This is a genomic window from Halomonas sp. ND22Bw (assembly GCF_003011945.1).
Classification (GTDB): domain Bacteria; phylum Pseudomonadota; class Gammaproteobacteria; order Pseudomonadales; family Halomonadaceae; genus Halomonas; species Halomonas halophila.
Genome location: NZ_PXWD01000001.1, coordinates 506,145 through 563,815, shown reverse-complemented (window position 1 = coordinate 563,815; position 57,671 = coordinate 506,145). Strand labels below are relative to the sequence as shown.

Annotated in this window: 48 protein-coding genes (2 of these 48 cut by a window edge); 35 read left to right on the top strand and 13 right to left on the bottom strand. The window is 67.2% G+C overall.

The annotated features are described in order from the left end of the window. The 3 genes from CVH10_RS02650 to CVH10_RS02640 all read left to right on the top strand — a co-directional run. A protein-coding gene (locus CVH10_RS02650; RefSeq protein ID WP_369335711.1) for a DUF3141 domain-containing protein crosses the window boundary here: on the top strand, nt 1-1,167 show its final stretch. It extends 1,416 nt beyond the left edge of the window; 1,167 of the gene's 2,583 nt are visible here — the last part of the coding sequence; its start codon lies beyond the left edge, outside the window; its stop codon occupies nt 1,165-1,167. Nucleotides 1,168-1,397: 230 nt separating this feature from the next. Continuing rightward, complete coding sequence (topA, locus tag CVH10_RS02645) at nt 1,398-4,037, top strand: type I DNA topoisomerase (protein WP_106487732.1); 2,640 nt, start codon at nt 1,398-1,400, stop codon at nt 4,035-4,037. Next, nucleotides 4,034-4,498 carry a DUF6586 family protein gene (locus CVH10_RS02640; RefSeq protein WP_106487731.1) on the top strand — a complete coding sequence of 155 codons (465 nt, stop codon included), beginning with the start codon at nt 4,034-4,036 and terminating at the stop codon, nt 4,496-4,498. The genes topA and CVH10_RS02640 overlap by 4 nt, the downstream gene beginning before the upstream one ends. A 29-nt stretch (nt 4,499-4,527) precedes the next feature. On the opposite strand, the gene CVH10_RS02635 is transcribed toward CVH10_RS02640, so the two are convergent. Next, a complete protein-coding gene (locus tag CVH10_RS02635; RefSeq protein ID WP_052052480.1) occupies nt 4,528-4,983 on the bottom strand; it encodes an ion channel in 456 nt (151 codons plus the stop codon). A gap of 146 nt (nt 4,984-5,129) precedes the next feature. Between CVH10_RS02635 and CVH10_RS02630 the strand changes: the two genes are divergently transcribed. From CVH10_RS02630 to CVH10_RS02555, 16 genes are all read left to right on the top strand, one after another. Beyond that, nucleotides 5,130-5,597, top strand: a complete 468-nt coding sequence (locus CVH10_RS02630; RefSeq protein ID WP_369335710.1) for a 2-hydroxyacyl-CoA dehydratase — start codon at nt 5,130-5,132, stop codon at nt 5,595-5,597. Between the two features lie 163 nt (nt 5,598-5,760). Then, nucleotides 5,761-6,390 (top strand): murein L,D-transpeptidase family protein, encoded by a 630-nt coding sequence (locus tag CVH10_RS02625; RefSeq protein ID WP_035596163.1) that lies wholly within the window; start codon nt 5,761-5,763, stop codon nt 6,388-6,390. Between the two features lie 179 nt (nt 6,391-6,569). Continuing rightward, a complete protein-coding gene (locus tag CVH10_RS02620; protein WP_016854575.1) occupies nt 6,570-6,833 on the top strand; it encodes an Lpp/OprI family alanine-zipper lipoprotein in 264 nt (87 codons plus the stop codon). Nucleotides 6,834-7,240: 407 nt separating this feature from the next. Continuing rightward, nucleotides 7,241-9,079, top strand: a complete 1,839-nt coding sequence (locus tag CVH10_RS02615) for a collagen-like triple helix repeat-containing protein (protein ID WP_106487729.1) — start codon at nt 7,241-7,243, stop codon at nt 9,077-9,079. 374 nt (nt 9,080-9,453) lie between these two features. Continuing rightward, entirely contained in the window at nt 9,454-11,136 is a 1,683-nt protein-coding gene (locus tag CVH10_RS02610) for a ShlB/FhaC/HecB family hemolysin secretion/activation protein (RefSeq protein WP_369335709.1), read from the top strand. A 214-nt stretch (nt 11,137-11,350) separates the two neighbouring features. Continuing rightward, nucleotides 11,351-11,599, top strand: coding sequence for a Flp family type IVb pilin (locus CVH10_RS02605; protein ID WP_146142905.1), 249 nt, complete (start codon nt 11,351-11,353; stop codon nt 11,597-11,599). A gap of 49 nt (nt 11,600-11,648) precedes the next feature. Beyond that, nucleotides 11,649-12,599, top strand: a complete 951-nt coding sequence (gene cpaB / locus CVH10_RS02600; RefSeq protein WP_106487728.1) for a Flp pilus assembly protein CpaB — start codon at nt 11,649-11,651, stop codon at nt 12,597-12,599. A 50-nt stretch (nt 12,600-12,649) separates the two neighbouring features. After that, nucleotides 12,650-13,999, top strand: a complete 1,350-nt coding sequence (locus CVH10_RS02595) for a type II and III secretion system protein family protein (protein WP_181244339.1) — start codon at nt 12,650-12,652, stop codon at nt 13,997-13,999. An 8-nt stretch (nt 14,000-14,007) separates the two neighbouring features. After that, nucleotides 14,008-15,258, top strand: coding sequence for a CpaF family protein (locus tag CVH10_RS02590; RefSeq protein WP_106487726.1), 1,251 nt, complete (start codon nt 14,008-14,010; stop codon nt 15,256-15,258). Beyond that, on the top strand, nt 15,255-16,136 hold the full coding sequence (locus CVH10_RS02585) for a type II secretion system F family protein (RefSeq protein WP_052052474.1): 882 nt from the start codon (nt 15,255-15,257) through the stop codon (nt 16,134-16,136). Before CVH10_RS02590 ends, CVH10_RS02585 begins: the two co-directional genes overlap by 4 nt. 9 nt (nt 16,137-16,145) lie before the next feature. Beyond that, entirely contained in the window at nt 16,146-17,063 is a 918-nt protein-coding gene (locus tag CVH10_RS02580) for a type II secretion system F family protein (RefSeq protein ID WP_106487725.1), read from the top strand. 11 nt (nt 17,064-17,074) lie between these two features. After that, on the top strand, nt 17,075-17,782 hold the full coding sequence (locus CVH10_RS02575; RefSeq protein ID WP_146142904.1) for a tetratricopeptide repeat protein: 708 nt from the start codon (nt 17,075-17,077) through the stop codon (nt 17,780-17,782). Nucleotides 17,783-17,804: 22 nt separating this feature from the next. Next, on the top strand, nt 17,805-18,119 hold the full coding sequence (locus CVH10_RS02570) for a DUF3613 domain-containing protein (protein WP_160174909.1): 315 nt from the start codon (nt 17,805-17,807) through the stop codon (nt 18,117-18,119). Then, nucleotides 18,119-19,921: a pilus assembly protein TadG-related protein gene (locus CVH10_RS02565; protein WP_106487724.1), complete on the top strand. Its 1,803-nt coding sequence runs from the start codon at nt 18,119-18,121 to the stop codon at nt 19,919-19,921. Before CVH10_RS02570 ends, CVH10_RS02565 begins: the two co-directional genes overlap by 1 nt. Nucleotides 19,922-19,971: 50 nt before the next feature. Then, nucleotides 19,972-20,394, top strand: a complete 423-nt coding sequence (locus tag CVH10_RS02560) for a TadE family protein (RefSeq protein WP_181244338.1) — start codon at nt 19,972-19,974, stop codon at nt 20,392-20,394. 83 nt (nt 20,395-20,477) lie between these two features. After that, complete coding sequence (locus CVH10_RS02555) at nt 20,478-22,796, top strand: GGDEF domain-containing phosphodiesterase (protein ID WP_181244337.1); 2,319 nt, start codon at nt 20,478-20,480, stop codon at nt 22,794-22,796. 120 nt (nt 22,797-22,916) lie between these two features. Here CVH10_RS02555 and CVH10_RS02550 read toward each other — a convergent pair whose 3' ends face one another. Together CVH10_RS02550 and mfd are read right to left on the bottom strand one after the other, a co-directional pair. After that, nucleotides 22,917-23,984, bottom strand: a complete 1,068-nt coding sequence (locus CVH10_RS02550) for a L,D-transpeptidase family protein (protein WP_106487721.1) — start codon at nt 23,982-23,984, stop codon at nt 22,917-22,919. Nucleotides 23,985-24,085: 101 nt separating this feature from the next. After that, complete coding sequence (gene mfd / locus CVH10_RS02545) at nt 24,086-27,535, bottom strand: transcription-repair coupling factor (protein ID WP_106487720.1); 3,450 nt, start codon at nt 27,533-27,535, stop codon at nt 24,086-24,088. A 183-nt stretch (nt 27,536-27,718) separates the two neighbouring features. Between mfd and CVH10_RS02540 the strand changes: the two genes are divergently transcribed. The 9 genes from CVH10_RS02540 to sthA all read left to right on the top strand — a co-directional run bounded on the left by CVH10_RS02540 (nt 27,719) and on the right by sthA (nt 37,415). Then, nucleotides 27,719-29,182 carry a glyceraldehyde-3-phosphate dehydrogenase gene (locus tag CVH10_RS02540; RefSeq protein ID WP_035596136.1) on the top strand — a complete coding sequence of 488 codons (1,464 nt, stop codon included), beginning with the start codon at nt 27,719-27,721 and terminating at the stop codon, nt 29,180-29,182. 293 nt (nt 29,183-29,475) lie between these two features. Next, entirely contained in the window at nt 29,476-30,825 is a 1,350-nt protein-coding gene (locus CVH10_RS02535) for a Na(+)-translocating NADH-quinone reductase subunit A (protein WP_046080202.1), read from the top strand. Next, nucleotides 30,825-32,051, top strand: a complete 1,227-nt coding sequence (locus tag CVH10_RS02530) for an NADH:ubiquinone reductase (Na(+)-transporting) subunit B (RefSeq protein ID WP_035596130.1) — start codon at nt 30,825-30,827, stop codon at nt 32,049-32,051. The genes CVH10_RS02535 and CVH10_RS02530 overlap by 1 nt, the downstream gene beginning before the upstream one ends. Beyond that, nucleotides 32,051-32,860, top strand: a complete 810-nt coding sequence (locus CVH10_RS02525) for a Na(+)-translocating NADH-quinone reductase subunit C (RefSeq protein WP_106487719.1) — start codon at nt 32,051-32,053, stop codon at nt 32,858-32,860. Before CVH10_RS02530 ends, CVH10_RS02525 begins: the two co-directional genes overlap by 1 nt. 2 nt (nt 32,861-32,862) lie before the next feature. Then, a complete protein-coding gene (locus CVH10_RS02520; RefSeq protein WP_046080205.1) occupies nt 32,863-33,531 on the top strand; it encodes an NADH:ubiquinone reductase (Na(+)-transporting) subunit D in 669 nt (222 codons plus the stop codon). A gap of 1 nt (nt 33,532) precedes the next feature. Then, nucleotides 33,533-34,150, top strand: a complete 618-nt coding sequence (nqrE, locus tag CVH10_RS02515) for an NADH:ubiquinone reductase (Na(+)-transporting) subunit E (protein ID WP_046080206.1) — start codon at nt 33,533-33,535, stop codon at nt 34,148-34,150. Nucleotides 34,151-34,217: 67 nt separating this feature from the next. Further along, nucleotides 34,218-35,450, top strand: a complete 1,233-nt coding sequence (nqrF, locus tag CVH10_RS02510) for an NADH:ubiquinone reductase (Na(+)-transporting) subunit F (RefSeq protein WP_046080207.1) — start codon at nt 34,218-34,220, stop codon at nt 35,448-35,450. Nucleotides 35,451-35,638: 188 nt separating this feature from the next. Then, complete coding sequence (gene nqrM / locus CVH10_RS02505) at nt 35,639-35,896, top strand: (Na+)-NQR maturation NqrM (RefSeq protein WP_035596116.1); 258 nt, start codon at nt 35,639-35,641, stop codon at nt 35,894-35,896. A 127-nt stretch (nt 35,897-36,023) separates the two neighbouring features. Continuing rightward, complete coding sequence (gene sthA, locus CVH10_RS02500; RefSeq protein ID WP_035596113.1) at nt 36,024-37,415, top strand: Si-specific NAD(P)(+) transhydrogenase; 1,392 nt, start codon at nt 36,024-36,026, stop codon at nt 37,413-37,415. A gap of 80 nt (nt 37,416-37,495) precedes the next feature. On the opposite strand, the gene CVH10_RS02495 is transcribed toward sthA, so the two are convergent. From CVH10_RS02495 to leuS, 8 genes are all read right to left on the bottom strand, one after another. After that, nucleotides 37,496-37,933, bottom strand: coding sequence for a DUF488 domain-containing protein (locus CVH10_RS02495; RefSeq protein WP_035596110.1), 438 nt, complete (start codon nt 37,931-37,933; stop codon nt 37,496-37,498). After that, complete coding sequence (locus CVH10_RS02490) at nt 37,930-38,901, bottom strand: PA2778 family cysteine peptidase (RefSeq protein WP_035596107.1); 972 nt, start codon at nt 38,899-38,901, stop codon at nt 37,930-37,932. Before CVH10_RS02490 ends, CVH10_RS02495 begins: the two co-directional genes overlap by 4 nt. A 14-nt stretch (nt 38,902-38,915) precedes the next feature. Further along, on the bottom strand, nt 38,916-39,311 hold the full coding sequence (locus CVH10_RS02485; protein ID WP_035596105.1) for a PA2779 family protein: 396 nt from the start codon (nt 39,309-39,311) through the stop codon (nt 38,916-38,918). Nucleotides 39,312-39,424: 113 nt separating this feature from the next. Beyond that, nucleotides 39,425-40,558: a diguanylate cyclase gene (locus CVH10_RS02480; protein WP_106487718.1), complete on the bottom strand. Its 1,134-nt coding sequence runs from the start codon at nt 40,556-40,558 to the stop codon at nt 39,425-39,427. Next, a complete protein-coding gene (locus CVH10_RS02475) occupies nt 40,555-41,025 on the bottom strand; it encodes a molybdopterin-dependent oxidoreductase (RefSeq protein WP_146142903.1) in 471 nt (156 codons plus the stop codon). The genes CVH10_RS02480 and CVH10_RS02475 overlap by 4 nt, the downstream gene beginning before the upstream one ends. A gap of 83 nt (nt 41,026-41,108) precedes the next feature. Continuing rightward, nucleotides 41,109-42,167, bottom strand: a complete 1,059-nt coding sequence (holA, locus tag CVH10_RS02470; protein ID WP_035596103.1) for a DNA polymerase III subunit delta — start codon at nt 42,165-42,167, stop codon at nt 41,109-41,111. Between the two features lie 7 nt (nt 42,168-42,174). After that, a complete protein-coding gene (gene lptE, locus CVH10_RS02465) occupies nt 42,175-42,666 on the bottom strand; it encodes an LPS assembly lipoprotein LptE (RefSeq protein WP_035596101.1) in 492 nt (163 codons plus the stop codon). 28 nt (nt 42,667-42,694) lie between these two features. Then, a complete protein-coding gene (gene leuS / locus CVH10_RS02460; protein ID WP_035596098.1) occupies nt 42,695-45,277 on the bottom strand; it encodes a leucine--tRNA ligase in 2,583 nt (860 codons plus the stop codon). Between the two features lie 238 nt (nt 45,278-45,515). On the opposite strand from leuS, the gene CVH10_RS02455 reads away from it, so the two are divergent. Then, nucleotides 45,516-46,037 carry a zinc ribbon-containing protein gene (locus CVH10_RS02455; RefSeq protein WP_035596095.1) on the top strand — a complete coding sequence of 174 codons (522 nt, stop codon included), beginning with the start codon at nt 45,516-45,518 and terminating at the stop codon, nt 46,035-46,037. 200 nt (nt 46,038-46,237) lie between these two features. Here CVH10_RS02455 and CVH10_RS02450 read toward each other — a convergent pair whose 3' ends face one another. Beyond that, nucleotides 46,238-47,569, bottom strand: coding sequence for a hypothetical protein (locus CVH10_RS02450; protein WP_106487717.1), 1,332 nt, complete (start codon nt 47,567-47,569; stop codon nt 46,238-46,240). A 376-nt stretch (nt 47,570-47,945) separates the two neighbouring features. Between CVH10_RS02450 and CVH10_RS02445 the strand changes: the two genes are divergently transcribed. Continuing rightward, on the top strand, nt 47,946-49,268 hold the full coding sequence (locus CVH10_RS02445) for a hypothetical protein (RefSeq protein WP_106487716.1): 1,323 nt from the start codon (nt 47,946-47,948) through the stop codon (nt 49,266-49,268). A gap of 87 nt (nt 49,269-49,355) precedes the next feature. Here CVH10_RS02445 and CVH10_RS02440 read toward each other — a convergent pair whose 3' ends face one another. Next, nucleotides 49,356-50,252 carry a LysR family transcriptional regulator gene (locus tag CVH10_RS02440; RefSeq protein ID WP_106487715.1) on the bottom strand — a complete coding sequence of 299 codons (897 nt, stop codon included), beginning with the start codon at nt 50,250-50,252 and terminating at the stop codon, nt 49,356-49,358. Nucleotides 50,253-50,474: 222 nt separating this feature from the next. Here CVH10_RS02440 and leuC point away from each other — a divergent pair, with 222 nt between their 5' ends. The 5 genes from leuC to CVH10_RS02415 all read left to right on the top strand — a co-directional run. Then, nucleotides 50,475-51,929 (top strand): 3-isopropylmalate dehydratase large subunit, encoded by a 1,455-nt coding sequence (gene leuC / locus CVH10_RS02435; RefSeq protein ID WP_106487714.1) that lies wholly within the window; start codon nt 50,475-50,477, stop codon nt 51,927-51,929. Between the two features lie 3 nt (nt 51,930-51,932). Then, nucleotides 51,933-52,586, top strand: a complete 654-nt coding sequence (gene leuD / locus CVH10_RS02430; RefSeq protein WP_106487713.1) for a 3-isopropylmalate dehydratase small subunit — start codon at nt 51,933-51,935, stop codon at nt 52,584-52,586. 174 nt (nt 52,587-52,760) lie between these two features. Further along, the gene (gene leuB, locus CVH10_RS02425; RefSeq protein ID WP_106487712.1) at nt 52,761-53,840 is read left to right on the top strand and encodes a 3-isopropylmalate dehydrogenase; all 1,080 of its coding nucleotides are present in this window, start codon (nt 52,761-52,763) and stop codon (nt 53,838-53,840) included. A 165-nt stretch (nt 53,841-54,005) separates the two neighbouring features. Beyond that, nucleotides 54,006-55,118, top strand: coding sequence for an aspartate-semialdehyde dehydrogenase (gene asd / locus CVH10_RS02420; RefSeq protein WP_106487711.1), 1,113 nt, complete (start codon nt 54,006-54,008; stop codon nt 55,116-55,118). Between the two features lie 288 nt (nt 55,119-55,406). Beyond that, nucleotides 55,407-57,671, top strand: partial view of a FimV/HubP family polar landmark protein gene (locus CVH10_RS02415; protein ID WP_106487710.1) — the 5' portion only. 252 nt of this gene lie beyond the right edge of the window; 2,265 of the gene's 2,517 nt are visible here — the first part of the coding sequence; it begins with the start codon at nt 55,407-55,409; its stop codon lies beyond the right edge, outside the window.

Sequence of the window (57,671 nt, the reverse complement as noted above, 5' to 3'; positions counted from 1 at the left end):
TGGGTGAAGGCGCTGGCCACGCCCGAGTCCGCCCACTGGATGCGTCGCATGCATCCCAACCGGATGGGCTACCGACTGCTCTCCGATCGCAATCCGCTGATGGTGCCGGTGCCGGTGCTGGCCGACCGGGTCCGCCGCGATCGTCACGAAGTTGGCGAGGACAACGTCTTTCGCGCCCTCGAGGGCGTGGTGTCGAGCCAGATCACCCATGCCCTGGAGGCCTGGCGCGAGCTGCGTGACCGCAGCCTCGAGCGCTGGTTCCAGGATGTCTACGGCCAGCCGCTGTTGCAGGTGCTGGTCGGCCTCGGCGGCGATGCGCCGGTCAGACGTCATCCGGGCGCCGAGCCGGAGCAGCGTCGCTTCGTGCAGCAGCGCCGGCAGGCGATGCACGAGAAGGTGGCGGAAGGCGGCAGCCACGAGGCGGTGATGCGCTCGGTGATCTACGTGCTGGGCGGGGCGCCCGCCACCGACGGGCGCAACTTCCAGCGCCTGCGGGCCTCGCGTGCCGAGCTGGAGCCGGATGCCCGGCTGGCCGACTTCAAGCACCTGGTGCGCGAGCAGTTCTTCATCCTCGAGCAGGACCGCGAGCTGGCGCTGGAGGCGATTCCGACGCTGCTGGAAGGGCTCGCGGCCGACGAGATCGACGCGCATCTGGAGCACATCGATCACGTGCTGGCGGCCAGCGGTGAGCTGAGCGAGCGTGCCGCCAGGCGCTTCGCACGCATTCGTACGCTGTTCGAGAGCGCCCGGCCCGAGGCTCCGGCGCCATCGTCCTCGCCCGACGACACGCCCGGGGAAGGCGGATCGTCCGGGTCGGCCAAGCCGGCCGCCGCTGAGTCGGAAGCGCCTTCGGCCTCTGAGACTCCTGCGCCATCGGCGTCGACCCAGGTCGCCGAAACGCCTGAAGCGCCGAAGACGAGCCCGGCCGCCAGGAAGACCTCTTCTGCCAAGGGGGCTCCGGCCAAGAATGTCATGGCCAAGAGCGCTTCGGCCAAGAGCGCTCCAAGCAAGGCGGCTACGGCGTCCAGGGCGTCTTCGGCGTCCAAGACCGCTTCGTCAGAGGCGTCGGGGAAGGCGGAGGAATCGCCGGCCAAGAGCGGGACGCGCCGCAGTGGCACGCGTCAGGCCGCCGCGCGGCGACGCAAGTCGCCTCCGTCCGACGACTGAGGCTCATCCGTCCTGGCTTTGCGCCCCTGCCGGTTTGCCGGCGGGGGCGCCTGCGTTTGGGGTGGCGCTTGCCGAGCCGGAGGCGGACGTCTAGGGTCAAAGGCCCGGCGATCCCGTGACTGGCGTGTCGGCTGGCGCTGGGGTAGGGTAAGCGCATTTTTCACCCGCCAACGGGTGACCCGATTCCGTTCGACGCGGGGATTCCCGCGCCTACTGACGTTTGGAGCACTATGGGCAAGTCTCTGGTCATCGTCGAGTCGCCGGCCAAGGCGAAGACGATCAACAAGTATCTCGGCAACGAGTTCATCGTGAAGTCGAGCGTGGGGCACATTCGTGACCTCCCGACCAGCGGCTCGGGCAAGGCGGCCTCGGACCCCAAGGAGCGTGCCCGGCAGGCCGCGGCGACGCGCAAGATGTCCGCCGAGGAGAAAGCCGAATATCGCCAGCGCAAGTCCCACGAGCAGCTGATTCGGCGCATGGGGATCGACCCCGAGCACGACTGGGAAGCCAACTACGAGATCCTGCCCGGCAAGGAAAAGGTGGTTGCCGAGCTGCAGAAGCTCGCCGAGAAGGCCGATACCGTCTATCTCGCCACCGATCTCGATCGCGAGGGGGAAGCCATCGCCTGGCACCTTCGCGAGACCATCGGCGGCGACGAGTCGCGCTATCGTCGCGTGGTGTTCAACGAGATCACCAAGAACGCCATCCACGAGGCCTTCGAGGACCCCGGTCAGCTCAACATGCCGCGGGTCGAGGCCCAGCAGGCGCGGCGCTTCCTGGATCGCGTGGTGGGCTTCATGCTCTCGCCGCTGCTGTGGGCCAAGATCGCCCGCGGGCTGTCCGCCGGTCGCGTGCAGTCGGTGGCCATGCGCCTGATCGTCGAGCGCGAGCGCGAGATCCGCGCCTTCGTGCCCGAGGAGTTCTGGGACGTCCACGCCGACCTCAAGCCGGCCGACGACGCCTCGGCCGAGCCGGTGCGCTTCGAACTGGCGCGCCAGGACGGCAAGGCCTTCCGTCCGACCTCCGAGGCCGAGACCCTGGAACGCATCGAGGGGCTCAGGAAGGCGTCGCTGGCCATCACCTCCCGTGAGGACAAGCCGACCCGCTCCAAGCCCAATGCGCCCTTCATCACCTCGACCCTGCAGCAGGCCGCCAGCGGTCGCCTGGGCTTCTCGGTGAAGAAGACCATGACGCTGGCCCAGCGCCTCTACGAGGCCGGCTACATCACCTACATGCGGACCGACTCCACCAACCTCTCCCGTGAGGCGGTGGACGGCGTGCGCGACTTCATCGGCGAGGAGTACGGCGAGCGCTATCTGCCCGAGGCGCCCAACCGCTACACCAGCAAGGAGGGCGCCCAGGAGGCCCACGAGGCCATCCGCCCCTCCGAGGTGACCCGCCGCGCCACCGACCTGGCCGGCATGGAGCGCGACGCCGAGCGCCTCTACGAGCTGATCTGGCGCCAGTTCGTGGCCTGCCAGATGACGCCGGCCGAGTATCTCTCGACCACCCTGACCGTGGCCGCCGACGGCTATGAGCTCAAGGCCAAGGGCCGGGTGCTGAAGTTCGACGGCTACACCCGCGTGATGAAGCCCATGGGGCGCAAGGACGAGGACCAGTCGCTGCCCGACCTGACCGAGGGCGCGGCGCTGACGCTCGAGTCGCTGGATCCGCAGCAGCACTTCACCAAGCCGCCGGCTCGCTACACCGAAGCCAGCCTGGTCAAGGAGCTGGAGAAGAAAGGCATCGGCCGACCGTCCACCTACGCGGCGATCATCTCGACCATCCAGGACCGTGGCTACGTGACCCTGGAGAATCGGCGCTTCTATGCCGAAAAGCTCGGCGACATCGTCACCGAGCGGCTCAAGGAGTCGTTCCCGGATCTGATGGACTACTCCTTCACCGCGCGCATGGAGGACAGTCTCGACGAGGTGGCCGAGGGCGAGCGCCGCTGGCGCGAGCTGCTCGATGCCTTTTACGCCGAGTTCCGCGAGGAGCTCGACGAGGCCCAGAGCGAGGAGGGCATGCGCCCCAACCAGCCGGTGCCTACCGACATCGACTGCCCGAGCTGTGGGCGCAAGATGCAGATCCGCACCGCCTCGACGGGCGTGTTTTTGGGCTGCTCCGGCTACAACCTGCCGCCCAAGGAACGCTGCAAGACCACCATCGATCTGCTGCCCGGCGACGAGGCGGTGGCCGCCGACGCCGGCGAGGACGCCGAGACCGATGCGCTGCGTGCCAAGCACCGCTGCCCCAAGTGCGGCACGGCGATGGACAGCTACCTGATCGACGAGGATCGCAAGCTGCACGTCTGCGGCAACAGTCCGGACTGCGACGGCTACGAGGTCGAGCAGGGCAAGTTCCGGATCAAGGGCTACGAGGGCCCGACCATCGAGTGCGATAAGTGCGGCAGCGAGATGCAGCTCAAGTCCGGGCGCTTCGGCAAGTATTTCGGCTGCACCAGCGAGAGCTGCAAGAACACCCGCAAGCTGCTCAAGAACGGTGAGGTCGCGCCGCCCAAGATGGACCCCATCCCGATGCCGGAACTGGCCTGCCAGAAGGTCGAGGACCACTACGTGCTGCGCGACGGGGCCAGCGGCCTGTTCCTGGCGGCCAGCAAGTTCCCCAAGAACCGCGAGACCCGTCCGCCGCTGGTGATCGAGCTCAAGGCCCACGCCGACGAGCTGCCGGACAAGTATCGCTACCTGCTCGATGCGCCCGATGCGGACCCGGACGGTCGCCCGGCCCAGATCCGCTTCTCGCGCAAGGCCAAGGCGCAGTTCCTGATGACCGAGGACAACGGCAAGGCCACCGGCTGGAAGGCCACCTTCGATGATGGCAAGTGGCAGGTGGAGGACAAGCGCAAGTGACCCCGAGAGCCCGTACCAATCAGCTGCTCTATCAGGCCGAGCTGCTGCTGGCGACGCCCGCCGGTGACGACGAGCACGCCCAAGCGCGCCGCATGGCCGGCGAGGAAGGGGCGCTGGCGATGCTCGAGCTGGCGCTGGAGTCGCTGCTGCGTGAAGTGACCGAGCATGCCCGCCTCGAGCGTCATGACTGGCGCGAGCTGTTGGCGGCGGACGGCGAACCGCTCGCCGAGCTCGGGCGGCTGCGCAGCCTGGCCCGGCGGCCGGACAGCTGGCTCGCCCGGCTGATCGCCCGCCTCGAGGCCCTGCATACCAGCGATGGCGTTGCACGTCGCGCCACGGGGGCGGCCCAGGGCATCATCGCCGTGGGCAGTGCCGCCGCCCTGGGGGACGAGCTGCGCGACTGCCTGGCGGCCGCCAAGCGCGAGATCGGCGAGCTGCGCCAGACCAGCGAGGAATGGTAGTGCCACCGGCCTAGGGTGCCCCCGGCGGCCTAGGCCTGGTCGTTCCAGTGCCGCTGCATTTCCAGGAAGGTCAGTGAGGCCGACCAGGTGATCAGCATGAAACCGGTCAGGGATTCGGTGCCCATCAGGAAGCGCAGCGGCCCCTCGGGGAAGACGTCGCCGTAGCCGAGCGTGGTGAAGGTGATCGCCGAGAGATAGACGTAGTCCAGCCCATTCTCCATGGGCGTCGTGCCGGCCACGGTTCCCGCCGTGGCCGCCGTCAGCCACCAGGCCGCCAGGCCGAACAGCCATATCTCCAGCACATGAGCGGCAAGCAGGCCGTACATCAGTCCCAGGAAGCGTCGCCTTCGGGATGGCGAGGTGCGGCGCATCATCCGGCTGAGCACGCTCGAGGCCTCGAAGTGCAGCAGTACGCAGGCCGCGACCACCACCAGGGTCGTGCTCGCCACCAGCAGGTGGTCCGAGTCCAGCATCGGCTCGATCAAATGGCGCCTCCTTCATTCCGTGGCATCGGATCCGCGTGCTCGAATGACGTGCGTCAAGCCGCCATCCGGGCCGTGTCGACTAGGATATCAGCAGCGGGATAGACAAAGTGGCGCCCGCGGCTGTCGTGTCTCCGGGAGGACGGATCATGCGCTTTCATCAGGTTAGAGAGTTGGTGCGTTGGGCGGCGGACTATCACGCTCGCCTCGATGAGGCCTATGCCCAATGGGCTGCCCAGGAAGGTGTCGGCGAACGGCGACGGATGGCGCTGGACTATCTTGCCGAACACGAGCGTCGCATGCAGCACGAGCTCGAGTCCTACTTCGCCGAGGACAGCGAGCATCGCGGGGTGCTCGACACCTGGTTCGACGACCCCGAGGCGTTTCCTCATGCGCCGGTGCTCGAGCGGCTTCCCGGCGGAGACGATGGCGAGGATGTCGAGGCGCTGCTGTCCACGGCGCTGACCCTGCACCGTACCCTGCAGGATCTCTACGGGCATCGCCTGGAGCGAGCCGGCAGTGAGCACGAGAGGGTGTTCTTCGAGGCGCTGGTGAAGGGCGAGGACGCCGAGGTGCGTCGTCTGGTGCGGGATATTCAGCGTCTGGAGGCCTACTGAGGCCTGTGGTGCCGATGTCGCCGATCGGCGACGAGTGAGGCGAGTATCGGGGCTGGCACCCTCGGGCTTTCCGATGAGGCGGCTCGGTGCGGCTGTCCACTGACATCGGGGGGCAGATGCGATATAACGACTCCCACGTTTTCTGGCTACCGGCTTCCCACCCATGACGCAATCCCGAGATGAGCGCTTCCTGCTGAGCCGGCGGCGTTTCGGCCTGCTGGCGCTGAGCCTGCCTTTCTGGTCGACCGCCGCCCCGGCAGCCACCATGATGAGCGACCTGCTGGCCCAGGCCAGCACGCCGCGAGCCCCCGATGAGCTATGGGTGCTGGTGGATGATCATGAGGCCCGTCTGAGCATCTTCCGCGGTGCCAGCGAGGAGGAGCGCTTCTCCCCGGTCTCGCTGGGGCGCGGCGGTGCCAGGGCAGAGCGGACGCGTGGCGATCGCGCGACGCCGCTGGGCGAGTTTCGGGTGACGCGGTTCAACTACCGAAGCAAGTACCGCACCTTCGTCGGTCTGGATTACCCCACGCCCACGCATGCCCGTATGGCGCTGGATGCCGGGGTCTACAGTCAGCAGGATTATGACGACTACTTCAGCTACTATCGTCGGCATGGGACGCCGCCGCAGGATACGGTGCTGGGCGGGTACATCGGCATTCATGGCATCGGGGTGGCCGACCCGGCGATTCATCGGCGTTTTCACTGGACCGATGGCTGCGTCGCGGTCACGGATCGGCAAATCGACACCCTGTCGGCGATGATCGACATTGGCACGCGGGTCGTCATCCGCTAGTCTTTATATGCGCTAAGGACGTTCTAGCCGGCGGACGCTTGCTGCCGCTCGAAACAGGGCAGTATTTGACGTCCCCGGTTTGCAGCAGGCATTGTTGCTGCATTAGAACCTGCGATAGCAGGACGCCTGGTTGTCAGGCATCACCAACGCAGTACCAAGGAAGACTCAAGGAGAACACCATGACTCTCAAGACTACTCTGAAGCTGTCCGCCGCTGCCGCCTCTCTCGCCGTTCTGGCTGGCTGCGCCTCCTCCAGCGCTCTGGAAGAAGTCCGCACCACTGCCGAGTCTGCACAGGCCGACGCCGCGGAAGCTCGCAGCATCGCGACCCAGGCGCAGAACACCGCCAACCAGGCTCAGCGCGACGCTCAAGCGGCTCTGCAGATGTCTCAGCAGAACCGTGAAGAGATGAACCGCATGTTCGAGCGTTCCATGCGCAAGTAAGTCGGTAGCCGCAGGCCAGGCCTTCAGGCCTGGTGATGCCACGACGGGCCACCCCTCGCGAGAGGGGTGGCCTTTTTTGTGGGCGCCGTAGTCGTACCGCGTTCGCGCTATCGTGCGATGGATGTGTCCTACCCGATGACGCCGACCGGGTATGAGGTGTCACTCTTGGTGCGTTTACCGTGTCGCCAATGGCATTGCCCGGTGTAAGAGATATCGGACTATCGCGTAAATTACCCTGCGATCTCTATGTAATATCCCTTTTCTATCAGTTGCTTATAAAATCGTGTAGGAGATTTCAGACGGTGTGAAAAGCCCGCATTCCTTCATACGCTTCCGGCAGCAGGGCAGTCGTTCGGCATCGCTTATCCGGCCGATGAGTGATGCCTCCGGAAAAAGAGAGGAATGTGATGATGGCAGGGAACACGGAATTCAAGACGCGACTCTTTCCGCTGACCGCGCTGGTATTGGCGATCTCGCTGGCCGGCTGCAGCGGTAGCTCCGATATTTCACAGCCGCTGGACGGCGGAAATGGCGGTATGGAAGCCGGGGATGGTGATGGCACCGGCAGCGGTGACGGTTCCGGAGGAGACGGTTCGGGCGGTGATGGCATCGGTGACGGCGATGGCTCGGGTGGCGATGGCTCGGGTGACGATGGCTCAGGTGGCGATGGTGACGGCTCCGGTGGTGACGGCGACGTGCAGTCCTCCAGCGTCGAGCGAGTGATCCAGGATGGCAGCGGAGTGACCGGCGGCGTGGGCGATACCGTCACGGCGCTGGGTGGCACCATCCAGCAGGTCGATGCGCCCCTGGTCGGCGGGGTGACCGACGGTAGCGGCCAGGTGCTCAAGGACCTGGGCGACGGCGTCAACCTGCTCTCCGACGGTCTGAATGACGGCCTGGGCAGCCTCAGCACCAACGACAACGCCCTGGGCACGACGCTGGGCGGCGCCACGGGGCTGGTCTCCCAGACCGGCAAGGCCGTCAGCAGTGCCGGTGGCATCGTCGAGGGGCTGGGCTCGCTGCCGGTGCTGATGCAGGTGGAAGACGGCACCGGCCTGCTCGCCAGCCTGGGTGGCACCGTCGACCAGCTCGGCGGCACGGTCACCGCCGTGGGCGATCGTCTGACCTTTACCCTGACCGATGAGGACGGTCATCTGGCCGGCCTGACCACCGAGCTGACCGGCGTCGTTCGTCCGCTGGTCGTCAATGTGGAGGGCACGACCCAGCGCCTGGGTGACACCCTGGTGGTCGGCCCCGTCGGTAACCGCCTGTTGGGTCAGGTCGGCGGTGCCGTGGTCATGCTCGGCGAGCGTCTCGGTGGTGGCGGCGTTCAGCTCGCCGGTGTCGGCGACCTGGTGACCTCGACCGGCCGGCTCGTGGCCGACGCCGGTGGCCTGCTGACCGCCGGTGAGGGCGGCTCCCCGTCCCTTTCTCTACCCGGCGTCGACGGTGGGCTGCTGGATACCGACAACGGCCTGCTCAACGGTCTCGACGGGCTGACAGGTGGTTTGCTGGTGGGCGAGAACGGCCTGGTGGTCGGGGATAACAGCTTGCTTGCCGCCACCCTGTCCGCCGAAGGCGGGCTGCTGGACGATCCGACCCTGGTGCTGGGCGATCTCGGCGGCGGGCTGCTCGGAGGTGAAGGCGGCCTCCTGGGCGGCGATGGTGGTTTGCTGGGTGGCGTGACCGGCGGTCTGGGAGGCTCCGCCGGGGGCCTGCTCGGTGGCGGTGAAAGCGGTCTGCTGGGCGACGGTTCGGGCCTGCTGGGCGGCGTGACCGATACCGTGGATGGCGTGACCAGTGGCCTGGTCGGCGGTGAAGGCGGCCTGCTCGGTGGCGATGGTGGCCTGCTGGGGGGCGTGACCGATACCGTGGATGGTGTGACCGGTGGTCTGGTGGGCGGCGAAGGCGGCCTGCTCGGTGGCGACGGCGGCCTGCTGGGCGGCGTGACCGACACCGTCGACGGCGTGACCGGCGGCCTGCTCGGTGGTCAGGAAGGTGGCCTTCTCAGTGGCGACGGCGGCAGCCTGGGCGGTAGCGGTGGCCTGCTCGGCGGCGTCGCGAACACCGTGGATGGCGTCACCGATACCGTCGATGGCCTGACCGGTGGTGCCCTGCAGGGCGTGACCGGCACCGTGGATGACGTGGCGCACGGCCTGCTGGGTGGCGGCACCGACAGCTCCGGTAGCGAGGACTCAGGTACCGAAAGCGGCGGCGGGCTGCTTGGCCTGGGAGGCCTGCTCTGATCGCTCGCTCCATGCGGCGGCAGAAGGCCCGGCAAGTGCCGGGCCTTCTGCCGTGTAGACCATGTATGACGAAATGTTGATGATGAGCCTCAATTTTTCTTCGATTTTGGCTTGCCACAGGTCAAGGTTTTTGTACTAATGTAAATTCAGTCTTCGGCATTAGTCGTTCTTAGCTTCGGTGTTAAGGCGTCGAAAGCGTGAAATAACACCATCGGCGACGCATGCGATTACTGAATGCCATTGCAGGGAAAACAAATATGATGCCAAGGCTCGGCGGAAAAAAGTTCTTAGCAAGAAAACTTGCTGGCAAAATGTTAGTGAGTGAAGAAGTTCGGTATAAAGTCTTCTCGCTTGCCATGCTTTCCGCGTGTTCGATGAGTACGACGTTGGTGCAGGCCAACGATGTGCCGTCGGTCATCAATGAACGGCAGCCGACGATGACGCCTCCGGTACAGGACACCCTGGAGCGGCAGCGACAGGGCGGGGCCGAGGTCAGCCTGCCCGGTGCCGCCGAGGCGGTAAGCCCCGAGACGCAGGTGCCGGTGGCGCGGGTGCAGATTCGCGGTGGTAGTGTCTTCGATCTCGAGACCCTGAGTGCCCCTCTTCAGCCGCTCGTCGGGCAACGCGTGGCGGTGAATCGTCTGGTCGAGGCCGTGGAGACGATCACGCGTCGCTACCAGGACGCCGGCTACCCCCTGTCCTACGCCTATCTGCCCAGCAACAACTTCCAGAACGGCACCCTGACCGTCGTGGTGGTCGAGGGGTATATCGCCCGCACCGAGATCGCCGTGCAGGATACCGCCGTCGCCCAGCGAGTGCGGCGGCTGGCCGATCGGATGCGGGAAGAACGCCCGCTGACCCGCGAGACCTTCGAGCGCTACACGGCGCTGATCGAGCGCATCCCGGGCGCCAGCCTGGCGGTCAAGGCGCCGGTGCCGCGCACGCCGTCCGGTGCCACCACGCTGCGCGTGGAGCAGCGCGACAGCGACCGCGTCGACGCCGGCCTGACCCTCGGCGGCGGCGACAAGAACGATACCCAGGCGGTCGCGAACCTGGCCTTCCACAGCCATACCCCCTATGCGGAAACGCTCTCCTTCGCCTACCTGATGCCGGTCGACAACGACGATCGCTTCTATGCTGCCCAGTATCGTCAGGAGCTCGGTACCGACGGCCTGCGCCTGACCATGAGCGCACAGCGCTTCGAGGGTGATGAAGAAGACCCGGTGCTGGTGGAAGGGCGGCCCTACGAGGTGGACCAGGAGAAGGTGCGCGACCGCTTTCGTCTGGGGCTCGACTATCCGCTGCTGATGGAGCGCCGTCGGCGCTGGGACGTCGAGGTCAACGTCGAGCACCTCGACGAGACGGCCGACTACCGCTATCGCTCGGATCAGGGGCCTGAATTGAGAGGGCGTCAGGACCTGCGCTACTCGACCCTGGAACTGGGCACCCACTACCGCCAGGGCAATGCCAGCCGCCGGCTTGAGGCCCGTGCCGAGCTGCGTCAGGGCGTCGACATGGGCAGCAATCGCACCACCACCGAGATTCGCAACGTCGCCAAGGGCGTGTCGGTGGCCGCCGATGGCCGGGAGGAACTCGAGTACACGCGGCTCGGTCTCCAGGGACGCTGGCTGGAGGCGCTGACGCCGAACTGGCGGCTGTCGATGCGCGTGGCCGGCTTCTGGTCGCAAGACACGCTGCCGGCACCGGAACGGGGTACCTATGGCGCCGGCCATTTCGCCCGGGCCTACGACGATGGCGAGGCCGAGGGTGAGCGCGGCTACGCCGGCGAGGTCGAGCTGCGCTACCGCCATGCGCTGGCGGCGTCCTGGGCCTCGCATCTGGAGCCCTACCTGGCGGTGGACGGCGCCCATACCGAGTTCAACGACAGCGACCTGGAGTATGACCTGGCCTCGGTGGCCACCGGGATCGAGCTGAGCAATAACCGCCTTTATCGCCTGGGCATCGAGTACGCCTACCCGATCGGCGATCGTCCCGCAGAGGACGCGTCGCGGGAAGGGCGGGTCAATGCCCGCCTGAGCTGGGACTTCGGCGGCTAGCGCGCGGAGTCGACGATCTCGCCGCTCATCGGTGGGCGATCTCGTACAAAACCCCTGCCCGGAGCGGTCGATAGAAAAATAAAGACGATGACAGCGAAAACGCAGGAACGACGCTGGTGTGGTGTGAACTCACCGGCAGAAGCAGGGCCCCGGCGCGGGACACGCCGGGGCGGTGAAAAGGAAAGCAGGACTCAACCAAGCGGGGAAAACCACCATGAAACGCTTCTCTCTCTCTCAAGTGTTCGCTAAAGCCCATGCCCATCTGGCGACTCGTCAACTCAATCGCCCCGTCTTTCGTCGACAGCGTGGGGCGACGGCAATTGAATATGCAATGATTGCTGCGCTGGTTGCTATAGCCATTGGAGTTATTTTTGCAGTTGGTAGTGATGGTAGTGATGATGGCGGCTTTGTAACCATGATTAAGAACCTGTTCGGGAAAGTTGAAGACGAGGTTGGTATTTAATAATAGACATGAAAAATAACTAAATTTTTGTGTTTTGCGAGGCTTATATATGTCTCCCAACTTGCTAAAAAGCATCGCCGCCTTATTGGTGGCGGTGGCCATCGGCCTGGCCTTTGCGGGCTGGCGGATGGCCAATGACGTGCCGGAGACGGTGGTGACGGCGCCGGCGGTGACCCCCGCGGCGCCCGAGCCCGCCGGCCATGCGGTACTGGCCGCGGCCCGCCCCCTGGCGGTGGGCACGCGGCTGGCGGCGCCCGGCGAGGGCCAGGCGCCGCTGCTTCGAACCATCGATTATCCCGAACCGCTGGACGAGAGCTTCGGCGCGCTGTCCGAGGTGGAGGGTCGGGTGCTGACCCGGCCTCTCGCCCCGGGCGACGTGCTGAGGCCCTCGCACTTCGCCGCCGGCGGCCTGCTGGCCGAGGCCGTGCCGGCGGGCAAGCGCGGCATCGCCGTCAGCGTCGACGAGGTGATCGGCGGCGGCGGCTTCGTGGCGCCGGGGGATCGCGTCGACGTGTTCTTCTACGGCCAGGACAGCGGCGGCGAGCGCACCCGGCTGGCGCGCCGGGTGCTGCGCGATATCCAGGTGTTGAGCTTCGGCAGCGCCCTGCGCGGCCAGCCCCTGCCCGAGGGCGGCCCCCAGCGCAGCGGGCGCACCGCGGTGCTGGCGCTGGACGAGGCCCAGGCCCCGCGGCTGCTGCTGGCCGAGCAGACCGGCCGGCTGCGGCTGGCGGTGATCGGCGCCGAGGAGCGTCGCGCCGCCCTGGAACCCACCTTGCCCGAGGGCGGCGATGGCTGGCTGATGCCGGCGTCGCTCGAGGCCGCGAACGACGACGCCGCCGAGCCGGACGACCTGGGCGAGCCCGTGGACTTCGACAGCCTGATGAGGCGTGACGGCGAAGCGAGCACGGCGCCGGTCGCGCGGCCGGAACGCCGGAATGGCGGGCGCCGGGTCGTTCAGCAGGTCGCCGGCGAGGTGCGCAGCGTCAGCGTGGGCGGATGAGACGCCGCCGCGACCATTATTTCAAGCAGGATGCAGGGACAGGGAACATCATGCAACGAGCGACGAGTCCTACCTTCCGGCGGATGCCGGCCTATACGCGCGCCTGGCCGACGCTGGTGACGATGTGGCTGGGCCTGATGGCCCTGGTGCTTTCCACGACGGCGTCGGCCCAGGACGGCGGGCGCACGCTGTCGCTGCTGGTCGGCGAGAACCAGCGGCTGGATTACGGCGCCAGCATCACGCGCACGGCGGTGGGACGTGGCGGCGTCGCCGACGTGCGCGTGGTGGGGGACCGCCAGCTGCTGGTGACCGGCATCGGCCCCGGGGCGACCACGCTGAGCGTGTGGTTGGCCGGGCGGCGCACACCGCAGTCGGTGACCCTCGAGGTGCAGCCGGCGGCGGCCCGGTCGCTGGAGGACGAGTATCGGGTCGAGGCCGGCGGTGAGCGCGGGCGGCTCTTCGGCCAGACGCGTTCGCTGGACCGTCATGACGAGGCCATGCAGCGCTTCGGCGACGCCCCGCCGGTGGATGCGACCCGCCAGGTCGGGCCGGTGCAGATTCAGACCGATATCCGCGTCGTCGAGGTCAATCGCAGCCGGCTGCAGTCCTACGGCTTCTTCCTCGGGCGCAACAACGGCGGCAATACCCAGTACGCCGTCGGCCCCACCGGCAGCGGCAGCAGCTTCATCAACGACAACAGCCTGGTGGCGCCGCTGAGCGAGGGCTTCTCGATCATCAGCGGCGACAACAACGGCTACCTGGGGGCGATCAGCGCCCTGCGCAACAACGGCTTCGCCTATACCCTGGCCGAGCCCAGCCTGGTGACGCTGTCCGGGCAGAGCGCGTCCTTCCTGGCCGGCGGCGAGTTTCCCTTTCCCAGCAACAGCAGCGACGGCGACGTCTCGGTGGATTTCAAGGAGTTCGGCATCCGCCTGCAGCTGACGCCCACGGTGCTCGACGACGAACGGATCATGCTCAAGGTGGCGCCGGAGGTCAGCGACCTGGACTTCAGCCGCTCCGTGCAGTCCAGCGGCATCGCCGTGCCCTCGCTGAGCGTGCGTCGCACCGATACCACCGTGCAGCTCGGCGACGGCGAAAGCTTCATCATCAGCGGCCTGGTCAGCCAGTCCACCATGCAGAGCGTCGACAAGTTCCCCGGCCTGGGCGATATCCCGGTGCTGGGCGCCTTCTTCCGCTCGACCCGCTTCGAGCGCGAGGAAACGGAGCTGATCATGATCGTCACGCCGCATCTGGTCTCGCCGATCGCCGCCGGGGTCGAGCTCGACGGCCTGCCCGGCGAGGCGCTGGGGCGCTACGATCCGAGTTTCCTAGAGCTGCTGTTCGATCCCCAGGACGCCCGGGAGATCGAGCGGCTCGGCGATATCGGCTTTTCCCGCTAGGAGGTGATATGGGGGCCTGGTCTTCGCTGACTCGACACAAGCCGACCCCGCCGCGGTCGGCGCCCGACCTGACCGACGGGGCCCTGAAGGCGGCGCTGCATCGCGAGGTCATCGAGCGTCTGGAGGACGACGAGGCGCTGTTCAACGACGAGCCCTCGGCGATGCTGGTGCGCATCGAGAGCCTGGTCCGGGACTACTTCGACCAGCGCGGTGAGCGGGTGCCGGTCGAATCGCTGGAGGCGCTGGCCAGAGAGGTGCTCAACGAGGTCGCGGGCTTCGGCCCGTTGCAGCCCCTGCTGGGCGACGATGACATCTCCGACATCCTGATCAACGGGCCGCGCAACATTCTGGTGGAGCGCCAGGGGCGGCTGGAGAGCGTAGAGGAATGCTTCATCAACGATGCCCACGTGCTGCGGGTGGTGCGGCGGATGCTGGCCCCGCTCGGGCGACGGCTCGACGAATCCAGTCCGATGGTCGACGCACGCCTGCCGGACGGCTCGCGGGTCAACGTGGTGATTCCGCCATTGGCCCTGGACGGGCCCTGCGTGTCGATCCGCAAGTTCCGTCGCGAGGCGCTCACGGCCGAGGCCCTGATCCAGGGCCGTGCGGTGACACCGGAGCTGATGGCCATGCTGCAGGAGTCGGTCGTCCAGCGTCGCAACATCCTGATCAGCGGGGCGACCGGCTCCGGCAAGACCACGCTGCTCAATATCCTCAGCCGTGATATTCCCGAGCATGAGCGGGTCGTGACCATCGAGGATGCCGCGGAACTGCAGCTCGGCAACAGCCATGTGGTGCGCCTCGAGACCCGCCCGCCCAACAGCGAGGGGGAGGGCGAGGTCTCGGCCCGCCAGCTGGTGCGCAATGCGCTGCGCATGCGCCCCGACCGGGTGATCCTCGGCGAGAGTCGCGGCGACGAGGCGCTGGACATGCTGCAGGCCATGAACACCGGCCACCTGGGCTCGATGAGCACGGTGCACGCCAACTCCGCCCGTGATGCCCTGGTGCGCCTGCAGATGATGGTACGCCTGGCCGGCTTCGAGGGCAGCGACGGGCTGGTCAACCAGATCATCGCCACGGCACTGGACCTGGTGGTGCACGTCACCCGGGACGGCGAGGGCCATCGTCATGTGGTCGAGGTCCAGCAGGTGAGGGGGCTCTCCGATGGCCGGGTCGAGCTGGCCCGGCTCTATCGTCACGAGGACCGCCGCCTGATCGACGCCGTCGACTGGCACAAGCATATCGAGGATGCCGCATGAACGCCTGGCAACTCTGGGGCCTGACCATGGCGCTGCTGCTGGTGGCCGCCAGGCTGCTGTGGCGCAGCGCCAACCACGAGAGCGACAAGGTGCTGCGGGCCGACAAGCCCAGACGACGCACCCGACGCCCGCCGTCCGAGTCGCTGATGCAGTGGCTGCTCGACTACCTGCTGGCCGCCGGCATTCATGCCACGCCCCGGGGGATAGCGATCGTCGGCGGGCTGGTGTTGGTGGCGGTCGTGGTGGCGCTGATGCTGCTGTCTCATCTTGTCGGTGTGCTGCTGGTGCTGGGGTCGCTGGTGTTGATCAACCTGATCCTGCGGGGCCGGGCGCAGCTCCTGCGCCGCCGTCTGCGCGCCCAGCTGCCGGGCTTCATGGAGCAGGTGGTGCGCGACCTGGGCACCGGTGCCACCGTCGAGATCGCCTTTCGCCGCAACGGCGAGACCGCCACCGGCCTGCTGCGCGAGGCCACCGCGCGGGTCAATGTGCGCCGAGAGCTGGGCATGGAGCTCCACGAGGCGCTGCATCGCGAGGCACAGCTGCTCAAGCTGCAGGAGTTCGACCTGCTGGCGACGGCGGTGGAGGTCAATCAGGCCCATGGGGGCAGCCTGCGTGACATCCTGGGCAGCTTCGTCGAGCTGCTGCGTCAGCAGGAGAAGGGGCGACGCGAGCTGCGGGCGCTTACCGGCGAGACCCGGGTCACGGCCTTCGTGCTGGCGGCGGTGCCGGTGGCGATGGCGGGGTTCATGTGGTTCAGCAACCCCGAGTTCCTGGCGCCGATGTTCGACAGTGCCGGCGGCCGCATGGGGCTGTGGGTGGCCGTGCTGCTGGAGGTGGGCGGCTGCGTGGCGCTGTGGCGGATGCTCAAGTCGATATAGGAGAAGGCCATGGTGTGGCTGATGACGAGTGCCTTGCTGGTGCTGGCGGCGGCCGGGATCTGCCTGTGGCTGGCCCGCGTCGGGCCGCGCGAGACGCCAGCGGCGGCGCCGGCCCCCACCCAGGGGGAAGGCGGCAGCCGACGCCAGCAGGTGGCGGCCATGGAGGCACGACTGATGGGCAGCGGGCGGATCATCTGGCGCCGGCAGACCCGCGGTCGCCCCTGGCTGGCGGAGCTGGCGCTGGTGCTGCGTCAGGCGGGCTTCATCGGCACTCGCGCCCAGCTTCACCTGCTGTTTTCCGTGGCGCTGGTGGTCTTCGGCGTGTTCAGCGGCGGCGTGCTCCACGCTCTTCAGGGTGGCAAGGCCTGGCTGCCGGCCATGACGACCGGTCTGGCCTTCGCCGCGCTGGCGGCCGTCGGTGCCTGGATCTGGCTGAAGCGGGTGCGCCGCCGCCGGGTGGCCCGGCTGAACGAGGAGGCCGACATGGTCATCCAGGTCACGCGCATGCTGTGGGAGTCCGGCATGACCCTGGAAGGCGTGCTGCGCGGCCTGATTCACAACCTCGATGAGACCTGTCCCGAAAGCGTGCGTGAGCTGCGGCTGATCCTGCTGCGCATCGAGGCGGGGCAGGCTCGTGAGGAGGTGCTCGAGGAGCAGTCGGCCCTCCAGGCCAGCGAGGGGCTCGAGGACCTGCTCAAGCTGCTGGCGCAGATATCGTCGTCCGGGGGCGGCGCACGGCGGGCGATGCTCGACCTGAGCCACCGGCTGCGCGACCGTCGCCGCATGCGCATCCAGGAAGCGGTATCGAGCCTGTCGGGCAAGATGTCGCTGGTGATGATGGTGTTCCTGTTTCCGGCCTTGCTGATCGTGCTCGCCGGGCCGGCGGTGATCAATCTGGGCGGCATGCTCCGGAGCCTGGGAAATTGAGAGTGCAGAACATGATGACAAGACGCCTTCGAGCCGGACTGTCGGCGTGGGGCCTGATGATGCTCGGCGGCTGTGCCGGTGGCATGGAGCCGATGTCGATGATCGGGCTGGGGCAGCGCGACGAGGTGAAGGAAGTCACCGGCCCCTGCGGCGAACGCTACAGCGCCGATATCGGGCTGCGCATGGACATGATTCGTCAGCAGATGGAAGACGGTCGTTCGCGCTCGGCCCTGGCGCATCTCGACGAAAGTGGCTTCGACTATGCCGAGGCCGCCCTGATGCGGGGCGATGCCCTGCGCGACGTGGGGCGGCGCGACCAATCGGATGCGGTCTACGAGACCCTGGCGGGTGGTTGTCTGGCGGCCGATGCCTTCCATGGCATGGCACGCAACGCGGTGGCGCGCGGTGATCGTGAGCAGGCGCTGGTGCTGATGCGCCAGGCGCGGGATGCTCGCCCGACCGACGCCGAAATCCGCAACGACCTGGGCTACCTGCTGATGCTGGAAGGCAAGCCGAAGCCGGCCCGGGAAGAGCTGCTGACCGCGCTGGAGCTGGGCGGCACCGGCCGGCGGGCCGCCTCCAACCTGGTGATGCTGATGATGCAGGAAGGACGCGTGGTCGAGGCCGAACGGCTGGCCCGACGCTACGACCTGGATGACGAACTGGTGGCCCGGCTGCGCCGGCTGGCGACCGACGAGCGAGCCCGAGAACATGGATAACGTCGAGCAAGGAGATCGCGGGATGCCTATCAGCAGGATGATGAAGCGTATGCGGTGCCTGGGCGTCTGCGGGGTGATATTGATCGCCTCTCCGCTGGCCTGGGCTCAGGGCGAGGCGCCCTCCTCGCAGGGCGCGTTGCCGGCGGCGGACCACCGCAGCGCCGAGGTCGGCGAGCGCACCGAACGGCTGCTCGAGCTGCAGCGCAGCGGACGCATCGCCAGCCGGAACCGCCAATCGCTGTCCGGGGAAGTGCAGTCGCGGATCTATGAGCGCTACCTGCGGAGCTTCACCCACGCGATCCCCGATGAGTACATCGACCTGAGCTTCGGTGAGTGATGACGACCCGCCGCCTCTACGTTCCGCGTCGCCAGCGAGGCGTGATCGGCCTGCTCGGCGCGATCGTGATGCTGCTGGTAGTGGTCTGTATCGCCCTGGCGCTGGATACCGGGCGGCTGTACATGGAAAAGCGCAATCTCCAGCGGGTGGCGGATCTGGCGGCGCTGTCGGTGGCGTCCCGCTGCGAGACGCTGTCTTCCTGCGATCAGGCAGTGACCTATGCGCAGGATGTACTGGAAGCCAATGGCTATTCGCGAGATCTGGTCGATGGTGACGGCATTACTCTGGGGCGAGTGGTATTGGTGGATGTGGCCGTAGAGGGTGGTCCCACGTCTTATCGACGCTATGACTTCGATGATTCCTTGTCTCAGGATGCCGTCCAGGTCGTACTGAAGGACTCGGTCTCGCCTCCGCTCATGGCGGCTTTTATGCCTGACGACGGCGACGCCAGTGACGACCACACCATTACCCTCCAATCGACGGCAGTCGCGAGGAAGGCGACCTATGTGGCGTTTTCCGTAGGCTCTCGCCTGGCCTCTCTGGATAGTTCCGAATCTTCTTTGTTGGCACCTTTGCTGGGCGGTTTGCTGGGAAGCGATGTGCCGCTGTCCCTCGTTGGCTATGAAGGGGTGCTGGATACTCGGATCACGCTGCTGGAGTTGGCTTCGGAAATGCCAGCTCTTGGAGTGGATTTGGCGGCGCTGACAGTCGACGAAGTGCTCAATACCAACGTGACGTTGTCCGAGCTGCTGGAAGCGTCGGAAAGCGTGCTGTCCGATAGAGGATTGCTTGCATCCGATCTGGCACTGCTGGGCGAGATGCAAAGCGCCATGAGTCTCGATGTTGGAACCGCCGATATCAACTTGGGGGAGCTTCTCGATATCCGATCGGCCGAAGGCGTCGACGATACCGAAGCCTTGAAAACTGGCATTCGTCTGGGCGACCTGTTGGGCAGCAGTTTGATGCTGGCCAACCAGGACAATGCGATTGCGATTGATAATCTCGATGTCGATCTGTCGGCCGTGACGGCTAGCGTTGGATTGACAGTCATGGAAGCCCCACAGATTGCCATAGGCCCGGTGGGCTGCGCGGATGGAGTCGCCCCCGATTGTGGGAACGATAACTGGAAGACCTCTGCCAGCACAGGACAGCTTGATCTAGATGTTGATCTAGGGGTCGATTTACTTGGGGTGTTGCGGCTCGATCTCGATTTGGACATCGGCGGCGTAGAGGCCGAGGCAGGGATCGAGGAGATCTCATTGAATGATGGCGTCTATGGTGTCTCGGTGGGAGCCATAAGCGAGCCCTTGGTGGCATCCGTCGGCCTGGATGCTGAAGTACTGCCTGCGTTTGCCGGGTTGATCAACGTCTCGCTGGAGAGTGGTTTGACGGAAAACCTGGAAGCTGGGCTGTCTGGTTATATGACGGGGGGCATCCATGACTGGCCAGACAATGATGCCGTCGTACTCGCGTCGGGAGTATCCGGTGTGACGACGGCCCTGACTGGCCTGCTGGACGATCTGGAGCTGGACATCAGCCTGGGGGATAAGAGCGAAGAGTGTACCGGGCTGTTGTGCTCAATTACCGGCGCGCTTCTGGAGCCGATCAATAACTTGCTGGATGGTGTCGTGGATTCCGTCACGGATCTCCAGAGTGCGCTTGGTACTGCGCTTGGAAACCTGATAACACCGCTGATTAATCAGGTGGTAGAGCCACTGCTGGATGCGGCAGGCCTGGGCATCGGTGAGGCAGAGGTCAGGGTGATCGAGGTGTCGTCTTCGGGAGTGGAGCTCGTCCAGTGATGCGATCATGTCATGCTCATGGCCGAAAGGCGTCTTACCAGCAAGGCTCGGTGGCCATCGAGTTCGCCATCATCTTTCCGCTGTTTCTGCTGATTTTCTACGCCATCGTCAGCTACAGCTTGCTGTTCGTCTACAAGCAAGGTGTGCATGGGCTCAGCGCCGATGCCGTGCGCCAGGCGATTTCCATAGAGCGCCTGAGCGACGGCTCGCTGGATGAAGACGCCATCACCTTGGCAGTGACATCCTTTATCAATGAGGAAGCAGCAGACTGGCTGGGGAGTTCGGTCGCGCTGTGTGATGACAATGTGACGGTCGAAGATGACTCCATCAGCATATGCGTCCAGGCAACGCTGGACCTTCCCCAGATAAACTTCTCCAGGCTATTGCCGGGTGGAAATGATGGAGAAGACCCTGCTGACTTCAAAGTTCCGGCCAATAATACTGTGACCTCCACCTCGAGCATCCGCCTATGACATGCCTTCGGCATTGGGCGTGCGTTGGCCTTTTCCTGCTGGCGCTTGGCGTTGCCGTGCCGAGCTGGGCCGCGGTTACCACCGTGGCCATTGCACCCGGCGAGCCGGGCGGGCGGCTGGATCGCCAGCTGCTGAGTGAGCTCGACGATCGCCTGGAGGCCCGGGACGGCCCGGGTGCGCTGCGGGTGCTGTACCTGGAAGACGGCAAGGTCTCCACGGCCGAGCTGCGCCGGAAGCTGGCCGAGGGTGACCTGGCGGATGCGCCCCGGGTGATCCTGCTCCACGATGCGGCGATTGCCGCTTATCGTGAACTGGGCGCTTCCGGGGCGAGTCCATCGCGGCGACTGGCGGCCTACGGCGCCTTCTCGCCGGCCAATCGCCGTTGGCTACGCCAGCAAGACGCCGGACATCTCGATCTGCTGCCGGTGCTGCGGCGTCATCTGAGCTGGGTACGACATGGCACCGAGGCCAGGCGGCTCGTGGGTTGGGTGACGCAAGACGCCCCGCTGCTGTCATTGGGCGATCGGCTGATCGAGGACTCGGCTCGGCTGGACGCGGTGAAGGTGCTGGGGCGGGACGCGCCGGTCGCGGGGGAGGCCACCGAACAGCTGCTGCTGGGTCTGCCCGGCAGGTTGCAGCGACAGCAGGCCGCCGAGGTGCTGGGCAGCCCTCGAGGCGCCTGGTGTCTGATGCCCGAGTGGCTGGCCGACGGCTGCTTCGGCGGGGTGCAGCCGGACATCGCGGGCGTGGCCGATGGCCTGCTGCGCCGACTCGATCAGGGGGGCAATGTGACGGCGCCGGCGGCGCCGCGGCTGGACTATGCCGCGCGCGGACGGCTGTCGCCCGAGCTGCGTGACGGCGTACGCTACGTCAACGTGCCGGCCACGGAAGTCGGGCGCCGCAGCCTGGGGGAGCGCCTGCTGCTCGGGGCGCTGCTGGTGGGCGCCGGTGCGCTGGTGGTTCTGGGGGGCGCCCTCGGGGCCGAGCGTCATCGCCGGCGCCAGCGTGAGCGCTTCGGCTTCGATGAGCTGACCGGGCTGCCGGGGCGCCCGCGCCTCGAGAAGCGCATGCAGCGTTACCTGAACAGCCAGCATCCCTTCCAGCTGTGCTGGATCGGCTTCGACCGGCTCGATGGTCTACAGGACACGCTGGGGCCGGAGGGCACCCGTGAGGCCGTCAGGCGGATCGTCAAGCGGCTGCGCCGCGTCGCTCGCGGGGAAGGCTATGTGGTGCGCCTCGAGGGCGATGTCTTCGCCGTCATGAGCTTCCTGCCGGTACGCGAGCGGGGGGAATCGCCGGCCGGGATGAGGTTCGCCGAGCGCCTCCAGGAAAGTCTCTCTGCTCCCTTCCATGTGGGCAACGCCGACCGCCTGCTGCTGCCGCGCATCGGGGTTGCCCGCTCCACGGCGGACAGCACGCCGTTCGCCTTGATCGAGCAGGCTCAGGGGGCCGCCCGCCAGGTGCTGCGTGGGGGCGAGCGTCGCCCCCGTGAGCTGGATGCCGAAGCGGTGGCGCCCGAGGAGCGCAGCCTGGCGCTGACCGAGGCACTGGCGAGTCTGTCCGGCGAGGCGCTGGCCGAGCAGCTGACGCTGGCGGTCGAGCCGCGTTTCCTGCTGGCCGATCGACGCTGCTGCGGCGGGGAATTCCGGGTGCGTTGGCGGCATCCGACATGGGGCGAGGTGCCCGGGAAGGAGCTGATTCGGCTGGCCGAGGCCGCGGGGCGTCGCGCGCTGCTGGATCGCACGCTCTGCGGGATGGCCCTGGACGCCCTGGCGCACTCGGGGCTGCCCGTCGAGGCGCCGGAGGGACCGCGTTCCGCACGTCCCGTCTGGACGCTGCCGCTGGGGCTGGCCCAGCTGACCGATGCCGGCTTCATCGACGGCCTGGCCGAGCGTTTCGAAGCGCTTGGGCTGATACCGGGCTGCGTCGAGCTGCAGTGGCATGGCGCTGAGCTCGATACGTCCTGGCCGCTGCAGTCGGCGATTCGCTACTGCCGGGAACGCGGCTTCGGCGTGGCGCTCAAGGGGCTGGTGCATTCCCGTCAGGCGCTGGATGCGATCTTCCGTCAGCCGCTGTCGCGACTGGTGCTCGAGCCGCGGCTCATGCGCGGCGTACCCGGCGATCAGGCGTCGATCCTGCTGACCAAGAGCCTGCGTGACATGGCCAAGCTGGCCGGGCGCCATATTACCGTGACCGGGGTGGCGACCTCGGATCAGCTGGTGGCGATTCGCGGCATGAACTTCGTCTCGGTGCAGGGCCCGCTGTTCGGGGAGGTGCAGTCGATCGAGGCGTTGGTGGCCCGCCTGGCGGCCGGGGAGGTGGCGGAGACGGCCCGCGACGAGGATCCTGGGGCGGACGACGAGGCGAGCCGCAGCGTGGAAGCCAATCGTGGGCAGGAATAGAAGACGTGAGGCGCGGAAAGGAAGAGGGCGAGGCTGAGTCGTTATCGGCATGGCCCCGGGGAATGCACAGGGCCCGGCAATCGCCGGGCCCTGTCGTCGTTGCGGTGGGACGCCCGCGAGTCAGCCCTGTGACGCTTCTTCCTCGCCGGCATCATCGTTGGCGGCGATCAGCTGCAGCTGCTCATAGAAGCGAGGTGCAGGCTCGGGGGCCGGTTCCGGCTCGGGGGGCGTTTCCAGGGCGACGGGCATGCCGCCCGGCACTTCCACGACCTCGCGCAGCCGTGAGTAGTCCACCGCGTAGTCGAGCCCCTCGGTGCTGGCGTCGACCTGATCCAGGGCCTCGGTGACGCGCTGGATGGTGGTGCCCTGCTTGTCGTCCAGGTAGGGGTAGGCCTGGACGTAGAGCGTGCCGTCGGACCAGCCCAGCTTGAAGCTCTCGTTGATGATGCGCACCTGGGTGCCTACCGAGACCTGGTCGAACAGGGTCTCCACATCTTCGGGCAGCATGCGCACGCAGCCGTGGGAGACCCGCATGCCCACGCCCTCCGGCTTGTTGGTACCGTGGATCAGATAGCCCGGAATCCCGAGGCGCATCTTGCGCGTGCCCAGCGGGTTGTCGGGCCCGGCGGGCACGACGCTCGGCAGCGGGTCGCCGGCCTCGGCGTGTTCCCGGCGGATGGATTCCGGCGGATACCAGGCCGGATTGCGGACCATCTGGGTGATGGTGGTGTTGCCCAGCGGCGTCTCCCAGTCCTGGCGGCCCACGCCCAGCGGGTAGGTCTGGACGATGCGCCGTTCGCCGTCCTCGGCCGGCGGATAGTAGTAGAGCCGCATCTCGGCGACGTTGATCACGATGTCGTTACGCGGGGCGTCGGGCAGGATGAACTGACCGGGGATCGTCACCTCGGTGCCTTCGCCGGGGTACCAGACGCTGACGTCGGGGTTGGCCCGGACCATGGCGCGATAGCCGATGCCGTACTCGTGGCCGATGTCGATCAGGGTGTCTTCCTTGTCGGCCTCGACGGTGAAGACCTCGCCGACCAGGTCGCCTTCCTCGGGCAGGTAATAGTAGCCGCGGGGCAGGTCCTCGCTGGCCTGCAGCGGGGCGGCGAGGGCGGTGGTCAGCCCGACCAGCAGGGTCGTGCGGGCCACGGTGCTGCGCAGGGGTGAAGGGATCATCTTGGTCATGTCTCGAATCGGGGGCGTCAGGGGGCGCTTCGCTCGCGCGGAGCGGCCATGTCGTTAGAGTGCCCGAGGTGGCGACGGTTCGCCAGTCGCCACCTCGGACTTCAGGCGGCTTCGGCCTTGCGGTTGAAGTGGTCGAGCAGCGCCTCGACCGCCGAGAAGCGTGCCTCTTCGCCTTCCATGTCGGCCTCGAAGCGCAGCGTGTCGGCACCCTCGAGGCGATAGCGATCGGGCTGGCGCTGGATCATCTCCACCAGCGTCAGCGGGTCGACGCCGGTATGGCCGGCGAAGATCACCCGGCCCTTCTCGGGGCCGGCTTCCAGGCGAGCGATGCCCAGCCGCTCGGCCCGCTGGCGCAGGCGGGTCTGGCGCAGCAGGGTCTTGACTGGTGCCGGCAGCAGCCCGAAGCGGTCGATCATCTCCACCTGTAGCTCCTTGAGCTCGGCCTCGGTCTCGGCGCCGGCGATGCGCTTGTACATCACCAGTCGCTGCTGGACGTCGTGGAGGTAGTCGTCCGGGATCAGCGCCGGCAGGTTGAGGCTGACCTCGACGCCCTCGTCGAGGGGCGCCTCGATGTTGGGCGTCTTGCCCTCGCGGATCGCCTTGACGGCGCGATCGAGCATCTGCATGTAGAGGCTGTAGCCGAGCGCCTCCATCTGGCCGCTCTGCTCCTCGCCGAGCAGTTCGCCGGCGCCGCGAATCTCCATGTCGTGGCTGGCCAGGGTGAAGCCGGCCCCCAGATCCTCGGCCTGGCCGATGGCCTCCAGGCGTTTCACGGCATCCTTGGTCATGGTCCGGGGCGGCGGCGCCAGCAGATAGGCGTAGGCCTGGTGGTGGCTGCGCCCGACCCGGCCGCGCAGCTGGTGCAGCTGGGCCAGGCCGAACTTGTCGGCGCGCTCGATGACGATGGTGTTGGCACTGGGCACGTCGATGCCGGTCTCGATGATGGTCGAGCACACCAGCACGTTGAAGCGCTTGTGATAGAAGTCCGACATCACCCGCTCCAGGGCGCGCTCGGGCAGCTGGCCGTGGGCCACGCCGACCCGCGCCTCCGGCACCAGCGAGCGCACCGTCTCCGCGGCGGTCTCGATGGTCTTGACCTCGTTGTGCAGGAAGTAGACCTGGCCGCCGCGCAGGATCTCGCGCAGGATCGCTTCCTTGATCACCGCCTCGTCGCGCTGCTGGACGAAGGTCTTCACCGACAGCCGGCGGGCCGGTGGGGTGGCGATGATCGACAGGTCGCGGATGCCGCTCATGGCCATGTTGAGGGTGCGGGGAATCGGCGTGGCGGTGAGCGTGAGGATGTCGACCTCGGCGCGCAGGCCCTTGAGTCGCTCCTTCTGGGCGACGCCGAAGCGGTGCTCCTCGTCGATGATCAGCAGGCCCATCTTGGGGAAGCGCATCGACTTGGAGAGCAGCTTGTGGGTACCGATGACGATGTCGGCCTGGCCGTCCTCGATGCGCTTGGCGGCCGCGCTCTGGCCCTGACCGCCGGTGAAGCGCGAGATCAGCTCGATGTTGACCGCGGTGTCGGCGAAGCGGTCGCGGAAGTTCTCGTAGTGCTGGCGGGCGAGCAGGGTGGTGGGCACCAGCACGACGACCTGCTGGCCGGAGTGCACCGCCAGGAAGGCGGCGCGCATCGCCACCTCGGTCTTGCCGAAGCCGACATCGCCGCAGACCACGCGGTCCATGGGTCGGGGGGCCGTCATGTCGCCGACCACCGCCTCGATGGCGGCGCGCTGGTCGGGCGTTTCCTCGAAGGGAAAGCTGGCGGCGAAGCGCGCGTACTCGGCGTCCGGCGCCTCGCAGGCGAAGCCTTCCCGGGCCTCGCGGCGGGCGTAGACGTCGAGCAGTTCGGCGGCGGTGTCGCGGATGCGCTCGGCGGCCTTCTTCTTGGCCTTGTCCCACTGCTCGGAGCCGAGCCGGTGCAGCGGCGCCAGCTCATCGTCGACGCCGGCGTAACGCGAGATCAGGTGCAGGCTGTCCACCGGCACGTAGAGCCTGGCGCCGTCGGCGTATTCCAGGGTCACGAACTCCGCCGCCTGGCCGCCGGCCTCCAGCGTCTCGAGGCCCTTGTAGCGGCCGACGCCGTGGGCCTGGTGGACCACCGGCGCGCCGGGCTTGAGTTCGGCTAGGTGGCGGATCGCCAGCTCGTTGTCGTCGGTGGCCTTCTCGCGGCGGCGGCTCTGGCGGACCACCTCGCCATAGAGCTCGGTCTCGCCGATCACGGCGATATCCGGCGACTCGAGCCACAGCCCGGCGTCGATGGTGCCCTCGGTGATGGCGGTGCGGGACTCGCCGTCGAGGAAGGCGGCGAAGTCGTCGACGTGGGGCAGGGCCAGGTTCAGCGGCGCCAGGGTCTCCTCGAGGGCCTCGCGGCGGCCGCGGGACTCGGCCACGAACAGCACCCGGGTGGCATCGTGTTCGGCGAGGAAGTCCTCGAGCTCGGCCAGCGGGCGCTTGGCCCGGGCGTTGACCGGCAGGTTCGGGGCCGGCCGCGCCGCCGGCGCGAGGGCATGGCGGTGCTCGGTGTCGTCGGTGAGCTCGACCCGCGGATGGCGCTTGATGGCACCGAACGCCTCGGCTACCGGCACGAAGGCGCGATGGGGTGGCAGCAGCGGCCGCGTCGGGTCGACGCCGAGGTTATCAAAGCGGCTCTCGATGGCCGCCCAGTGGTGCTCGGCGGCCTCGAACACGCCGGGCAGCAGCGCCACCCGGGTGCCCTCGGCCAGATGGTCGAACAGCGTCGCCGTTTCGTCGAAGAACAGCGGCAGGTACTGCTCGAGGCCGGGGGAGGGGATGCCCTTGAGGGCATCGACGTAGAGCGGGCACTGGCGCGGGTCGACGTCGAACAGCGTCTCGAAGCCCTCGCGGAAGCAGGCGATGGCGCCGCGCGACAGCGAGTACTCGTGGGCCGGCAGTAGCTCGACGCGCTCGACCCTGTCGGCGCTGCGCTGGGTGTCGGGATCGAAGTGACGCAGGGTGTCGATCTCGTCGTCGAACAGGTCGATGCGCAGCGGCGTCTCGTAGCCCATCGGGAAAAGGTCGATCAGCGCGCCGCGCAGGGCGTATTCGCCGGGCTCATAGACGGTTTCCACGGCGCGATAGCCGGCCCGCGACAGGCGGTCGCGGAAGCCTTCGCGGTCCAGCGTGGTGCCCACCTCGAGGGTCATCACCCGGCCGGCGATATAGTCCACCGGCGGCAGGCGCTGCATCAGGGTGTTGATCGGCACCAGCACGATGCCGTGCTCGCCGTCCTGAAGGCGGCGCAGGGTGCGCAGCCGTGCCGAGACGATGTCCTGGTGGGGCGAGAAGCTGTCGTAGGGCAGCGTTTCCCAGTCGGGGAAGGGCAGCACCGGCAGTCGTGAATAGAAGGCCAGGTCGTCTTCCAGGCGCTGGGCGGCGGCGGTGTCGGCGGTGACCACCAGCAGCGGCGCATCCTCGGCGAGGTGCGCCAGGGCCAGGGCGGTCGCGCTGCCGGGTGGCGTCTGCCAGTAGAGGGTGTCGCGAAGGCCCGTGGGGCGGGGTGGGTCGAGAGGCGAGAAGGTCGGCATGGGCGTCGCTTGCATCGTGTCCAATGGGTGACTGGAGGGCATCATAACAGCCCGGTCGCGTCATGTAGTGAAACCCGAATTCCTGTAAATCCCCTACAGCGTCTGCGACCATCCCGCGATTGCCCCCTGGTGCTTGGCCTCGGATAATGCCTCACGAATCTCAACCCCACGGAGAGGCCCCACGTGAGTCAGCAACCCCTCGATACCGTCTTCCAGGAATGGCACGACAACCAGGCGCTCGCCGAGCAGATGATCCCGATGATCGGCAGCCTGTATCGTCACAACAACGTCGTGACTACCCTGTACGGGCGTTCGCTGTTCAACCGCAGCGTGATTCGCATCCTCAAGGACCACCGGTTCGTGCGCAAGATCGAGGGCACCGAGCTGTCCGTTCAGGACACCTTCCCGCTGGTCAAGGCCATGACCGAGCTGAACCTGGGGCCGGCCCACGTCGACGTGGGCAAGCTGGGCGTGGCCTACAAGAAGCAGGGTGGCGGCGATGCGGTGGCCTTCCTGCGCCGCGAGCTGGCCGAGATCGTCGATGGTCATTGCAAGGATACCGGTAACGGCGAGCCGAAGGACGTGGTGCTCTACGGTTTCGGCCGTATCGGCCGCATCCTGGCGCGGGTGCTGGTCGAGAAGGCCGGCGGCGGCAACCTGCTGCGCCTGCGGGCCATCGTGGTGCGCGGCCGCGGCGACATCGCCAAGGACCTGGAGAAGCGAGCCAGCCTGCTGCGCCGCGACAGCGTCCACGGGCCCTTCGACGGCACCATCAGCGTCGATCCGGAAGCCCGCACCCTGACCGCCAACGGCAACGTCATCAAGGTGATCTACGCCGATTCGCCGTCAGAGATCGACTACACCGAGTACGGCATCAACAACGCCGTGGTGGTCGACAACACCGGCATCTGGCGCGACGAGGACGGCCTGGGCCAGCACCTGGCCTGCAAGGGCGTGGCCAAGGCGCTGCTGACCGCACCGGGCAAGGGCGACCTCAAGAACATCGTCTACGGCATCAACCACCAGGACATCAGCGACGATGACCGCATCATCTCGGCCGCGTCCTGTACCACCAATGCCATCGTGCCGGCCCTCAAGGCGCTGAACGACGAGTACGGCATCGTCCATGGCCACGTCGAGACGGTGCACTCCTACACCAACGACCAGAACCTGATCGACAATTACCACAAGGGCGACCGCCGCGGCCGCAGTGCGCCGCTCAACATGGTGCTGACCGAAACCGGGGCCGCCAAGGCAGTAGCCAAGGCGCTGCCGGAGCTGGGCGGCAAGCTGACCGGCAACGCCATCCGCGTGCCGACGCCCAACGTCTCCATGGCGATCCTCAACCTGACCCTGGAGCGCGAGACCGACGTCGAGGCCCTGAACGACTACCTGCGCCGCATGTCGATCGACTCTCAGTATCAGAAGCAGATCGACTACGTCGACTCCCCCGAGGTGGTGTCCACCGACTTCGTCGGTAACCGTCACGCCGGCATCGTCGACGCCCAGGCGACCATCGCCAACGGCAACCATGCCGTCCTCTACGTGTGGTACGACAACGAGTTCGGCTACAGCTGCCAGGTGATCCGTATCCTGCAGCACATTTCCAACGTGGCCTTCCTCAAGCTGCCCCACGCTCAGGGCTGAGCCTTCCCGGCCCGTCGCACCCCGCCCCGGCCGTCGGCCGGGGCCTCCCCAACCGCCTCTCCCTCAACGCTTTTTCCACCCTTCTGCGACACTTCGCCACTTGCCCCCGACGGACTTCTGCGACCTTCCGGCAGGTAGTCATTCCACTGGCTTCTCTTTATAATGCGGGGGATTTTTCGGGGTGGTTCGAGTTCGCCTCGGGCCCGACTGGTTACATTCTGAACAACTCACAAGAATCCGATCCAATCGCACCCCTTTCCTTCGTATATCAGATCCATCAACTGGGCGAGACTATGATCGAAGTCAAGAAAGGCCTGGATCTCCCCATCACGGGAGCCCCGGAGCAGCGTGTCGAAGACGCGCGTCCGGTGCGCCACGTGGCGGTTCTCGGTACCGACTACATCGGCATGAAGCCGACCATGGAGGTTCGAGAGGGGGACAAGGTCAAGCTGGGCGACCTGCTGTTCACGGACAAGAAGATCGATGGCGTGCGCTTCACGGCGCCGGCCGGCGGTGAAGTCGTCGCCATCAACCGCGGTGAGAAGCGCAGGCTGCTGTCCGTGGTGATCAAGGTCGACGAGTCCGAAGACGCAGTGGAATTCGCCTCCTACAGCCGTGACAAGCTGGCCTCCCTGGAGCGTCAGGCAGTGGTCGACCAGCTGGTCGAATCCGGTCTCTGGACCGCGCTGCGCACCCGTCCCTTCTCCCGCACGCCGGCCATCGATGGTGTGCCGAACGACATCTTCGTCACCGCCATCGATACCCATCCGCTGTCCGCCGACCCCGCCACGATCGTCCAGGCCGAGTCCCAGGCCTTCGAGGACGGCCTCAAGGTGCTGACGCGTCTGACCGAAGGCAAGGTCTTCCTGTGCGGCGCGCAGGGCGCTGAGCTCCCGGGAGGCGACGTTCAGGGCGTGCAGGCCGAGAGCTTCGGCGGCCCGCATCCGGCCGGCCTGGTCGGCACGCACATCCATCACCTCTCGCCCGTGGGCCTGCAGAAGAAGGTCTGGCACATCGGCTACCAGGACGTCATCGCCTTCGGCAAGCTGTTCACCGAGGGCAAGCTCGACGTCAGCCGCGTGGTGGCCGTGGGCGGTCCGCGTGCCGAGCAGCCGCGCCTGCTGCGCACCCGCGTCGGGGCCAGCACCGAAGAGCTGCTGGCCGGCGAGGTCCGCGAGCCCGATGACACGCGAGTGATCTCCGGCTCGGTGTTCTCCGGCTTCACCGCCGAGGGCAGCCTGCGCTACGTGGGTCGCTTCAACACCCAGCTCAGTCTGCTCGAGGAAGGCAACAAGCGCAGCTTCATGGGCTGGCTGTCGCCGGGTTCGAACCGCCATTCGGTGCTGGGCATCTACCTGTCGCGCATCAAGGGCCTCAAGAACTACGCACCGACCACCTCCACCAACGGTTCCGAGCGGGCCATGGTGCCGGTGGGGGCCTACGAGGAAGTGATGCCGCTGGACATCCTGCCCACCCAGCTGCTGCGCTCGCTGATCGTCGGCGACATCGAGACCGCCATGCAGCTCGGTTGCCTGGAGCTGGATGAGGAGGACCTGGCGCTGTGCACCTACGTGTGCCCCGGCAAGTACGAGTATGGTCCCATCCTGCGCGATAACCTCACCATGATCGAGAAAGAGGCCTGATGATGGGTATCCGACAGACACTCGAGAATCTCGAGCCGCACTTTCACAAGGGCGGCAAGTACGAGAAGTTCTACCCGCTTTTCGAGGCGGTGGACACCATCTTCTACACGCCGCCCAGCGTCGCCAAGACCACGGCCCACGTGCGTGACGGCATCGACCTGAAGCGCATCATGATCACGGTGTGGTTCTGCACCTTCCCGGCCATGTTCTTCGGCATGTGGAACGCCGGCTGGCAGGCCAACGTGGCCATCGCCGACGGCTTCGGCGCCGCCGGTGGCTGGCGCGAGGCCATCGTCATGACGCTGGCGGGCGGCCACGATCCGGGCAGCCTGTGGGGCAACTTCGTGCTTGGCGCCACCTACTTCCTGCCGATCTACCTGGTGACCTTCGCGGTCGGTGGCTTCTGGGAAGTGCTGTTCGCCGTCAAGCGCGGCCACGAGGTCAACGAGGGCTTCTTCGTCACCTCCGTGCTGTATGCCCTGATCCTGCCGGCCACCATCCCGCTGTGGCAGGTGGCGCTCGGCATCACCTTCGGCGTGGTGATCGGCAAGGAGATCTTCGGCGGCACCGGCAAGAACTTCCTCAACCCGGCGCTGACCGGTCGTGCCTTCCTGTACTTCGCCTATCCGGCACAGATCTCCGGCGACTCCGTGTGGGTGGCCGCCGATGGCTACACCGGCGCCACCGCGCTCTCCACCGCCTTCCAGAGCGGCATGAGCGCGCTGACCGACCAGTTCAGCTGGTGGGACGCCTTCTACGGCTTCATCCCGGGCTCGGTGGGCGAGACCTCGACGCTGGCCATCCTGATCGGCGCTGCGGTGCTGCTGTGGACCAAGATCGCGTCCTGGCGGATCATGCTGGGCGTGTTCCTGGGCATGGTGGCGACCAGCCTGCTGTTCAACCTGATCGGCTCCGACACCAACCCGATGTTCGCCATGCCGTGGTACTGGCACCTGGTGATCGGCGGCTTCGCCTTCGGCATGGTGTTCATGGCCACTGACCCGGTCTCCGCCTCCATGACCAACCAGGGCCGCTTCATCTTCGGTGCCCTGATCGGTGTCATGACCGTGCTGATCCGCGTCGTCAACCCGGCCTTCCCGGAGGGCATCATGCTGGCGATCCTGTTCGCCAACCTGTTCGCCCCGCTGATCGACCACTTCTTTGTTCAGGCCAACATCAAGCGCCGCCAGCAGCGCACCGGTGTGCCGGCCGAGGAGAACGCCTGATGGCACAGAGCAACAACTCCATCAAGAAGATCCTGACGGTGGCGTTCGCACTTTGCATCGTGTGTTCGGTGATCGTCTCCACCGCCGCGGTCGGCCTGCGTGCCAAGCAGCAGCTCAACCAGGAGCTGGACCGCAAGTCGAACATCCTTGACGTGGCGGGGCTCTATGAGCCCGGCACCGACGTCGAGGAGGCCTTCGAACAGGTCACGCCGCGCGTCGTCGATCTGCGCACCGGCGAGTACACCGACCAGTTCGATGCGGCCACCTACGACAGCTTCCAGGCGGCCCGCGATCCGGCCCAGTCCCGTACCCTTTCCGGGGAGAAGGATATCGCCGGCCTGTCGCGCCAGGAGAACTACACTACCGTCTACCTGGTCGGCGACCCGGACGATCCCGAGCAGGTCATCCTGCCGGTGCGCGGCCAGGGCCTGTGGGGCCTGATGCGCGGTTACCTGGCGGTGCAGGGCGATGGCAACACCATCGAAGGCATCACCTTCTACTCTCACTCCGAGACCCCGGGTCTCGGCGGCGAGGTCGACAACCCGCGCTGGAAGGCTCAGTGGGACGGCAAGGAGATCTTCGCCGAGGCCGACAGCGTCCAGCCTGACATCGCTCTCGTGAAGGGCGGCGCCAGCGGCGAGACCGAGGTCGATGCGCTCTCCGGCGCCTCGCTGACCAGCAAGGGCGTCACCAACCTCCTGCAGTTCTGGCTGAGCCCCGAGGGCTTCGGCGAGTACCTCGCCCGGTTCCGCAGCGGTATCGAGCGTGAGACCGTGCAGGATGCCTCCACCGACACTGAAGGAGCCTGATGATGTCTGCACCGACTCCCAAGGGCGTCCTGGTAACGCCGATCTTCAAGAACAACCCCATCGCGCTGCAGATCCTGGGCATCTGCTCCGCGCTGGCGGTGACCAGCAGCATGAGCGTGTCGCTGGTCATGTCCCTGGCGGTGATCTTCGTCACCTCGCTGTCGAACTTCTTCGTCTCGCTGATCCGCAACCACATTCCGTCGTCGATCCGCATCATCGTGCAGATGACGATCATCGCCTCGCTGGTGATCGTGGTGGACCAGATCCTCAAGGCCTATGCCTATGAGATGTCCAAGCAGCTGTCGGTCTTCGTCGGCCTGATCATCACCAACTGCATCGTGATGGGCCGCGCCGAAGGCTTCGCCATGACCAACGGCCCGGGCCTGTCCTTCCTGGACGGCGTGGGCAACGGCATCGGCTATGGCTTCATCCTGATGACCGTCGGCTTCTTCCGCGAGCTGTTCGGTTCCGGCAGCGTGTTCGGCTTCACCGTGCTCGAGACCGTGCAGAACGGTGGCTGGTACGTGCCCAACGGCCTGATGCTGCTGCCGCCGTCCGCGTTCTTCATCATCGGCCTGATCATCTGGGTGCTGCGTGCCATCAACCCGGAACAGGTCGAGGAAAACGAGTTCAAGATGAAGGAAAACACCCAGCCGAAGGAGGCCGTATAAGATGCAACACTATCTGAGCCTGTTCGTCGCCTCGGTCTTCGTCGAGAACATGGCCCTGGCGTTCTTCCTGGGCATGTGTACCTTCCTGGCGGTGTCCAAGAAGGTCTCCTCGGCCTTCGGCCTGGGCATCGCGGTCATTGTGGTGCTGACCATCACCGTGCCGGTCAACAACCTGCTGCTGACCTACCTGCTCGAAGAGGGTGCCCTGACCTGGACCGGTCTGGCCGGCGCCGAGAACATCGACCTGTCGTTCCTCGGCTACCTGAGCTACATCGGCGTGATCGCGGCCATCGTGCAGATTCTCGAGATGTTCCTCGACAAGTACGTGCCGGCGCTCTACAACGCTCTGGGCGTGTTCCTGCCGCTGATCACCGTGAACTGCGCGATCCTCGGCGCGACCCTGTTCATGTCCGAGCGCAACTATGATCTCGGGGAATCCGTGGTCTACGGCCTCGGCGCAGGGGTGGGCTGGGCACTGGCCATCACTGCGCTGGCCGGTATCCGCGAGAAGCTCAAGTACAGCGACGTGCCGGCCTCCCTGCAGGGCCTGGGCATCACCTTCATCACGGTGGGCCTGATGTCGCTGGGCTTCATGTCCTTCTCCGGCATTCAGCTCTGAGGCGGCTTCCGGCGGCGCGTGTGGCGCGCCGCCGGTGACCAGTCAATGCTAGCAATAGGAAACCGACATGGTTGATACAACAGTCATCTTGCTCGGTGTGGTCATGTTCACCGTGATCATCATCGGTCTGACGGCGGTGATCCTGGCCGCCCGCAGCAAGCTCGTCAGCACCGGGGACGTGACCATCGAGATCAACGAAGATCCCGATCACACCCTGACCACCCAGGCCGGCGGCAAGCTGCTGAACACCCTGGCCGCCAACGGCATCTTCCTGTCCTCCGCCTGCGGCGGCGGTGGCTCCTGCGCCCAGTGCCGGTGCCGCGTGGAAGAGGGCGGTGGCTCCATCCTGCCCACCGAGGAGTCCCACTTCACCCTGCGCGAGAAGAAGGAAGGCTGGCGCCTGTCCTGCCAGGTGCCGGTGAAGCAGGACATGAAGATCGAGGTGCCCGAGGAGGTCTTCGGCGTCAAGAAGTGGGAATGCGAGGTCATCGAGAACCCCAACGTCGCCACCTTCATCAAGGAGCTCAACCTGCGCCTGCCCGAAGGCGAGGACGTGGCCTTCCGTGCCGGCGGCTACGTGCAGCTGGTGGCGCCGCCCTATGACGTCAAGTTCTCCGACTTCGACATCGAGGAAGAGTACCGCGGCGACTGGGAGAAGTTCGGCCTGTTCAACGTCTCCCACAAGAACGACGAGGAAATCATCCGGGCCTATTCCATGGCGAACTACCCGGAAGAGAAGGGCATCCTCAAGTTCAACATCCGTATCGCCACACCCCCGCCCAACACCAATCATCCGCCGGGCCTGATGTCCACCTATGTCTTCAGCTTGAAGCCGGGTGACAAGGTCACGGTGATGGGGCCCTTCGGCGAGTTCTTCGCCAAGGACACCGACGCCGAGATGGTGTTCGTGGGCGGCGGTGCCGGCATGGCGCCGATGCGCAGCCACATCTTCGACCAGCTCAAGCGCCTCGATACCAAGCGCAAGATCAGCTTCTGGTACGGCGCGCGCTCCTGGCGCGAGACCTTCTACAACGAAGAGTACGACCAGCTGGCCGAGGAGCACGACAACTTCGACTGGCATCTGGCGCTGTCCGATCCGCAGCCCGAGGACAACTGGGAAGGCCCGACGGGCTTCATCCACAACGTCCTCTACGAGAACTACCTCAAGGACCATCCGGCTCCCGAGGACTGCGAGTTCTACATGTGCGGACCGCCCATGATGAACGCCTCCGTGATCAAGATGCTGCTGGATCTCGGGGTCGAACCCGAGAACATCATGCTCGACGACTTCGGCGGCTGATCGCCCCACGGCGACCGTCAGGGCTGGCCTCCGGGCCAGCCCTGATTGGTTCCGCCGCCTGATATGCCGCCCGTCAGGCGGCATATCAGGCGACGGCACCCTTCAGTGGCAGCCCTTCCCGGGGATCACCGCGGCGCTGACGTGGTCCCAAGGGCAACACCCTCTCAGCGAATTCGATGGAGCACTCTATGGGCACCTTTCTCGTGGTACTGGCCTTCATGCTGGTGATCATGGCCGCCATGGCCATCGGCGTCATCGTCGCCCGGAAGCCGATCGCCGGCAGCTGCGGCGGACTCAACAAGCTCGGCCTCAAGGAAGGCTGCGAGGTCTGCGGCGGCCAGGACGAGGTCTGCGAAGAGGAAAACCGCAAGCGCCAGGGTAGCGCCCGCCGCCGCAGCGACGAGAGCCGCGGGGCGGATCTCGGCTACGACGCGACCCGCCGCTAGTCGCATCGGACCCATCCGGGCGAGGGGCGAGGAGCGACGTGGCAGGGCTCCTCGCCCTTTCGCGTTTCGGTACGTCGATGACGACCGTCCCCCGTCTTTTTCAGGCAAACAGGAGAGCGAAGGCTTCATGGCAGTCCATAACTACGATGTGGTGGTGATCGGCACCGGGCCGGCTGGCGAGAGCGCGGCCATCAATGCGGCCAAGCACGGCAAGCGCGTGGCGGTGGTGGAGAAGCAGCCCGTGGTGGGCGGCAACTGCACCCACTGGGGCACGATTCCCTCCAAGGCGCTGCGCCACCAGGTCAAGCAGATCCTGTCGTTCAACACCAATCGTATGTTCAGGGACATCGGCGAGCCGCGCTGGTTCTCGTTTCCGAAGGTCATGGAGCGTTCCCGCGTCACCATCGACCAGCAGGTGGCGATGCGGACCAACTTCTATGCGCGCAATCGCATCGATCTGTTCAGCGGCGTGGCGCGCTTCAAGGACGCCCATACCCTGATCGTGCGCGGCGAGGGCGAGAGCGCCGACGAGCTGGTAGCCGAGCGGATCATCATCGCCACCGGCTCGCGGCCCTACCGGCCGGCCGACATCGATTTCCAGCACCCGCGCATCTACTGCTCGGACACCATCCTCGGACTCAACCACACCCCGCGCACCATGATCATCTTCGGCGCCGGCGTGATCGGCTGCGAATACGCCTCGATCTTCTCGGGCCTGGGGCTCAAGGTCGATCTGATCAACAGCCGCGACAGCCTGCTGTCGTTCCTCGACGACGAGATCAGCGATGCGCTGTCCTACCACCTGCGCAAGCACGGGGTGCTCATCCGCCACAACGAGGAATACGAGCGGGTCGAAGGCGACGAGTCCGGCGTGACCGTGTACCTCAAGTCCGGTAAGCGGCTGCGCGCCGACGCTTTCCTGTGGGCCAACGGCCGCACCGGCAACACCGACGAGCTGGGGCTGGAAAACGTCGGCCTCGAGGCCAACGGCCGTGGTCAGCTGCAGGTCGATGATCACTATCGCACGGCGATCCCGCATATCTATGCCGCCGGCGACGTCATCGGCTGGCCGAGCCTCGCCAGCGCGGCCTATGATCAGGGGCTGAATGCCTGCGACGGGCTTCTCGATCGCGAGTATCGCTACGTCACCGAGGTACCGACCGGCATCTACACGATTCCGGAGATCAGCTCCTTTGGTCGCAACGAGCGCGAGCTTACCGAGGCCAAGGTGCCCTACGAGGTGGCGCAGGCGTTCTTCAAGGACACCGCCCGGGCGCAGATCACCGGCGACACGGTGGGCATGCTCAAGATCCTCTTCGATCAGGACACACTGGAGATCTACGGTATCCACTGCTTCGGCGACCAGGCCTCGGAAATCGTCCATATCGGCCAGGCGATCATGCAGCAGGAAGGCGAGGCCAACACCCTCGAGTACTTCGTCAGCACCACCTTCAACTACCCCACCATGGCCGAGGCCTATCGGGTGGCGGCACAGAACGGGTTGAATCGGCTGTTCTGACGGCTGCCGGGAAGTCGTCGGCCGCATGAAACGACGGCGCCCCTCGGGGCGCCGTCGGTCGTTTAGGCCAGTGGTTGAGGTCAGTCGCTGGCGGGCGGCTCGGGCCGCGGATGTCCATAGCATGGCGGCGAGCTGGGTTCTCGATCCAGGACATCCTCTTCCTCCAGTGCCCTGAGCAGCGCCTCGCGCAGGATCGTCAGATAGGAGTCGTCCAGCTCCCGGACCGCCGTGAGCAGCGTCAGGCGTCCGGCCCTGGCGTGGCGCATGAGTGGCACGAGGACGTCAGGATGGTCGCGCAGTTCGCCGCGATAGCGTACCGCGAACACGGCATCGCTGATCTCCCCCTCATGGAACTGGCGCCGCAGGGTGGGCGAGGGCGAGGCGTCGCGATACCAGTCGGCCAGCGCCAGCGACTCGCGGCGCTTGCCGCGCGGCCACAGCCTGTCGACCAATACCCTGGCGCCGTCGTCGGGCTCGGGTGCCTGGTAGATCCGTTTGAGGACGATATCCGCACTCATGCGTCGCCCTCCGTCTCCAGCGCCTGTCGTTCCTGTCGGGCGCGTGCCTGCCAGGGGCCGGGCAGTGCCGCGGCACGCGACAGGGCCGTCCGGGCGGTGTCGAGGCGCCCCTGATCGGCGGCGACGATGCCCAGGTTCAGCCAGGCCGGCGCGAGCTCCGGGTCCGCGTCGACCGCGGCCTGAAAAGCCCTCATGGCGCCGTCGGCGTCGCCGGTGGCGTGTCGCGCGTTACCCAGAGCGAAGCGCACCGTGGCGGCCTTGGGATGGCGCTCGGCCAGGGCCTGCCAGGCGGGCAGGGCGTCCTCGCTCCCGTTCAGGGTCTCGAAATCGGCGATGGCCTGTGTGGCATTCTCGACTCCGGCATCGGCCGGCAGCTCGCCGGGCGGCAGGGCGACGAAGGCCCAGCGGTCGCTGCGTGCCCAGGTGGCATCGAAACGGCCGAAGTCGATGGCGCGCTCCGGTGTCATGCCGGTATGCAGCACCAGCTCCTCGGCCGGCAGGTCGTAGCCGATGGCGACGGCATAGTGCCACTGGGGCCAGGCCGGTAGTGACAGGTTCTGCATCACCACCACCGGATGGCCGGCGGCGAGCTCATCGAGCAGGCCCGCGAAGCCTCCGTCGAGGCGGAAGGGAATCAGCCCGTGGCGACGCACCGTGGCCAGCATTTCCGGCTGCACGCTGCCGTCGCGGCCGGGCAGGAACACCTGGGGGATCAGCTCGTCCACGCTCACGTCGAGGCCGGCGGCCTCGAGGGCCATGGCCAGCGAGGCCGGGCCGCACTGGTAGTCGCGCTGGCCGTGGAAGGGTACCGCCTCGTTGAGCGCCATCGACGGCAGTGCCTGGCGGGTGGCGGGGGAAAGCGACGGAGCGGTGGCGCAGCCCGTCAGCAGCAGAAGCGTCAGCACCAACGCAAGAACGCCCGCGGGGCGGGCGTTCTTGCGTCCGGCTGTAGAGAATAGGCCGGTCATGGGGAACTCCCGGCTTAGCGGGTGAACGGGTAGACGTCGGTGAGGCCGAGGATGTCGGTCACCAGCAGGATGATGAAGACCGCGAACAGGGCACCGACCACGCCGGCGCCGGCGGGCATCTGGTCGAGGCGGTCTGCCATCTCGCGGGCCTCGGCATCGGACAGGGCGGCTACGCGGTTTTCCACCTCGGTCGGGGAGACGCCCTGGAGCAGCAGCTGCTGCTGCACGTCCTCGCGGGCCAGGACTCGGCGGATCTTGTCGCGATCCTGCTGGCTGGCCTGGGCGTCGAGCACCGAGGTGGTGCCGACCAGCCCCTGGTCGGCGGCAGGCACGGCGGCCACGGCCGGCAGGCTGCCGAGCACCAGGGCGAGGATCAGGAGCGGGCTGAGGAGTCGGGTGAGTCGTTTCATGCTGGCATTCCTTGTGTATCGGGATGGTCCGGCTCGATGTCGCTCCACATGGGCGTCCTTGCGCCATGCCGGCGGCGATGCGGGGACAGTATAGGGGATAAGGGCGGCCGGTTTCACGCTTGGGCGTTGATTTCCAACCGGTTGCGTCCGTTCTGCTTGGCACGGTAAAGGCACCTGTCGGCGCGCGAGTAGAGCTGAGCCAGCGTGTCCCCGCCGCCTCGGGTCGTGGCCAGGCCCAGGCTGATGGTCAGCCGTTGCTCGCCGGCCTGGCCGGGCAGGGGCAGGCCGGCCGTGGCCTGGCGTAGCCGTTCGCCCAGTTGTCGGGCGCCCTCCAGGCCGGTGTTCGGCATCAGCACGGCGAATTCCTCGCCGCCCAGCCGTGCCACCAGATCCGATTCCCGCCCCAGGCGGGCGAACTCGGCCGCCACGGCCTGCAGCACCGCATCGCCGGCCGGGTGGCCGTAGCGGTCGTTGATCCGCTTGAAGTGGTCGAGATCGATCAGCAGCAGGCTCAGCTCGCCGCCGTCGCGGCGGTTCAGTTCGAGATAGCGTTCCGCGACCTCCCACAGGCGGCGGCGATTGGCGATCCGGGTGAGCTCGTCGGTGACGCTCAGTTCGCGCAGCGACCGCCACTGGCGATGGATGCGTGCCAGCGCCAGCATCAAGGCGGCGGCCACCAGCAGCACCAGGATGACCAGCAGGACCACCGCCAGACTCAGCCATTTCATCAGTCGCTGCTGATCGGCGGCGGCACGGTGAACATCCTCCAGCAGGCTGCTGTAGGTCCAGGCGAGCGTGCTCTCCAGCTCGTGCCCCAGGCGATGAAGCTGCGGGACATCCATGTCGGTGCCACCGTCCGGCGCAGCGATCACCGATGCCAGCCGTTGGTACAAGGTTTCCGCCTGCGAGAGTTCCGCGAGCATGGGCGCATAGCGTGCCTCGCTGATCTCGCTGCGCGAGAGCCCCTGGCGGATGGTGCCGATCCGCTCGGGGACGCGCGCCACCAGGCTGGCGATCCGCGTCAGATGCCAGCGATGCTGGGGGTGGTTGCGCAAGGCGTTCAGCTCGAGCCGAAGCTCGGCGGTGTCTTCCTGGGCGCGCACCAGGTCTCCGGCCAGGGCCGAATAGTCGGCCCCAAGGTGGCGACCGGCCTGGAGGCTGAAGGCGCCGGCCACGATGGCGCCGAGCGCCGCCAGCAGGCAGAAGCCCGCCAGCAGGCCGGAGCGCAGGCCGGGAGCCGGGGTCACCGCGCCTGGATTTCGCCGATGGCCCAGATCCACTGGCTCATCGGCGCTTCACCGGTCAGTGTCGCCTCGGCATCCGCCGGTACGATCAGCATCAGCGGCCCCAGCTCCTCCGGCGTGAGGGGATCGCCGTCCAGCCGCGTGGCCAGCAGGAAACGCCGGGCCTCGCGATCGGCAGGCGTGAGGAAGCTGGTGTAGTCGTCCAGGGCGATGAAGCGCAGCCGCGAGGCCTCGTCGAGCTGCTGGTCCTCGAGGAAGTCATCCAGCCAGACGCCGCTGAAGGTGCCTTCGGGGCCTTCGAAGTGGCGCATCGTCACCTGGCCGGCGTCGCTTCGCTCGATCTCCTCGAGGGTCAGCTGGCGCGTCTCGGTACCGGTGCGGATGTCCAGGATCGGTTCTGCCGCCGACGCGACGGCGGGGCAGAGGGCGGCGGCGAGCAGGGCGGAGAGCATCAGGCGTCGTGGGAACATCGTGCAATGCCTCAACAAGGGGATGCCGATTATCATACCCCGAAGCCTGGTGCCTGTGGGCGTGGAGACCGTGCCCTGTCGATTCAACCGACGCGGTAGGAGTGTGGCGACTCGGCCAGCAGGCCGCGGCCGCCGGCCAGCGTCAGGGCCAGGTCGTGCAGGCCTTCCCACAGCGGGATGGTGCCGGCGCCCTTGATCGACAGGTCGAGGCGCTGGGCGAACAGCAGCAGCTTGTGCAGGCGCTTCATGGGCAGGCGTTTCAAGGCCTGCTGGTAGGCAGGGCGGCGCTTGTCGAAGATCGGCGGCTTCTGTGCCTTGCAGGCGTGCTCCAGGCTCTGGCCCTGATCGAGATGCTGATGCAACGACAGCAGCAGCCGCAGCTCTCGGGTCAGTGCCCACAGCACGATCGGTGGCTCGACGCCCTCGCCGCGCAGGCCGGTCATGATCCGCGAGACCCGTGCCCGCTCGCCCTTGAGGCAGGCGTCCATCAGCGTGAAGACATCGAAGCGCGCGCTGTCCTCGACACCGCCGGCCACCTGCTGGGGAGCGATACGGGCGCCGGGCGGCGAGAGCAGGGCCAGCTTCTGCAGCTCCTGGTCGGCGGCCAGCAGGTTGCCCTCGGTGCGCTCGCCGAGCAGGCGGGCGGCATCGAGATCGAGGTTCAGGCCGTGGTGCGAAGCGCGATCGCGCAGCCAGAAGTGCAGACGCGAGACGTCCACCGGCCACACCGGGACGAACAGGCCGGCCTTGTCGAGCGCCTTGAACCAGGCGCTCTTCTGCTCGCGGTAGTCGAGCTTGCCGGCCGCCACCAGCAGCACGTTGTCGCTGTCGGCCATGCCCTCGGCGTACTCGCGCAGCGCCTTGGCGCCTTCCTGGCCGGGCTTGCCGTTGCCCAGGCGCAGTTCGATGAGCTTGCGCGAGGCGAACAGCGACAGGCTGGCGGCCGCCTCGGTCAGGCGCCCCCAGGCGAAGTTGGCCTCGACGTGGAGCACCTCGCGCTCCTCGATACCCGCCTGGCGCGCCGCGGCACGCACGGCGTCACAGGCCTCGCGATGCTGGAGGGGCTCGTCGCCGGCGACGATCACCACCGGCGGCAGCGATTTGGCCAGCGCCGGCTCGAGCTTGTCGGGAAAGACCTTCACGACGACCTCAGTTCGGTGACAGGGCGCGCAGGCGATCCATCAGCCGCCGCACGCCTTCCCGACGCAGCCGCTCGGAGGCCGCTTCACGCAGCTCGTCGCCGACCAGCAGGTTGCTGTCGCTGATCGAATAGCGCTCGCTGACCTCCACGACCTGCTGGTCGAGCCGGTAGGCGCCGTCGCGACGGCGCTGGACCGAGAAGGGCACGCTCAGGGTCAGCTCGCGCTCCTGGCTGCCGCTGCTGAGCACGCCCAGGCGCTGTTCCTCGATGCGCTCGGCGCCGAGATTGAGCACCATCGGAGCGTCGTCGCGGACGGCCACGCCGGCGGACTCGAGCCGCCGGGTGACCTGGCGCGAGAACTCGCCGGAGGCGCCGGCCACGGCCAGCGCCTCCAGGTCCAGGGCCGGCTCGTCGAAGCCGCGCAGCCGGAAGCCGCAGCCGCCGAGGGTGAGGCCGGCGGCGCCGGCCAGGGTGAAGCGCAGGAAGTCACGCCGTTGCATTTGGCTCTCTCCTTGGCCGGCGGTCGGCTCAGCCGACGACGATGTTGACCAGCTTGCCCGGGACCACGATCACCTTGCGCACCGTCTTGCCCTCGAGGTGGCGCTGGACGTTCTCGGCGGCCATGGCCTGGGCCTCGATGGCGGCCTTGTCGGCCTCGGCCGGCACCTCGAGACGAGCGCGCAGCTTGCCGTTGACCTGCACCACCAGCTCGATGGTGTCCCGGGCCAGGGCGGACGCGTCGACGGCCGGCCAGCGGGCGTCGATGGCCGGCTCGTCATGGCCGAGCTCGGCCCACAGCGCATGGCAGGCGTGGGGAGTGATCGGCGCCAGCAGCAGCACGCAGGCCTCGACGGCCTCGCGGGACACGGCCAGGCCGAGCGGGCTTTCATCCTCGAACTTGCCGATCGCATTGGTCAGCTCCATCACCGCGGCGATGGCGGTGTTGAAGGTGGTGCGTCGGCCGATGTCGTCGCTGGCTTTGTGGATGGTTTCGTGGGTCTTGCGACGCAGCTCGCGCTGATCGTCGTTCAGGGCGTCGACGTCGAGCTCGCCCGGGGTGCCGGCCTCGACATGCTCGGCCACCATTCGCCACAGGCGCTTGAGGAAGCGATGGGCGCCCTCGACGCCGGAGTCGGACCACTCGAGGGACTGCTCGGGCGGCGCGGCGAACATCATGAACAGGCGCACGGTGTCGGCACCGAAGCGGTCGATCATCGCCTGGGGGTCGACGCCGTTGTTCTTGGACTTCGACATCTTCTCGATGCCGCCCATCTCCACCGGCTGGCCGTCTGCCTCGAGCACGGCGCTCAGCGGCCGGCCCTTGTCGTCGCGCTTGACGGTGACGTCGGCCGGGTTGAACCACTCCTTGCCGCCATTGGCCTCGGGGCGGTAGAAGGTCTCGGCGATCACCATGCCCTGGGTCAGCAGGCGCTGGAACGGCTCGTCGGATTCGACCAGGCCGAAGTCGCGCATCAGCTTGTGGAAGAAGCGCGCGTAGAGCAGGTGCAGGATGGCGTGCTCGATGCCGCCGATGTAGAGGTCCACCGGCAGCCAGTAGTTGGCACGCTCGTCGAGCATGGCCTCCGGGTTGTCGGCGCAGGCGAAGCGCGCGTAGTACCAGGAGGACTCCATGAAGGTGTCGAAGGTATCGGTCTCGCGCACCCAGCCGTCGCCCAGATCGCTGAACTCGGGCATCTTCTTGAGCGGCGAGCCGGAGGCGTCGACGGTGACTTCCAGCGGCAGGGCGACCGGCAGCTCGTCGTCGGTGAGCGGCACGGTCTGGCCCTCGGGGCCGTACTTGACCGGGATCGGCGCGCCCCAGTAGCGCTGGCGGGCCACGCCCCAGTCGCGCAGGCGGAAGTTGGTCTTGACCTCGCCGTGGCCCTGCTCGGCCAGGCGGGCGGCGATGGCGTCGAAGGCCGCCTGGAAGTCGAGGCCGTCGAACTCGCCGGAGTTGATCAGCACGCCGTGCTCATCAAAGGCGCCCTGGCTGAGGTCCGGTGCCTGGCCGCTCTCGTCGGCGATGACCGGCTCGATGGGCAGCGCGTACTTGGTCGCGAACTCCCAGTCGCGCTGGTCATGGGCGGGGACGGCCATCACCGCGCCGGTGCCGAACTCCATGAGCACGAAGTTGGCCACGTAGACCGGCACGCGACGCCCGGTGAGCGGGTGCACGGCCTGGTAGCCGGTGGCCATGCCCTTCTTTTCCTTGGTGGCGAGCTCGGCCTCGGAGGTGCCGCCGTGGGCGCACTCCTCGAGGAAGTCGGCCAGTTCGGAATTGCCCTCGGCGGCGGCCTTGGCCAGCGGGTGCCCGGCGGCCACGGCGAGATAGGTCACGCCCATCAGCGTGTCGGGGCGAGTGGTGTAGACGCGCAGTGGCTCAAGGGCGTTGTCGTCATGGTCGGCGACGTCGAAGGCCAGCTCGACGCCCTTGGACTTGCCGATCCAGTTGCGCTGCATGGTCTTGACCTGCTCGGGCCAGTCGACCTTGTCGAGATCCGCCAGCAGCTCATCGGCGTAGTCGGTGATCTTGAGGAACCACAGCGGGATGTCCTTGCGCTCGACCGGCGCGCCGGAGCGCCAGCCGCAGCCGTCGATCACCTGCTCGTTGGCCAGCACGGTCTGGTCGACCGGGTCCCAGTTGACCGTGGACATCTTCTTGTAGACCAGGCCCTTCTCGACGAGCTTGGTGAAGAACCACTGTTCCCAGCGATAGTAGTCGGCATCGCAGGTGGCGAACTCGCGGTCCCAGTCGTAGGCGAAGCCGAGCGCCTTGAGCTGGCCGCGCATGTAGTCGATGTTCTGGTAGGTCCACTCGCCGGGCGGCACCTGGTTCTTGATCGCCGCGTTCTCGGCCGGCATGCCGAAGGCGTCCCAGCCCATCGGCTGCAGGACGTTCTTGCCCTGCATGCGCTGGAAGCGGGAGACGACGTCGCCGATGGTGTAGTTACGCACATGCCCCATGTGCAGCTTGCCGCTGGGGTAGGGGAACATCGACAGGCAGTAGTACTTCTCGCGGCCGGCGTCTTCCACTGCCTTGAAGCAGGCGTTCTTCTCCCAGTACTGCTGGGCGTCGCGTTCGATTTCTCGGGGCTGGTATTGTGCGTCCATCGCTGTCTTCGGGTACCTTGCTAGTCGAGCGCGGCGCGCGTGGCGCGGCGCATGTCAGCGGGCCTTGTCCGGCGTCAGGGTTGGCCCCATTGATTGGGGGAAGCCATTGATTCGCCGACGGCATATCGTCTAAATGGAAGAACCTCTGGGGCGCAAGGATACCCCAGCACGGCGGGCGCCGGCTATGGTGGCGGCGCCGCGACCCCGATGCGGACAGGACACGGACAGGAGAACTGCGATGAGCGATCAACCGCAAGACCCCCATGAGGACCATCGCCTCAAGGATGCCTACGAACGCGTGTTGGAGCGGCTGCAGGAGGGCGCCGGAGAGCTGAACCGCGAGTCGTTGCAGAAGGAGCTCGACGAGGCGATCGAGTTCGAGGCCGAGGTGGAGGAATTCACCCGGGATGAGCTCTCGCTGCTGCGCGCCTGGGTCGATCGCGACCTCAAGGAAATGCGCCACTACCTGAGCGCCGGCGGGCACAGCGTCGCCCACTGGTTGGGCGTCGATCTCTCGGTGCTGTCGCGCCGGGTGGTGGAGTCGCTGCTGTCGATCGCCGATCGCAGCCGGGTCGAACGCGAACGCCTGGAAGACGACCTCGAGGCCTCGCGGGCCGACTATACCGCCGGCGAAATGGCCGTGCCGGGGCGCATGGCCTGCACCCACTGCGACGCCGTGGTCGAACTTAACGAGGTGGCCCGCCTCGAGCCCTGCCACCAGTGCGGTCATCGCTACTTCATGCGCGCGCCGCTGGACTGATCCTTCCGCCCCCTGCGGTGATTCCCGCGCCCAGGGGGCATTTCCCTTCGCCCGTGTTTTAAGGTGATGTCAGAAAGTTGGCGAGCGAAGGTTAGACAAGGCAAAAATCAACGAGGAGACGGAGTTTACTTTGTGTAAATGAGTATTCCGAGGCGATTTTTAACGCCGTATAACCGAGCGCAGGCACTTTCTGGCGCGCCTTACGCCAGCCAGGCGATCATTCCCACCACCAGCGTCGCCATGATCAGCGCGTAGCGCAGATTCTCCCGCATCATCAATCCGCCGCTGACGCCATAGCGCCCCTGCAGCGACAGGTTGATCCCCGACAGCGGCCCGACGCTGGTGCCCACCGCCCAGGCCGCCAGGGCGACGAAGGCGAACAGCGTCTGCTCCGATGCCGCCAGGTCCAGCACCGAGGCCAGCACCGAGACGCCGATGATCGGGTGCAGCCCGGCCACGGCACTGACCACGATAGCGAGAAAGCTCACGATGGCCTCGCCCATGCCGAAATGCGCGAACAGCGTCCAGCCGCCCTCGGTAGCGGCGTCCGCGAGCGTCGACAGTCCCTGGGTCAGCAGCCCCGCGCACAGGAACAGCGAGATCTCGCCGCGCATGGCCGGCAGCCGGGTCAGGGTGTGCTGGCGCAGGCGACCGGCGGTCCAGTGCAGGCCACGGTGCAGGTTGGCCGCCAGCGCCGCACCGGGCATCAGGAAGGTGATGATGGCGACGATGGAGAGCCCCGGCGTCAGCCCGAAGTGAAAGCCCATCACCAGCGCGGCCATCACCACCGGCAGCAGCAGGCTCCTCGGCGCCATCGAGAAGCCTGCGGTGTCGGTCAGGTCGAAGCGTCGCGGCAGCTCGATCAGCGTCACCAGTCCCGCACACAGCGCCAGCGGCAGGCCATGGGCCAGCACGGTGGCGTAGTCCATGCCCGGCGCCAGGGTGATCACGATGCCCATGGAGGCGAAGAAGGGCGACCACAGCGCGGCGCTGGACAGCCCGCGGTTGAGCGCCAGCAGCTGGGGCGTGGTCAGCGGCGCGCGACGCGCCAGGCGATCGCCGACCATGAACACCGTCGAGAGGTTGAGGATGGTGCCGAGCAGGTGCACCCCGAGCCAGGTGCCGGCGAGGCCGCGACGCCCGGTGACCGGCGGCCCCGAAGGGCGCGACCGGCCGCGGCGATTGCCGATCAGGCCGATGAAGCTGACCCCCACCAGCATCGCCACCACCTGAGTGTTGGCGTCCAGCAAGTGCGGCCAGTCCACCCGGGCGCCGTAGACGAACGCCGCGATCAGCAGCAGGCCGACGCCGATGCCCGCCAGCAGTCCTGCCTGGCGGCGGTTGCGGCGAGGCAGGTCGGACCACAGCAGCGCGGTGCCCAGCCACAGCGCCGGCCCGGTGAGTGCCTCGGCAGCGGGCAGCCAGGCCAGCCCCGCGATTCGCGACAGCAGCCCGACCAGTATCGCCAGGCCGGCCAGGGCATGGCGGAGGCCGACGCCGGATGAGGTCGCTGCTTCGGTCTGGGCGGGCATGACGGGGTTCCTGGCAGGCGAGAAGACAGGCTTCGTTGCGAAAGCTCGACGGAAAAATAGCATCCTAAGCAAGGCGCTCGATGCTCACAAGCCGGGTTCCTGGTCGGATGTCAGAAGCTCGGCATGGTGTGGAAGAATCTTTGGCAAAAAGTGCATAGAGAAAAATTATTTTCTCGTTTCTTGATCTTGATGGCGTCCTTTTTCCCGCGCGCGTTGTCATGTCTGTTGCGAAAGATGCAACAGTTGCCCGCTAACGAAGGGTTGTACAGGCTGGCGCCACAAAAATGACAACTGGTGTCCTCTAGACGCCGGGGAGTTCCGCTTTCTGCCACTCCCGCTACTCATCGAAACGACTCATCAAGATTCTGGGAACACAATGATCCGACACTCTCTCAAGGCGGCTGGCTTCGCCGTAGGTACCCTTGCACTGGCGGCGCCGGCGATGGCGCAGACCGATCCGTCCACCGAGGCCATGCAGCGCCAGATCGACGCCCTGCGCGCCGAGCTGGCGCGCATGCAGGAGACGATCGAGGCACAGCAGACCGAGCGTGCGTCGCGTGACGCCTCCGCTGATGCTGCGTCCTCTTCCGCGTCCACCCGCGAGCTGGCCGAAGAAAACAGCGCCATCCTTGAGACGCTCCAGAGTACCCAGATCAACGGCCAGCTCGAGTTCGGCTCGGTCTTCAACGACTGGGACGAGCGCGACAAGGAAACGGCCGGGGACATGGACTTCGGCAAGTTCAATCTGGGCTTCACCGGCGGTACCGGCAAGTTCAACTACTCCTTTCAGTATCGCTTCTACGACGGCTACAACTTCCTCCAGCACGGCTGGCTGGGCTACGACCTGACCGATGACGACAGCCTCAAGCTGGGCCTGGTCCAGGCGCCGTTCGGCAACATGGATTACGGCTATCTCGGCTGGTACGGCACACTGCCCTATATTTCCGGCTTCAACGACAACCAGAACGCCGGCCTCAAGTGGGATCACTCCCAGGGCGCCTGGGATACGTCTCTGGCGTTCTTCAAGAGCGACCAGCTTGGCGATGGCAACGAGCATTACGGGGCCAACGCCGTCGGCAGCAGCGCCCAGGGCAACTCGGAAGAGAATCAGCTCGCCGGCCGTGTCGCCTATACCTTCGGCCAAGGCACCGATGCCACCACCGAGATCAACCTCTCGGCCAAGGGCGGACAGCTCTACAACACCCGGACCGGCGACAGCGGCGACAACTGGCAGGCGGCCCTGGGGCTGAGCGGTCAGTACGGCAACTGGTCGACCCGTCTTCAGGCAACGACCTACGAGTACAACGCCGAGAATCCGGCCGAGAGCGTGTCGGGCATCTCGGATGATGTGATCCAGATCGGCGCCTTCGGCTTCAACTACCTGATCCCGGCCGAGGCCGAGATGTATTCCGCCAGCCTGGCCTACAGCATGGATGTCGACTGGGGGCCGGTGGACAACCTCTATTTCTACAACGACTTCAGCATGATCGACCCGTCGGGCGACTATTCGGCCATCAACGGCGGCTTTGGCGATCAGGCCGATCCCATGCTCAACGACCTGGGCATGAAGGTGACCGCCGGTCCCTATTACGCCTGGTTCGATATCGTCACCAACAAGAATGGCCTGAACTACTTCGGCTCGCCGGTGGATGATGACTGGCACACCAGTTTCCAGACGCACTTCGGCCTGACTTTCTAAGGCAGCGCAGCGTCCGCCGCGTCTGCCGGAACGAACGCCCCGCTCTCCATGAGCGGGGCGTTTTTCATGCTAATCCGCTGGCTCTCGTCAGGCCTGCCAGGCCATGGCCTCGGGGCCGCGGGCGGCCTCGAGGCGATCGAGCATCGCCCGGGCGGCGTTGGAGAGGGTGCGGCTGCGGTGCACCAGATAGCCCAGCGGGCGCCGGATCGACGGGTGATCCACCTCGAGCACGTGCAGCTCTCCGGCCGCGAGGCCTTCCGGCAGCAGGCTCCAGCCCAGGCCGATGGCTGTCATCATTTTCAGCGTCTCGAGGTAGTTGGTGGACAGCGTCACCGGCAGGCGCAGGCCGGCGGCGGCGAAGCGCGCCTCGATCAGCCCGCGGGTGAAGGTCAGCGGTCCCGGCAGCACGGCATCGAAGTCGCACAGTTCGCTCAGGGCCAGCGGGCCGCGTGAGGCCAAGGGGTGATCGTGGGCGCAGACGAAGCACAGCCGGTCGATCCACACCGGCACCACCTGAAGCTGCGCGTCGGGATGCGGGGCCAGGGTGGCCACGGCGATTTCCAGCGTGCCGTCGAGCACGCCCTGGTAGGCCTGCTCGGAGTCCTCGAAGCGCAGGTCGAGCCGCACCTCGGGATGCTGGCGGGTATAGTCCTTGAGCAGCGGCGGCAGCCGGTGCAGGCCGATATGATGGCTGGTGGACAGCGTCAGGCTGCCCGCCACCTGGCCGTCCAGGTTGCCCAGCGCGCGCCGGCTGTCGTCCACCATCACCAGGATCTGCCGGGCGCGGGGCAGCAGCAGGCGGCCGGCCTCGGTCAGCGTCACCCGGCGGCCGATGCGGTCGAACAGCCGCGCCCCGACCTGATCCTCGAGCACCGCGATGCGCTTGCTGACCGCCGGCTGGGTGAGATGCAGCTGTTCGCCGGCGCGGGAGAAGCTGCCGCCGTCGGCCACGGCGAGGAAGGCCTGCAGGCTCTGGGTATCCATTCGGGCTCCAGCGTTGTGGGCGAAGGAGGAACTCTGTATTCCTTTATGGAATCCTTTGAATAAATAACATGAATTGCTTTTATGTGCGCGTCGCGGGACACTCCCGTCAAAGCGCAACGCACAGAAATAGCGCCATGCGCCCCGACCGAGACAGACCATGGATCGTCGGCGGCGCCACAGACCGACCGGACACGCACAGGGCCCAGCGCCCGGGAGAACGAGATGGCAGGCCAGACCCTCTACGACAAGCTGTGGTCGCAGCACCTGGTGAAGGAGCGCGACGACGGCACCGCCCTGATCTACATCGATCGCCAGCTGCTCCACGAAGTGACCTCGCCTCAGGCCTTCGAGGGCCTGCGCCTGGCGAACCGTCGCCCGTGGCGGATCGACGCCAACCTGGCGACGCCGGACCACAACGTCCCGACCACTCTCAAGGAACGTGCCGAGGGCAACGCCGGTATCGAGGATCCGGTGTCGCTGATCCAGGTCCAGACCCTCGATGACAACTGCAACGAGTTCGGCATCGAGGAGTTTCGCATCAATGACCCGCGCCAGGGCATCGTGCACGTGGTCGGCCCGGAGCAGGGCGCGACCCTGCCCGGCATGACCGTGGTCTGCGGCGATTCCCACACCGCCACCCACGGCGCCTTCGCGGCGCTGGCCCACGGCATCGGCACCTCCGAGGTCGAGCACGTGCTGGCCACCCAGTGCCTGCTGGCCCAGAAGATGAAGAACATGCAGGTGCGCGTCGAAGGCGAGCTCGGCGTCGGCGTCACCGCCAAGGACGTGGTGCTGGCCATCATCGGCGAGATCGGCACTGCCGGCGGCACCGGCTACGCCATCGAGTTCGCCGGCAGCGCCATCCGCGAGCTGTCCATGGAAGGCCGCATGACGGTCTGCAACATGGCCATCGAGGCGGGCGCCCGGGTCGGCCTGATCGCCGTGGACGACACCACCATCGACTACCTCAAAGACCGCCACTACGCGCCCAGCGCCGAGCAGTGGGAGGCCGCGGTGGCCGACTGGCGCGGCCTGGTGTCCGACGAGGACGCCGACTTCGACAAGGTGGTGACCCTGAACGCCGCCGACATCGAGCCGCAGGTCAGCTGGGGCACCAGCCCCGAGATGGTCACCGGCATCGGCGGCGAGGTGCCGGATCCGGCCGAGGCCGCCGACGACACCGCGCGCACCGGCATCAGCCGTGCGCTCGAGTACATGGGGCTGGCGCCGAAGCAGAAGATCACCGATATCCGCCTGGACAAGGTGTTCATCGGCTCCTGCACCAACTCCCGCATCGAGGATCTGCGCGAGGCCGCCAAGGTGGCGCGCGGCAAGAAGGTCGCCGATTCCATCAAGCTGGCCATGGTGGTGCCGGGCTCGGGCCTGGTGAAGCAGCAGGCCGAGGCGGAAGGGCTCGATGCGATCTTCCGCGAGGCGGGCTTCGAATGGCGCGAGCCGGGCTGCTCCATGTGCCTGGCGATGAACGCCGACAAGCTCGGTGCCGGCGAGCACTGTGCCTCGACCTCCAATCGCAACTTCGAGGGTCGCCAGGGCTACGGCGGGCGCACCCATCTGGTCAGCCCGGCCATGGCCGCCGCCGCCGCCATCGCCGGCCACTTCGTCGACGTGCGCGACCTCGGCGCCGCCAACGACGCCACCCAGCAGCAGGAGGCCTGAGCCATGCAGAAATTCGAACGTCTCCAGGGCCTGGTCGCGCCGCTGGATCGCGCCAACGTCGACACCGACCTGATCATTCCCAAGCAGTTCCTGAAGTCGATCCAGCGCACCGGCTTCGGCGTCAACCTGTTCGACGAACTGCGCTATCTGGACGAGGGCCAGCCGGGGCAGGACTGCTCGCAGCGTCCGCTGAATTCGGACTTCGTGCTCAACCAGCCGCGCTACCAGGGCGCCAGCGTGCTGCTGGCGCGCCAGAACTTCGGCTGCGGCAGCTCCCGCGAGCACGCCCCCTGGGCGCTGGCCGACTTCGGCTTCCGGGCGGTGATCGCGCCGAGCTTCGCCGACATCTTCTACAACAACGCCTTCAAGAACGGCATCCTGCTGATCAAGCTCCCCGAGGAGCAGGTCGACCGGCTGTTCCGCGAGACCGAGGCCGAGGAAGGCTATCGCCTCGACGTGGATCTCGAGGCCCAGCGCATCATCACGCCGTCCGGCGAGGTCCTCGAGTTCGAGGTCGACGCCTTCCGCAAGCACTGCCTGCTCGAGGGGCTCGATGACATCGGCATCACCCTGCAGGACGAGGATGCCATCCGCGCCTTCGAACAGCAGCATCGCGCCGCGCGGCCCTGGCTGTTCCGCGACGAGGCGAGCGCCTGACGTTTTATCCTGCATCGGCCGGGCGGCGGGGCTGATCCGGCGGCAGGCCTGCGAGAAGGCGCTGTGAACCCATCCATGGGCGCTACCGACGCCATCCCTGGCGTAGGACCTTCTCTGCGGCCTGCCCCCGGCGCCCCTTGGGCCGCCCGGCCCTGAGCACACAAGGAAGATACGATGACACGCAAGATTCTGGTTCTCCCGGGCGACGGCATCGGCCCGGAAATCACCGCCCAGGCCAGCCGCGTGCTGGCCGCCTGTCAGGCCCGCGGCCTCGACGTCGAGGTCGAGGAAGCGCCGGTCGGCGGCACCGCCTACGATCTCGAGGGCTCGCCGCTGCCCGAGGGTACCCTGGCCAAGGCCCGGGCCGCCGATGCCGTGCTGCTGGGCGCGGTGGGCGGTCCCAAGTGGGACAAGCTCGAGGACATCAGCAAGCGTCCCGAGAAGGGCCTGCTGGGCCTGCGCAAGGAGCTCGGCCTGTTCGGCAACCTGCGCCCGGCGCTGCTCTACCCGCAGCTGGCCGAGGCCTCCAGCCTCAAGCCCGAGCTGGTGTCCGGTCTCGACATCATGATCGTGCGCGAGCTCACCGGCGGCATCTACTTCGGCCAGCCCCGCGGCATCGAGGAGCGCGACGGCCAGCGGGTCGGCTACAACACCTACGTCTACTCCGAGGCCGAGATCGAGCGCATCGGTCGCGTCGCCTTCGAGATGGCCCAGAAGCGGGGCAAGAAGCTGTGCTCCGTCGACAAGGCCAACGTGCTCGAGGTCACCATGCTGTGGCGCGAGGTCATGGAGCGGCTGGCGCCGGAATACCCGGACGTCGAGCTGTCGCACATGTACGTCGACAACGCCGCCATGCAGCTGGTCCGGGCGCCCAAGCAGTTCGACGTGGTGGTCACCGGCAACATGTTCGGCGACATCCTCTCCGACGCCGCCGCCATGCTCACCGGCTCCATCGGCATGCTGCCCTCGGCCTCGCTCAACGAATCCGGCCAGGGCATGTACGAGCCCTGCCACGGCAGCGCTCCGGACATCGCCGGCCAGGGCCTGGCCAATCCGCTGGCCACCATCCTCTCGGTGGCCATGCTGCTGCGCTACTCGCTGGGCGAGCCCGAGCTGGCCGAGCGCATCGAGGCCGCCGTGGGCAAGGTGCTCGACGATGGCCTGCGCACCGCCGACATCGCCGCCGAGGGCGCCCCCCGCGTTTCCACCAGCGAGATGGGCGACGCCGTGCTGGCGGCCTTCGAGTCGCTCTGATCGCCTGACGGCAGCGCGTCGCCGAAGCGGTCGAGGCGATGAAAGTGGCAGGAAGCGTGCGTTTTCCTGCCATTTCGTGTCGCGATCTCGACAACCGGGCGCTCGCTGTTAGGGCACGCTTTTTTCTGTAGACTAACGGGTTCAATTCTTTCTGGAGGACTTCACATGTTGAAAGTCGGTTTCGTCGGATGGCGGGGCATGGTGGGTTCCGTGCTCATGCAGCGGATGGTGGAAGATGGAGACTTCAACGGCATCGAGCCGATCTTCTTCACCACCTCCCAGGTCGGCCAGGCCGGTCCCGACGTCGGCGTTGAGGTGCCTCCGCTGAAGGACGCCTTCGACCTCGAGGCCCTCAAGGCCCTCGACGTGGTCATCACCTGCCAGGGCGGCGACTACACCAAGAAGGTCTACGAGGACCTGCGCAACGGCGGCTGGAAGGGCTACTGGATCGACGCCGCCAGCACCCTGCGCATGGCCGACGAGGCCACCATCGTGCTGGACCCGGTCAACCGCAAGGTGATCGACGAGCAGCTGGCCCGTGGGGCCAGAACCTTCTGCGGCGGCAACTGCACCGTCAGCCTGATGCTGATGGGCCTGGGCGGGCTGTTCGAGGCCGATATGGTCGAGTGGATGACCTCCATGACCTATCAGGCGGCTTCCGGCTCCGGCGCCAAGCACATGCGCGAGCTGCTCAGCCAGATGGGCGGCCTGCGCGACAGCGTGGCCGACGAGCTCGCCGACCCGGCCAGCGCCATCCTCGACATCGACCGCAAGGTCACCGCGGCCATGCGCTCGGGCGAGTTCCCGACCGACAACTTCGGCGCGCCGCTGGCCGGCAGCCTGCTGCCGTGGATCGACTCCAAGCTCGACAACGGCCAGAGCCGCGAGGAGTGGAAGGGCAACGTCGAGACCAACAAGATCCTCGGCCTGCAGGACAACCCGGTGCCGATCGACGGTCTCTGCGTGCGCATCGGCGCCATGCGCTCCCACAGCCAGGCGTTCACCATCAAGCTGCGCCAGGACGTGCCGCTCGACGAGATCGAGGAGCGCATCGCGACCCACAACGACTGGGTCAAGCTGATCCCCAACGACAAGGATGCCACCATCGACGGCCTGACCCCGGCCGCCGCCACCGGCACCCTGACCGTGCCGGTCGGCCGCCTGCGCAAGCTGGCCATGGGCGGCGAATACCTGTCCGCCTTCAGCGTCGGCGACCAGCTGCTGTGGGGCGCGGCCGAGCCGCTCAAGCGGATGCTCAAGATCCTGCGCGAGCAGTAAGGGGCATCCCCGGTTTCCTGATCGCGCTTGCGACGGAATCACGGATGTCCTTCCGCTTCATGTGGGCGGACCTGGCGGGGCGTCTCCTTCGGGGGCGCCCCGCCTGTCGTTGGGCGGCTCGCCCTGTCACGGATCAATGAGTGACGTTGAATTCCGCCTGGGACGGGGCGTGGGTGGCCTGGCGTTGCCAACGAGCCGGATGTGTTAGACCCGTCAGTCAGACATCGTTTTATCGTTCTGCCTCGGCGGCGTGCCAGCGCGTCCGACCGGGCGGTTGCAAGGGGATCCATGAAACACACGCTATCGCTCACCACACTGCTCCCGCTTTTCCTGGTCAGCCCGCTGGCGCTGGCCCTGGGGCTGGGTAATGCCGAGGTCGTCTCGCCTCTCAACGCGCCGCTGCGCGCCACCATTCCGCTGACCGATACCGGCGGTCTCGAGGTCGGCCGGCTCAACGCCTCGGTGGCCGACGGTGATGCCTATCGTGCCGCGGGGCTAACCCGCACGCCGCTGGCGGCCAGCGTCGATCTGGCGGTCCGGCGCCGCCAGGGGCGGCTGGTGCTGGAGCTCACCACCGAGGGGGCCGTGCGCGAGCCCTGGGTCGATCTGCTGCTGCGCTTCGACTGGCCGGGCGGTCGCCAGCTGCAGGAGGTGACGCTGCTGCTCGACCCGCCCGACTATGCCGCCATGCCGGCGCTGGTCGAGGGCAGCGGGGCCGCGACGTCGCCGTCGTCCTCGCCGGAGCGAGCCGTGTCGGCCGGCGGGGGCGTCGATCCGGCTCGGGTGCGCAGCGGCGATACCCTGTGGATGCTGGCCAACCGGTTGCGGCCCGACAGCGGCATCGACATGAACCAGATGATGCTGGCGCTGGTCGAGGCCAATCCCGAGGTCTTCCCCAGCGGCAACATCAATGAGATGCGTGCCGGCTTCCCCCTGACCGTGCCCTCCCGCGAGGCGATCGCCGCGCGTTCGCCGGCGAGGTCGGCCGAGCTGGTGCAGGCCATGAACAGCGCCTGGGCCAGCCGCGGCGGTGGGGCGCCGGCGCCGGTGTCGCTGGGATCCGCCGAGCCGGCCATGGCCGAGGTGGAAACCTCCGGGGGCGAGACGCCCGAGGCGGTCGCCGACGAGAACGCGGTCGCGTCTTCCGGGGCGCCACGCGAGGCCTCGCGGGATCAGGCGCCGCGGCTGACCCTGCTGACCGACGCGGAGGTCGCCGCCGGCCTGGGTGACCACGGCGTCGACGCCGGTGGTGCCGGGGGCGATGCGAGCGGTGAGGCCGGCAGCGCGGAAGAGGACGCGTCCCCGGCGTCATCCGACGCCGCCGAGCGGATCGCTCCCGAGGTGCTGGCGGCCATCACCGCCCGCGGCGGGCTGACCGATGACGATCGCCTGCTGCGTCTGGAGCGGCGCTTCCAGGAGAGCCGTTCGGCCCTGGCCGAGGTCCAGGCCGAGCGCGACGCGCTGGAGGCCGAGGTCGGCGGGCTGCGCGAAGAGCTGGACGCGCTGCGCGACCGGGTCGCGGACCTGGCGGCCGGGGGTACCGGTGTCGATGCGGCGGGAACCGGCGGCGTGGCGCCGCCCGAGAGCGCTGGTGATGGCGGGGCCGGTCAGCCGCGCCCCTGGTGGGGCGCGCTCTATCAGGGGGCGGTCGGGCGGCCGCTGGTGCTGGGCGGCGCGGCGGTCGCGCTGCTGCTGGCGCTTTGGGGCCTGGTGCGCCGGCGGCGCGCGGAAGAGGTCGCGCCGCCGACACAGCGCCCGGCGGCCGCCTTCGGCGAGAACCGGGTCATACGCCCGCCGGGCGAGCCGGCCTCGCCGAATGCCGGCAGCGACGCCATCGGCGTACCCAGGCGCTCGGTGCGCGACGCCATGCCGGAGACGGAGGCGATCAGCGAGGCCGATATCTTCATTGCCTATGGCCGCTACGATCAGGCTCGTGAGCTGCTGGAAGCCGGCGTGGCGCGGGAGCCGGAGCGCCAGGATCTGCGCCTCAAGCTGATGCGGGTGCAGCTGGAGCAGGGCGATCGCGCCGCCGCCGAGGCCCAGGCCGAGCATCTACGGGCCTGCGGCGATGAGTCGGCGCGTGCCGAGGTGCTCCGGCTGATGGGACCGGTCGTCGAGGATGACGAGGCGCCCATCGAGCGTGCGGTCTTCGGTGCGGCCGACGAGCGCCCGCCGCGTCTCTTCGGCGACGGGGGCGAGTCGCAAGCCGCTGCCGAGCCGGAGGCCGGTGCGACGCGTCCGGAGGCGGCACCGGAGGACCTGTCGCGCTATCGCCCGCCGGTCATCGAGCCCGCACCCGGAGAGGCGAGTTCGTCCAGCGATCACGGGCGGCAGGACGGTGAGGCGTCGTTCGAAACGTCATTCGAGCCGGAGCAGGACGGCGAGCCAGATGCCGCACCGGAGGCCCCGGTGTCGGCCTCGGAGCCTGAGATGCCCCAGGTGGCGACCCGGACCAAGGAAGACGGCCGCCAGGTCATCGACTACCGGCCGCCACCGCTGGAGCCGGTCGCACCCCGGGAGGAAACGCCGAGCCAGCCGGAGGTCGAGTTCACG

What these genes read in the sequence shown, in the direction of transcription:
- topA (WP_106487732.1), top strand. Translation starts at nt 1,398, where the DNA reads ATGGGCAAGTCTCTGGTCATCGTCGAGTCGCCGGCCAAGGCGAAGACG.
- CVH10_RS02630 (WP_369335710.1), top strand. Translation starts at nt 5,130, where the DNA reads ATGCGCTTTCATCAGGTTAGAGAGTTGGTGCGTTGGGCGGCGGACTAT.
- CVH10_RS02625 (WP_035596163.1), top strand. Translation starts at nt 5,761, where the DNA reads ATGACGCAATCCCGAGATGAGCGCTTCCTGCTGAGCCGGCGGCGTTTC.
- CVH10_RS02620 (WP_016854575.1), top strand. Translation starts at nt 6,570, where the DNA reads ATGACTCTCAAGACTACTCTGAAGCTGTCCGCCGCTGCCGCCTCTCTC.
- CVH10_RS02615 (WP_106487729.1), top strand. Translation starts at nt 7,241, where the DNA reads ATGATGGCAGGGAACACGGAATTCAAGACGCGACTCTTTCCGCTGACC.
- CVH10_RS02610 (WP_369335709.1), top strand. Translation starts at nt 9,454, where the DNA reads ATGAGTACGACGTTGGTGCAGGCCAACGATGTGCCGTCGGTCATCAAT.
- CVH10_RS02605 (WP_146142905.1), top strand. Translation starts at nt 11,351, where the DNA reads ATGAAACGCTTCTCTCTCTCTCAAGTGTTCGCTAAAGCCCATGCCCAT.
- cpaB (WP_106487728.1), top strand. Translation starts at nt 11,649, where the DNA reads ATGTCTCCCAACTTGCTAAAAAGCATCGCCGCCTTATTGGTGGCGGTG.
- CVH10_RS02595 (WP_181244339.1), top strand. Translation starts at nt 12,650, where the DNA reads ATGCAACGAGCGACGAGTCCTACCTTCCGGCGGATGCCGGCCTATACG.
- CVH10_RS02590 (WP_106487726.1), top strand. Translation starts at nt 14,008, where the DNA reads ATGGGGGCCTGGTCTTCGCTGACTCGACACAAGCCGACCCCGCCGCGG.
- CVH10_RS02585 (WP_052052474.1), top strand. Translation starts at nt 15,255, where the DNA reads ATGAACGCCTGGCAACTCTGGGGCCTGACCATGGCGCTGCTGCTGGTG.
- CVH10_RS02580 (WP_106487725.1), top strand. Translation starts at nt 16,146, where the DNA reads ATGGTGTGGCTGATGACGAGTGCCTTGCTGGTGCTGGCGGCGGCCGGG.
- CVH10_RS02575 (WP_146142904.1), top strand. Translation starts at nt 17,075, where the DNA reads ATGATGACAAGACGCCTTCGAGCCGGACTGTCGGCGTGGGGCCTGATG.
- CVH10_RS02570 (WP_160174909.1), top strand. Translation starts at nt 17,805, where the DNA reads ATGCCTATCAGCAGGATGATGAAGCGTATGCGGTGCCTGGGCGTCTGC.
- CVH10_RS02565 (WP_106487724.1), top strand. Translation starts at nt 18,119, where the DNA reads ATGACGACCCGCCGCCTCTACGTTCCGCGTCGCCAGCGAGGCGTGATC.
- CVH10_RS02550 (WP_106487721.1), bottom strand. Translation starts at nt 23,984, where the DNA reads ATGACCAAGATGATCCCTTCACCCCTGCGCAGCACCGTGGCCCGCACG.
- mfd (WP_106487720.1), bottom strand. Translation starts at nt 27,535, where the DNA reads ATGCCGACCTTCTCGCCTCTCGACCCACCCCGCCCCACGGGCCTTCGC.
- CVH10_RS02535 (WP_046080202.1), top strand. Translation starts at nt 29,476, where the DNA reads ATGATCGAAGTCAAGAAAGGCCTGGATCTCCCCATCACGGGAGCCCCG.
- CVH10_RS02530 (WP_035596130.1), top strand. Translation starts at nt 30,825, where the DNA reads ATGATGGGTATCCGACAGACACTCGAGAATCTCGAGCCGCACTTTCAC.
- CVH10_RS02525 (WP_106487719.1), top strand. Translation starts at nt 32,051, where the DNA reads ATGGCACAGAGCAACAACTCCATCAAGAAGATCCTGACGGTGGCGTTC.
- CVH10_RS02520 (WP_046080205.1), top strand. Translation starts at nt 32,863, where the DNA reads ATGTCTGCACCGACTCCCAAGGGCGTCCTGGTAACGCCGATCTTCAAG.
- nqrE (WP_046080206.1), top strand. Translation starts at nt 33,533, where the DNA reads ATGCAACACTATCTGAGCCTGTTCGTCGCCTCGGTCTTCGTCGAGAAC.
- nqrF (WP_046080207.1), top strand. Translation starts at nt 34,218, where the DNA reads ATGGTTGATACAACAGTCATCTTGCTCGGTGTGGTCATGTTCACCGTG.
- nqrM (WP_035596116.1), top strand. Translation starts at nt 35,639, where the DNA reads ATGGGCACCTTTCTCGTGGTACTGGCCTTCATGCTGGTGATCATGGCC.
- sthA (WP_035596113.1), top strand. Translation starts at nt 36,024, where the DNA reads ATGGCAGTCCATAACTACGATGTGGTGGTGATCGGCACCGGGCCGGCT.
- CVH10_RS02495 (WP_035596110.1), bottom strand. Translation starts at nt 37,933, where the DNA reads ATGAGTGCGGATATCGTCCTCAAACGGATCTACCAGGCACCCGAGCCC.
- CVH10_RS02490 (WP_035596107.1), bottom strand. Translation starts at nt 38,901, where the DNA reads ATGACCGGCCTATTCTCTACAGCCGGACGCAAGAACGCCCGCCCCGCG.
- CVH10_RS02485 (WP_035596105.1), bottom strand. Translation starts at nt 39,311, where the DNA reads ATGAAACGACTCACCCGACTCCTCAGCCCGCTCCTGATCCTCGCCCTG.
- CVH10_RS02475 (WP_146142903.1), bottom strand. Translation starts at nt 41,025, where the DNA reads ATGTTCCCACGACGCCTGATGCTCTCCGCCCTGCTCGCCGCCGCCCTC.
- lptE (WP_035596101.1), bottom strand. Translation starts at nt 42,666, where the DNA reads ATGCAACGGCGTGACTTCCTGCGCTTCACCCTGGCCGGCGCCGCCGGC.
- leuS (WP_035596098.1), bottom strand. Translation starts at nt 45,277, where the DNA reads ATGGACGCACAATACCAGCCCCGAGAAATCGAACGCGACGCCCAGCAG.
- CVH10_RS02455 (WP_035596095.1), top strand. Translation starts at nt 45,516, where the DNA reads ATGAGCGATCAACCGCAAGACCCCCATGAGGACCATCGCCTCAAGGAT.
- CVH10_RS02450 (WP_106487717.1), bottom strand. Translation starts at nt 47,569, where the DNA reads ATGCCCGCCCAGACCGAAGCAGCGACCTCATCCGGCGTCGGCCTCCGC.
- CVH10_RS02445 (WP_106487716.1), top strand. Translation starts at nt 47,946, where the DNA reads ATGATCCGACACTCTCTCAAGGCGGCTGGCTTCGCCGTAGGTACCCTT.
- CVH10_RS02440 (WP_106487715.1), bottom strand. Translation starts at nt 50,252, where the DNA reads ATGGATACCCAGAGCCTGCAGGCCTTCCTCGCCGTGGCCGACGGCGGC.
- leuC (WP_106487714.1), top strand. Translation starts at nt 50,475, where the DNA reads ATGGCAGGCCAGACCCTCTACGACAAGCTGTGGTCGCAGCACCTGGTG.
- leuD (WP_106487713.1), top strand. Translation starts at nt 51,933, where the DNA reads ATGCAGAAATTCGAACGTCTCCAGGGCCTGGTCGCGCCGCTGGATCGC.
- leuB (WP_106487712.1), top strand. Translation starts at nt 52,761, where the DNA reads ATGACACGCAAGATTCTGGTTCTCCCGGGCGACGGCATCGGCCCGGAA.
- asd (WP_106487711.1), top strand. Translation starts at nt 54,006, where the DNA reads ATGTTGAAAGTCGGTTTCGTCGGATGGCGGGGCATGGTGGGTTCCGTG.